The sequence below is a fragment of the Olsenella kribbiana genome (genome assembly GCF_036408795.1).
Taxonomy (GTDB): Bacteria; Actinomycetota; Coriobacteriia; order Coriobacteriales; family Atopobiaceae; genus Olsenella_L; species Olsenella_L kribbiana.
Window position 1 is genome coordinate 1 of sequence record NZ_JAZGJP010000014.1, and the last position, 48,205, is coordinate 48,205.

Here is a 48,205-nt window from a genome sequence, read left to right on the forward strand (position 1 = left end):
CCACGAGTCAAGCGGCCATGCGGCCTGAACGAAGCGAAGGCCAGGGACTTGAGTCCCTGGCCGGCATTTATAGGGTTATACCCTTAGAGCAAACCACCCGCTACGCGGGTGGTCATGATTGTCCATCGCTCCTGCGCAACGACCCTGGAACGAATCGTTCCGCATTTTGAGTCGCCCGGGCTCTCTGATAGGCCACACGTACCCACGACACATTTCTGCCTGCATCCGGCCCTCCGCCTGATTGCTGCAGTCGTCCCACGCTTGTCGGGAAATCATGCTTTCGAATGACGCGCGTTGCGTGCATGCAGCCGAAAACAGCCAGAAGCTCGACAGCTCTGGCCTTCAGGCAGAATCAGTCAGACAGATCTTCTAGGATTGGAGCAGCCACGGCAATGCATCCCACACGCACGCGGTGGCTGCCCGTCGTCTCCGGTGCCGCCGTGGCGATGTTCGCTGCGGCGTCCATGCAAGAAGCAATTCGGCCATCTGCCTTAGCTGCCTCAAGCAGCTTGCATGCTGGAGATCCTGCTCGGGTAGGCTGCGGCCTTCCTGCTGGCCGAATTGTGTGACCGAATTGCGCGCAGATGCGCCAGCAAGATACGCCAACTGGGCTTTTGTCGGTGAAAAGTTCTGCTGTGCGCAGTTCGCACCGTGCCCCCTATCTGTTATATGACCTATTCTTGCGGATGGGGGTGCGGACGCGAATGGGGCTTCATTCCGTTGGTGCAGGATATCCTTCAGCATATTCATCGCGTGCAGAATGAAGCCCTGCTCCTATGCAAGAGCAGGGCAGAAATCCTGGCACGTCTCCTGTCGGCAGCTGTTTCAGGACTTATGGCAGGCTACATAGCCATAGGTATCGCCCATAGGAAGGAATGAGACAGAAGGCTGGATCTTTCTCTGGTAGCCGGCAGCAGCCAGAGCTTTTGGAATCCATTCCGCCATGTATTCCATTCCGGGCTCCTCGAGGTTGAAATGTCCCAGATGGATGGCACATTTGCCGGCTCCCAGCATCGCTGCATCGCGGATGTATTCGCTGACGGTGTAATCGATGAGCTCCATTGCAAGGAGGCAGTCAATCGAGCTTCTATCTATTTCATTGATGAGGCTGGTATCTGCTTCAGGCATGCCCAGGATATGAATGGGAATGCGGATACGCTGAACGAGAGCAGCGCTGTCTCCTATGATGCGCGTTCCGGAAAGGCCAAGCGTCTCTACAAGCCTGGATGCAAGCACGCTGGCGCGAATGGGTTCCGGCAGCATGAAGTCCAGGCAGGACTTGTCGATTCTGTAATCAAGCCAGCCGAGCTTTTCGGCAAAGCCAAAGAATATCCCGTCTGCCAGGCTGCCATCTGCTTCCAAAGGTACGCCAGCATGGATTGCATCATGGCAGCGCCACACTACGCCTCCCCATTGATCGAGAAGCCTGCACTTTGCCTGGAATGTGCGGTTTCCGGCCAAGATATCGCGCCGGTCACCATGGTTCCAGAAGATTGCTTCGTGAGATATGATGAGATTCGCGCCTATGCTCTGGGCGCGCGTGATGATGTCTGCTGTGGGCCAGATGCAGGTGATGATGCCGGTGCATTCTGCGCCGAGGAAGCGTTCTCCATAGAGCACCTGGTCGCGTGTTGTCTTTGGATCGATGGGCTTGCCTGTGAAGGCATCGATGTCTGAGCAGTAGCTCCTGATCGACTGGATAGCCTCTTCTATCTTCATTGCTCCATCTCCTTGGTCTGCCGCCTCTTAGCAGTTCCTGCTAAGAGGCGGCACATGTTTCGAATCTAGGCACGTTCCTGTGCAGGTCCATACTTGAGCTCATCCTTGGTGAAGCCAAACATGAACGTCAGGATGAACGATGCCACGAATCCGGCCGCGACCGATATTCCCATATTGACAAGATTGGATGTGGAGCCCCCGACGAAGACCAGGACATTGAGGACGTTGGATGCGCCTCCTGCGACATAGACGCTCACACCCAGAGCGATCGCGATTGCTCCGGCGACGAAAGATCCAGCCATCAGGCAGGGGAAGAGCCTGCGATATCTGAACATCATGCCGTAGATGAAGGGCTCGCCGACACCTCCTACCATATTGGAGATTGCATAGCCAAGTGCCATGCTCTTCTCTTTCTCATCGCGCAGCCTGAGCCAGGTGGCAACCTCGCAGCCGTAGGCTGCCCAGATGCTCACGGTCGTGACGACGAGGATGAAGCTGTCAGAGCCTGTTGCCATGAAGTTTGCAATCGAAAGCATGATGAGAGCGATATGCATGCCCGAGACGACCATGGGGAGCCAGAGCGCTGCAAGAAGGCCGCCTCCGATGACGGCGACGATGCCGCCTGAAGTGCCAAGGAAGGCGAAGAGGCCGGCAAGGCAGCTTCCCAGCCAGCTGCCGAGCGGTGCCAGCAGGCAGAGAGACGCGGGAACCGCTGCTGCCATCGTCAGGAAGGGCGCAAAGACGGTCGACAGCGTATCGGGAACGACCTTCTTGAAGAAGCGCTCGATATAGCGCATGGCCCAGACCGAAAGAAGGATGGGGATCACGCTCTGCGTGTAGTTGCCCGGAATGCAGGGGATCCCATAGACCGAGAAGGCAGCGCCATCCTGTGCCATCTGTATCATGGCCGGATCGATCAGTATTCCTCCCATGAAGGCGCCAAGCACGGGTGTCACGCCGATATTCTTTGCTGCGTTGTAGCCGAGATATATCGGCAGGAAATAGAAGGCAGCGTCATAGAGCATGTTCATGAGGATATAGATGTCGCTCGTCTCCGAGACGACGCCCGCCATCGTCGGGCCGAGAATGACACCAATCGTCTTGAAGAGGCCGGCGCACATGAGGACCGGGATAAGCGGCACCATCGAGCCAGAAAGGTAGTTCAGGATGTTGTTGCCGATCGCCTTGGGTGTGAGCTTTTCGGAAGCGCTGTCCAGATTCTCTTCGATGGCATCCTGCTTCGCGAACCCTCCCAGGCGGCAGAGCTCTTCGTAGACCTTGGCGACGTTCTGTCCGATGATGACCTGGAACTGCGCGCCTGAGATCTGGGCCCCGATGACTCCGTCGATCTTCTTCACGCTCTCGATATCAGGCGCATCGATGTCTTTCAGATTGAAGCGCAGCCTTGTCATGCAGTGCGCGACGAACGTGACATTTTCCTTTCCTCCAACCGCTTCAAGCACATCGGCGGCTATCTTCTTGTTGTCAGCCATAGGTCTTTCCCTTCTCTATTCCGGCATTGTCTGTGTGCGCAGCAGAGCTGAAACCAGGACGGCAGGCCTATCCGTCCCGAGGCATTGGCCGAGAGAGGCTGGAGGGGCGCGGAAAGCAGAAAAAGGCCCTCGGAGCATGCCGAGTCAAGCATCTCTGCTTTCCGTCATGCTCCGAGGGCCAAGCTCCCGAATAACACCTTGTTGTGCTTCAAGTTAGAAGCTGAAGGGGATCGTAGTAAACACATGTCGCCGCGAGCGGCAGAAAATGACCGGCCAACGGTATTTCAGTCTGGCGTATCCGCCGATCTGTCGACGAGACGGTTTACGTGCAGAATGAGATAGACCTTCTCCTCGTCGGTCAGATCTGCTCCGCATTCACGCCTGATAATCCCTGACATACGCTCTACACAGGCAGCTGCTTCTGGATACTGTTCGGAGAGAGGCCGGTAGAGGCTGGCGTTTTCGGTCTCGAGAGGCTGTCCCTGGCTGATGCGTTCAAGCAGATAGCGAACATGGGTTGCATAACGGGCAAAATCGAAGCTATCGCGGCTGACCGTTATGCCCAGCTCGTCTTCGACTGCTCTGGTGAGCTTGTCTATGAGATGAGCCTCTTTTCTAGCTTCATTCGATTTCGCCTTGCTGGAGGGTGCGACCGCGCTGTTTGCTATGCAGAGCGCTATGCCTGAAGCTTCGTCTCTCGGCAGCCTGACATCGAAATTCCGCTCGATGCCTTTGAGTGCCAATTGCGCAATCCGGTATTCGGTGGGGTAGCTCTGCTGCACGTCGTAAGCTAGAGGCATCTTCACGTAGAGATGCTCTCGGCACCGCTTGATAGCAAAAGAGATATGGTCTGCAAGCGTGAAGGGAAGGTTGGCGGAGAGCTCCCGCGATATGCTGGAGCGTGCGATGTCTGCAAGCTGGGCAGAGAATTCCATGATGCTGGGGTCGAGCTCATCGAGCAGGGCAAGATACCTGCTGTCGACGCCGTAGAAGGTACGTTCTATGCGGTCCAGAGAAACATCGGCAGGACCGTCGGGAAAGCCGATGCCTCGGCCAATCGCGACAAGCTCACGCCCCTTCTGGTTGACGCATATTACGGTATTGTTGTTTATGCGCTTCACGATTTTCATGGGATCTCCTTGGTGCAGCTGGATGCAAGCTGCAGAAACAGATTGTTTCAGAGCATCTTTCTTCCGTCAAGAATTCCTGCCCTCCATCCGCCCGACAGGCAGAATGCGTCCGCTGAGAGCGCCGGAAGAGTTTGGCTGCAGGGGATGCAGCAAGGCAGCAGGGCCTGCATCTGCAGGGCTGGAAGGGGCCAGGCAGGCATATGTCAGCTCTTCTTGTCTATGAGGGGCTCGTGCCGGCAAGGAGTGCCCTTGCTGACGCATGCCGAAGACGGCAGCCTCCGTTCCGGTACGGATTGATGCTCGGCATATGTGCGGGTCTTCGAGCTGTCCGAGCTGCCGGTGGATACCAAATCGGATCTTGGGCCTGCCAGGGCCCCGTCGCTGTCCCGCACCTCTCGAGGAGATGTCTGCGGCCGTACAGCACTCCCGTATTTCGTTTTGGCATTCGCATGCAGGAGTCCTGCACGCGAAACAGGGGACAGCACTTGAAAGTTCTGGCCTTCCTGACAGCTTCCTCGCGTGTCCGCTTCTTTCCTTCCAGCATGTCAAGGCTTCGCATGGACTCCAGCTCAAGCTCCGCGGAAATCCTCTCCACGTGTATCCTTGGAAGCTGGACAGACAGGGCAGGAGGCGGCAGGTGATAGAGCTTTACCGGACAGACGATGCAGGCACGCATGCAGTCGATGAAATCGATGATTGGGTATGGATCAAGCTCACCTCGCCGTCGCTCGACGAGATCGAGTCCGTCGCGTCGCAGCTCCAGGGTGTCGATCCTGCCGATATCGCTGCTGCCAATGACCCGGAAGAGAAGTCCCGTGTCGAGTACGAGGAAGCATTCTCCCTTGTCCTTATCGATATCCCGGTCGACGATGTGCGCCACGGCGTCTCGACGTATGAGACCATCCCTCTGGGCATCCTCATCCTCGAGCACAATGTGATCACGGTCTGTGCGCAGGATACGCCGATCCTCTCTCCGGGGCGGGCAGGCTCTGGTCTGGAGCTTTCGACAAGGCTGCGCCGTCAGTTCCTTTACCGCATCCTGCTGAGGGCTGCTCTTCTCTACCAGAGAGATCTGCGCTGCATCGACAGGCAGAGGCGCGAGTTCGAGGAGAAGATCAAGAAGTCCACGACGGAAGCCGACCTCATGAGCCTTCATGAGGTGGAGACGACTTTTGTCTACTTTCAGACATCGCTCAGGGGCAATGGGTCTGTGCTCACGCGCCTGCAGCGCTCGGGCAGGCTCCATCCTGGCCCCAGCACAGAAGATCTCCTCGAGGATGCTGCGACAGAGACGCAGCAGGCCATCGAGATGGCCCAGATCTATCGCGACATTATGGATGGCACGAGAAACCTCGTGAGCTCGCTCATGGACTCGCGCCTGAACAATGTGATGCAGCGCCTCACGTCGATCACGCTCATCCTCTCGATTCCGACGGTCATTTCGGGACTGTATGGCATGAATGTCGACCTGAGCTGGATGCCGCTCGCCAACGTCCCGCATGGCTTTGGCATCATCTGCGGCGGCACGGCGATCGTCTGTGTCATCCTTTCGATCATCCTTGTCCGCAGAGGCTGGATGTAGGGAAGCAGGAACAAGGTCTCGTGCATGAAGAAAGGGCAGATGGATATGCTCCATCTGCCCGATTCTGATGGGTGTGCGGGAACCGCCAGGAGTTGCCAGCATATGCGCGGCAAGCCGGAAGCTGCCTTGCCTGGATAGCCCTGTCCGAGAAGGCGGCAGGGAAGGGTGCAGCGGGAGAATGGTGCATGTGTCCTGGCCCTCTCAGGAAGGCAGGTCCAGAGCCAGGCAATCTGGTTCGTGCAGCCCCGGATTGTCTGGATGGCCTCGATAGCCTCGGAAGGCCCGCACGCGGCATGCAGTTCCATACCATGCTCGAACCCATATCGACCGCGACGGTGCCCATGAAGCCCACGTGCGCCATGCTGTCAGCATCGAGAAAGAAGATGCCGGTTTTCGGTCCGTCATTGTTGCCGATGCAGAATACGGTTCTGCCGGTCTCGGAGACGCCCATGTAGGCTTTCGTGACTCTCGAGGCAGAGATGGATGGCCAGGGCGGCTACCCTCCGCAGGGAGGATAGGGCTACAGCCAGAGTGGCTATCAGCAGCGTCAGAACGGATTTGCTCAGGCAGGCTATCCCCGGGGCGCACCGGCACAGCCCTGGCAGGAAGCACCGGATGCAGCAGCGCAGGGAGGTGCCTCCTTCGAGGCCGCTGGCAGCCTGGCGGAGGTTTCCCAGGCAGGGCAGCTCCCGAAGCGGCTGCTGCGGGAGCACAAGCTGGCATGTCACGCCAGCCCCCGTGTTGCCGAGGATGGCTCCTGGACCTGCCCGACCTGTGGTGACTGCTTCGACGATTCCGCTATCGACCAGTAAAGAGCCTCAAGCAAAATGACATGCCCAAAGGGACCCCGCCTTCTGTGCACGTTTCTTCTGGCATGCCACTTCACGTGCATATGCTGCAACGCGTATGATGGAGAGGCATGTACAGCACAAGATCTGGATTGGCTTTCTGCATGGCAGATACACGCATAACGATGAGAGATATCGCGGCCCATTTCGGCATCTCCGTCAATACGGTCCACAAGGCGATAGCGGGAAAGCCCGGCGTCGGTGCCAAGACCCGCTCCGAGATCCTGCAGTATGCCGAAGAGGTCGGCTATGAGCGCAACGAAAGCGCCTCGATGCTCAGGCGCAAGGCGCCGGTTGTCTATGTCGTGCTGCCAAGCGCAGAAGACGATGGGCGCTTCTTCTATGCCCAGCTCTGGAGCGGCTTCGAGGCATTCGCTGCCTCCCATAGTTCGGGCGACATCGAGTTCAGGCGCTGCTCGTTTCGTCCTGGCTGCTATGCGGACGTGCTTTCCGAGATCTATGGGAAGATCGAGGCAGGGGAACATGTGAGCGGCCTTCTTGCCTTCACGCCCGAGACGGAACGGGATTTCCTGGAGCTCAAGCGTCTCTCGGAGCATGCTATCCCCATCGAGCTTGTCATGGGCGCAGACCGAAGGATTGACCATATCGGGGCAGCGGTTCCCGACTACCATGCTGCAGGCCTTCTCATGGCAGAGCAGGCAGCGAACCTTATGGCAGGCAGGGCTCACGGAGATGCAGGCCTTTCGGCGGTCCTGCTCTCGGGCGATGCGACAGTCGAGGCGCATCGTCTCGTGGCCGATTCCTTCAGAGAAGAGCTCCGGAGAATGCTGCCGGAAGCACGCATCATTGAGGTCCCGGGCGGCCACAGCGAGCGGGACGAGCTGCCCGACAGGGTACGCAGGGCTCTGGAAGAGTGTGTGCCCTCGTTTGCCAGCAGCGTCTTTGCGACAGGCAGCATGGTGCTTGCGCAGGAGCTCTGCGCTGCCGGCCTTGCCGGCAAGGTGCCTGCCATCGGCTCCGATGTCTTCCCGGAGAATGTGGAAGCGCTCAGGAACCATACCTTCACGAATCTGCTCTTCAAGGATCCGGAAGGCCTTGCCTTCCGTGCGGCTGCCACGCTCTCTGCCTGCCTCTTGTATGGAAAGGTGGACAAACGACTCATTGTCGGCGATGCGGAGCTTGTCTTCCGCTCCAATCTGGAGCACTACCTCAAGAGGCACTAGGGCGCTTCCTCCCGCGTCTGCTCATCCGGATGGCATGCCGTTTTTGAGAGGGCCAGCCGCACCTTCTTCTCAAGGGCTGGCGGAGGCTGGCGCCCTGCCGTGCAGGCGACGCCGTCCGATGCTGTCTGAAAGCTGCTGGACAGGGCGTGCTCGCTATGCTTGCCGTGAAGACATCTGATATGGGAGAGCACGGCCAGGCCTGCTGCCGGCTCATCTGGGCGAAGGCAGGTCTTGTTCTGTCGCAGGACCGGCCTGGAGAAGGGGAGCGTCTCTTCGGCAGGAGCAGCTGTCTGCTCTCGCGCCAGCTGGATCTTGCCTGCTCCGTCATGCCCGGTGTGTGGCAGGCGAGACGGCCTGTCCGCCGCAGGCGAAGAGCCGTGCCGAGACAACGATAGCGCGGAGCTTGCGCTTATGCAGGGTATCCATCACAGCCTCCTTCAGGCGCGCGGTTCGAAGGCATGAAGGCAGCGTATGTTTGGGTCTTATTTCCTGAACGAGAGGCTGCACGAGCAGACTGCAGCGGGTTGCTATGCTATTCGTGCATTCCTTGCCCGATGTGTCGAAAGGAAATGATATGCGAAAGAGAACGAACGGGATGCTCCTCGAGGAATCGCCTGCCAGCACGCGGCTGCGCAGCCTGGTGCAGGGCAGCAGCGTGCAGGCAGGCGCTTTGCGCATCTGCGCGGGAGCTCTTGCTCTGGCACTCAGCGCCAATCTCGAGATTCCGCTTGAGCCGGTGCCGTTCACGCTCCAGATCCTGGCGCTTGGCTTCATCGCTGCGACGCTGAAGCCGAAGGAGGCGGCATCTGCCGCCGCTGCCTATGTCGCGGCAGGCGCGCTCGGTGCTCCGGTCTTCGCGGGCGGCCTTGGCGGCGTCTGGCGTCTGGCAGGTCCCACCGGAGGCTTCATCCTCGGCTTCATTGCCGGCGCCTGGGCAGGATCGTATCTTCTCTCCCAGCTTTCGAAGACGCGCCTTCCCTGGGCCGTGTCCTGCTTTGCCTCTGTTGCAGCAATGACGGGAGCGGTCTATCTTTGTGGTTGGGCACAGCTGGTGCTTGTCGCACATCTTTCCCCTGCTGCAGCGTTCGCGGCAGGCGTCGCTCCCTTCGTCGTTTTCGACCTGATGAAGGCGGGCCTTGTGGCATCGGCTCTTGCGGCAGGACGTATCGCGGCACGCGAGGTGCGCCGCTAGGTCCATCCGCCATATCCAATGCAGCTTGAGGCAGTCCGGGCAGACGTTCCGGGCTGCCTTTGCTATGTATGGTGGAATGCCTGGGCATCTGCAGCCTTTCTGCTCTTTTGCGGGCTGGTGTCTCGTGGGCATAGAATCGCTGTGCATACATCTGGACAGGAAGGTGCTGGATTCATGGGCGACATCACGGTAGGCTGCCATCTCTCGACTTCGAAAGGCTATGAGGCGATGGGGAAGTGTGCGCTCGAGATCGGCGCAAATACCTTCGCCTTCTTTACGAGGAATCCCCGAGGCGGCAAGGGCAAGGTGCCCGATCCGGCAGATGTGCAGGCACTTCTCGATCTTATGGAGCGCCACCAGTTCGGAAAGCTCGTCGCGCACGCTCCCTATACGATGAATCTGTGCTCGGCGAAGCCGGATGTCGTGGAATACACGCGCGAGGCCTTCGCCTCCGATATCGAACGCATGGAAGAGCTGCCCGGCAACTACCTCAACTTCCATCCCGGCAACCATCTGAAGCAGGGAGCAGATGAAGGCATCCGCCTCATCGTCGAAGGGCTCAACCAGGTGCTTGTGCCCGGACAGAAGACCTGCGTGCTGCTCGAGACCATGGCAGGGAAAGGGACCGAAGTGGGCCGTACGTTCGATGAGATAGAGAGCATCCTCGAAGGCGTCGAGCACGACGAGCTCATGGGCGTCTGCCTCGATACCTGCCATGTGAACGACGCGGGATATCCGATAGCGGAAGACCTCGACGGCGTGCTTGACGAGTTCGATCGGGTGATCGGCTTGGACCGCCTGAAGGCGCTGCATCTGAACGATTCGAAAAATCCTCTTGGCTCCCACAAGGACCGCCATGAAAAGCTCGGACAGGGCACGCTCGGCCTGGCTGCCTTCCAGGCCATCGTGACGAATCAGCGCATCTCGGATCTGCCGATGATTCTGGAGACGCCCAACGAGCTCTCTGGCTACCGGCGCGAGATAGCTGCACTGCGTGCTCTTGCTCGGGGAGCCGCGCTCGACGAGGCCAAAGCGCTGCTTGAAGCAGAAGACGAGGAAGAGGAAGCGCCCAAGGAGGCATAGGGACCGCTTTTAGGCCCCTCATGAAGGCCTGCCAGGATGCTGGCGCAACGTGGGAGCGCATAGCGTGCACACAGGAGTGCTGGTATGGCGCTGGCAGGGGCATTGCGCAGACCGATGGTCGCTGTCCATCTTCTCGGGAAGGCATGAGGTCTATGGATCGTTCCGATACATTCCGCATCCTGATGCTCGGAAACAGCTTCACGCGGGCCAATGGCCTGCCAGAGCTTCTTGCCGAGGAGCTTTCCTGCGAGGTCGAGGTGCACGCGCGGGGAGGGGCACGTCTCGCCGAACAGCTGAACCCGAAGACGAAGCTTGGGAGCCAGACGCTCGCCTTGCTCGAAGCAGGAGGCTATGCCTTCGTGGTACTCCAGGAGATGAGCACGGCAGCTGTGGCATCGCCGGCATCCTTCGAACGAAGCGTGCAGAGGCTTGCCTCTCTGGTGCGCGCACAGAAAGGGGTGCCTATCCTCTTCGAGACCTGGGCATTCTGCGAAGGATGCCCGCGCCTTGCTGCGCTTGGCCTCGCTCCATCTTCCATGCAGGATGCAATCACTTCTGTCTGCCGCAGCATCGCAGACAAGGATCGTCTCGTGCTGGCCGAGGTCGGGGAGGCCTTCAGGAAACAGGGCTTTGCCCCAAGGCTCTACGGGCGCGATGGCAGGCACCCCAGCCTGGACGGCACGAAGCTCGCCGTCCAGGCCCTTGCCTCTGCCATCCGCGGTGCGTGAGCCTCAGGAGTTCTGGCAGACCGTCTTTCCAATCATGATGTTCAGGATCTCGACGTCGGTGGGATGCATGCCGACACGGCCGACATATCCCATGGACCGGATTGTCTCCTCCGTCGTCTCGCCGATGAGGCCTTCACCGGGATTGAAGTCGACATTCGCCAATGCCATGTCGCATCCCAGAATCGCTGCATCGACCGCAGCGGCGATCTTGGCAGCACAGCTCGGCTTTGCTCCGTCGCAGACGATGCCGCCCACATTGGCAAGGGTATTGGCAATCGTTGCCTGGTACTGGCCGAAGGAGCCGCCCCTCAGGTAGCAGATGGCAGCGCCAGCACCGGTTGCCGCGGTCACAGCGCCGCAGAAGGCAGAGAGCTCGCCGATGAAGCGCTTCGCATGGATGGCGGTAAGGTCGGAGAGCGCGACGGCACGCAGCATCTCGTCGTGGGAGACCTTGAGGAAGCGTGCATATTCTGCGACAGGCAAGGAGCACGTGATGCCCTGGTTGCCCGAGCCGCAGTTGATTACGACAGGCATGGGACAGCCGCTCATGCGGGCGTCAGATCCTGCAGCTGCCGCAGCGCGTGCACGGCAGGAGATATCGTCGGGACGGGTGAGGAGCAGGGTCTTGCCGATGCGGGCGCCCCAGTCGCCCGAGAGGCCTTCGTTCGAGATCTCCTCGTTGAGGGTCACCTGGCGCTCGATCATGTCCTTGATATCGGCGATGGGGACCGTATGGGCAAACTCCCAGATGCCTTCAAGCGAGAGGCAGGCAAGGTCGGGCTCTGCTTCTGCGTCCTCTTGCGCAGCACCTTCCTGCACCGTGACGCCGTCGACCGAGACTGCCTTCCCATCACGTGTGAGCTCGACGACATTCGTATGCCTGCCCGAGACGCAGGCCACACCCTCATGGCCTTCTCCTGTTGCGACGACGCGGATATAGAGGTTCGGCACATCCTCTGCCAGGGATACATCGCAGAAGCCGGAGGAGACAAGCTCACGTGTGCGCTCCTGCTCATCTTTCGTGACGCCTTCGAGGACTTCGAGTGCTGCCTCTGCCTTGCCGCCGACGCAGCCGAGCGTCGCTGCTGCCTCGATGCCACGCTGGTCGCCGGAGTTCGGCACGGTCACGCTCTTCACATTCTTGATGATGTTGCCGGAGCAGGCAACGGAGAGATGCTCAGGTGCCTCGCCCAGGGCGTCTCTCGCGAGTGCTGCCACATAGGCAACGGCAATGGGCTCCGTGCAGCCAAGCGCGCAGACAAGCTCGCGCCTCAGGATAGTGAGATAGCGTTCGGTGTCAGCGCGTTCCATGCCATGCTCCTTGCTCTTGTGAAGTTTGGGGGATACGGTAGCGCACGATAGCTACAGGCTTGTTAAACGAACGCTGCCTTTCGTTCCTTCTCCATGAAATCGAGCGTCGAGGCGCTCACTCTTCCTTGGGCTCTTGCATCTCCTCGTCCTGGCTTGTCGAGAGCAGTGCCTGGACGAGAGCAGCATCTTCCGAGTCGGGCGAGCCAAGCGGAAGTCCGCAGGCTTCGAAGAAGTGGCTGCCGGCAAACTGGCGGGCGCGGAAGGTGTCGTGTGCCCCGTCATCGAGATAGCGGACGCGCGAAAGGCAGTCTGCCGTTGCGCACCAGAGGATGCCGTGCGTCTTTGCGTAGGAGAGATAGGTCGGATCCTTCGACCAGAGCGTCACGCCTGCCATGTGCTCGAGCTCGTATGCTACAGCATATTCCTGCCAGGAAAGGCCCGAAAGGCGCACGAAGCGGTCAAGGAGCGATGCCATCCTCGTCACGCGCTGGAGTGCCGCCGATGCGTCCATGAGGCGGACATCATCAGGAAGCGAGGCGCCCGTCTTTTCCCGCAGGGTCTTGAGCGCACTCTTTCGCTTCTTGCCGCGGACCATGACAGCAGGGACCGAAAGCTTCATGGATGCGTCAGGGAAGAGCTCGATGGCAGAGTGGGGGACGACCATATCGTCTGCCTGGGAGCTCCTGAAGATGAGGCTGTCATGGGCATGCTGGATGTGGCACTCGACGCCGTTGTGGGCAAAGGCTTCCTGCATGAAGGCAGCACCCTCGTTCACGCGGGTGCGGGCATGGACATCTTCTGCCGCTGGTCCCATATGGAAAAGATAGAGGTCGAAGAGCGCTGCATCATCAGCTGCATCGTCTGCCATCGGATAGAAGACTGTGCGCCTGCAGAAGCGCTCGACTTCCTGCCTTCTCCTCATCGCTCTGTCGTAGAGATCGACCAGCGCTGCCGAGTCGGCAGGGCCTGAGGTCGAGCCCTCCCTTATCTCGACAATGCCGTCGGCGACATAGGGCGGGAAGTCGCCCTCGTCGATGCGGACAAGCACGACGCCGGTCTCTGGATTCTGGGGATTGGCAAGGAAGCGCACCTCGAAGCGCGGTGCCGGCGATACATGGTGGCGGCAGAGCTCGCCTATGATCTGGGAGTAGTCGGTAGAGCCTTTGGGCAAAGGACAGACTTCGCGGGAATCGTCGGCAATGCCGATGATGAGCCATCCGCCATGGGAGTTCGAGAACGAGGCCACGATCTTCGGGATCTTGCGGCGCACTGAAGGGCCGAATGTCTGCTTGAACTCGAGGGCAAAGCCTTCCTCGAGCTCCTGGAGCTGGGCAAGGTCTCCCCATGCCACATCGCTCAGGGCCTTCTCATGCCCCTGCTCGTCACGAAACGGGCTGAACATCCTGGCTCCCTCCTGCATAGACTGTCTGAGGTTCTTGCTCAGGCTTCGTCTGGTCCATCCTCGCGGGCACACCACAGGAAATCGAAGCAGCGCCTGTTCTGCGTCGCCCAGCTTGCCTCGTTGTGCTGCCCTCCCGGAATGCACCAGAGCGAGGTTGCCGCTCCCTCATTGCGAAGGATTGTGGCAAGCTCCTGCGTGGCTGCGGCTTCATCCGAATCTTCGAGGAGATCCTCTCCCCAGATCTTGCCGGACTCTCCCTCTGCCCAGGCGAAGTAGGCCCGTGTATCAGAAGAGATGTCTGAGATGTTGGCAAGAGGCACGAAGAAGCGGTTCATGAAATGGCAGCCCGAAGAGATGCAGCCTGCCTTGCTGAAGACATCGTTGTGGGCAAGGACGCCGTAGACGCTCATGATGCCGCCCATGCTGGATCCTGCGATGGCAGTCGCTTCGCGGTGCGGCCAGGTACGATAGGTCGCATCGACCCAGGGCTTTATGTCGTTCATGATCCACTGGAACGTCTTCTCGCCGATGCCATGGACATCGAAGTCCATGATCTTCAGGCTCCAGGGACAGTATTCGTCGAGGCGCTCGTTTCCGACATGGCTGCACTCGAGACCGACCACAATCATCGGCTTCTCCCAGCTGCGGAGGAAATCTGCCAGGCCCCAGCTCGTGCCGTAGGTTGCCTCATTGTCAGAGAAGAGGTTCTGCCCGTCGAAGAAATATGTGACGGGATAGCGCTCCTCGTTTCCGTCTGCGTAGTAGTCATCAGGAAGCCAGATGTGGAGCGTCCTTGTGCCTTCGTGCGGCGCATACCACATGTCGTGCTTTTCGATCATGGCAGAAACTCCTCTCAGACCGTATATATCGCTACCTGGAGGGTCGGATTCTCCTCGGCAGCACGCGAGGCAACCTGGGCAAGCGCTGCAAAGAAACGGTGCCGGGCGAGGTCTTCATCCTGGCTGTCCAGGACGATCTCGAGCTCGGCTGGAACTGCCACATCTTCGAGGAGGTCAGAAAGCGCTGCAAAGTTGCGGCCGAACCAGGAGGGGAAGCCGAAGCTCTCAGACAGAAGGTCCCAGACGTCGTCTGGGGCAAGCGTGTCTGCCTCTGAAATCCGGATCTTCATCGGTCTTCCTCAGTAGAGCTGCTCGAAGGTCTCGTAGTGGTCGGGCGTGTAGTAGATGAGGCCGTCGGTCGACCAGACGATGCGCTCAGGCCCCCGCATGCCTCCATCGTAGTCGATATCGCATTCATGCCAGGTCCTGCCCTCGGCGTCTGGCAGCTTTCCGTCGTCGTTGTAGAAGACAGAGCCACCTATGCTCATGCCCGGGCAGACCTCGTCGAGATTTCCTTCCGAGGGAACCCAGCCTGCCCTCTTCGCCTTTGTCTTCGAGATGAAGTTCGGCGGCAGCTCTCCGTACTCGTGGAGGTAGGCAGCAACCTCCTCCTTGCTTGTATAGGAAGAGCCATGCTCGACCTGGACCGTGCCTGCTGAAGAGGTGGCCTGAGCATCCTGGGGTGCAGCAGTTGGCGTGCTGCAGGCCCAGGTACCCAGAGCCAGAAGGAGGGCAAGGATGCAGGAGAGCATGGCTCCCAAAAGATGGCGGAAACGTCTCATTGCGCTTCTCCAGCTTGGGAACTAGCAGAGCTTTGCGCCCGCAGGGATCTTGTCATCGAGCATGAGAAGGGAGAGGCGCTCGGAGCCATCCTCCTCATGGACGGCAGAAAGCAGCATGCCGCAGGAGTCGAGACCCATCATCTTCCTCGGCGGGATGTTCACGATTGCGACAACGGTCTTGCCGACGAGCTCTTCTGGCTCGTAGTAGGCGTGGATGCCGGAAAGGATCTGCCTCTCGGTGCCGGATCCATCATCGAGCGTGAACCTCAGGAGCTTCTTGCTCTTCTTCACGGCCTCGCAGGCAAGCACCTTGCAGACACGCATATCGGATGCGGCAAATGTATCGAACGAGATCTCCTCGGCAAAGGGCTCGATCGAAGGGGCCTCTGCCGTCTTCTCAGGAGCAGCGTCCTCAGGAGCCGCTTCGGCCTGCACGTTCTCTGCCGTTTCGATCTTCTCTTCTGTATCCATGCTCAACCTTTCTCTTGCGTTGTGGACGCATCCATTCTATACGAGCCTGCATTCTGTCTGATGATGCCGGAAGGCTCAGGCTCTGGTGCAGGCAATTCTCTTTCAGGCCTTTTTCTGGAGTTCCGTGTGATAGAGAGCCCTCTTTGCTACCATGTTCTGCGGCCGAGAGCGGCCCTCCAAGCAGTCCCAGGTAGAAACCTGCTTGCCAATCCAAAACCGGGAGATATCTCATGCTCAAGAAAACGCTTCAAGATTGCCGCGTCCTGCTCCGTTCCATTCCGAGCCCGACGGTTGCGCTCTTCACGGTCGCTGTCGTTGTAATGAACCTGCTTGCGAACAAGGAGCTCATCTCGCTGCCGTACCTCGCGCTCGACTGCGGCTTCTGCGTGAGCTGGGTGAGCTTCCTCTGCATGGACATGATCTGCAAGCGCTTCGGCGCCAAGGCTTCTGTGACGGTCAGCATCCTGGCGCTCCTCGTGAATCTTGCGGTATCCATCCTGTTCTGGCTCATGAGCCTGACGCCGGGCATGTGGGGTGCCTATTACAGCTACGGTTCGCTCGAGGTGAACGCAGCGCTCAATGCGACATTTGCTGGCAGCTGGTATGTGGTCTTCGGCTCGTCCTGCGCTATGGTCTGCTCGTCGATCGCAAACTCGTTCCTGAATGTCAGCATCGGCAGGAAGCTCAGGAAGAACAACTTCGCGAGCTTCGCTATCCGTTCCTATGTCAGCACCCTGATCGGCCAGTTCGTGGACAACTTCGTCTTTGCCGCTATCGTGAGCCACAACTTCTTCGGGTGGACCTGGACACAGGTCATTGCCTGCTCGCTCACCGGTGCCGTGATGGAGCTCCTCTGCGAGGTGTTCCTCTCGCCTGTAGGCTTCCGTGTCGTAAAGGGCTGGGAACGTGACGGTGTGGGAGAAGAGTATCTTGCGCTCCATCCCGAAGTGCGCCAGACGCTGGAGGCCCAGCATGCCTGAGAGAAGGAGCCTCCCCCTCGATCATGGTGGACGCTCGCTCAAGGTGCTGATCACCGGCACCTCCTCGGGCATCGGACGGGCAGCAGCCGAGCTCTTCCTCGAGCGGGGACATGAGGTCTGTGGCCTCGATATCGCTCCTGCCACGATCGAGCATCCCTGCTACACGCATCTCATCGCAGATGTCAGAAGACGCGATCTTCTGCCCAAGGGCCTTGCCCCCAATGTGATCGTGAGCAATGCCGGCGTGCAGGCGAGCGAAGATGATATCGACGTGAACCTCAAGGGCACGCTCAATGTCTGCGAGACCTATGCCTTCAAGGACAGGAAGGCAGCACCGCAGCTCGAGGCGATCGTGCTGGTCGGCTCCTCGAGCGGACACACGGGTGCCGAGTTTCCTGCCTATGCTGCCTCGAAGGGCGGCGTCCTTGCCTATGCAAAGAACCTGGCGCAGCGGGTGGCGCCCCAGGCCACCTGCAACAGCATCGACCCGGGAGGAGTGCTGACCGATCTCAATCTCCCTGTGATGGAAGACGAGACGCTGTGGTCGCGCATCATGGAGCTCACGCCCCTGAAGCGCTGGGCAACCCCTCAAGAGATAGCGGAATGGATCTACTTCGTCGCAGTCACGAACCGGTTCATGACAGGACAGAACCTCCTGATCGACGGGGGAGAGGCGGGATCTTTCGACTTCGTCTGGCCGGATACCGACTTCTAGGAAATGAGGGAGCTGCACCTTGGTGCGGCTCCCTCAGCACTTGTCTGACGTCTGAATGTGTCCGTTTCCGACGTGCCCCTGTCGCCGGCAGACATGTTGCAGAAAAGCGACGTTCTTTCTGTTTTCGGCGGCATGGAGGTACATGCGGGTATCATCCAGAACGCTGCTGTGGCGGAGGGAGAGGGGCGGAGCATGAGCATGGAAGGACATCTGAGCCATGAGGAATATGTGCGCTTTGCACGCCTTCCGGACAAGGAGCTTGCCCGCCAGTGCCATGCTGAGGCGTTCCATGCCACGGGCCCCGGCGGTCAGGGCGTGAACACGGCAGACTCAGCCGTGCGCATGATCCATGTCCCGACCGGCATCACAGTCGTGAGCCGCGAGTCGAGAAGCCAGCTCCAGAACAGGGAGCGCTGCCTCGAGAAGATACATGAGGAGCTCGTCCGTCGTGCGCGCAGGCCGAAGAAGCGCAAGAAGACCAAGCCGACAAAGGCTTCGATTGCACGCAGGCTCGATGCAAAGGCACGCAGAAGCCAGGTCAAGAAGCTCCGGCGCAGGGCTGACTTCGACTGATTCCCAGAACCCAGGCAGAAAGGCTGAGACAATATGTCTTCAGAAGATATGGAAGCACTCGGACCCAAGAGCCATGCAGCTCTCGAGCTTGCGATGGCAGAATACGACAAGGGCGATTCCAAGCGCATCCATCATTTCGCGAAGGTCCGTACGTTCGCACGCGATATCGCAGAGGCGGAAGGTGTGGACGAGAGGACCCGCTACATCGTCGAGGCTGCTGCTATCGTGCATGATGCCGGCATCCATGAGTCGGAGCGGATCTATGGAAATGCGGGCGGCAAGCACCAGGAGGAGCTGGGGCCTGGCGTAGCACGACCGCTTCTCGAGAAGGCAGAATATGCACCTGAGGCCATTGAGCGCATCTGCTGGCTCATCGCCCATCACCATACGTATGCGAATATCGAGGGTGCAGACTACCAGATCCTCGTCGAGGCAGACTTCCTCGTGAACATCTACGAGGATGCACCAGACAATGCAGAAGCGAGAAGGCATGCAGCCGAGCAGGCGAAGCGCCATATCTTCAGGACGCAGACAGGCACGAAGCTCCTGGAGCTCCTCTATCTGAGCTAGAGCCCAGGATCTGACAGGCAACGGGGCTTGGCTATAATCGTGCCCTGAGGCTTTGGGTCTGTGTCCTGCACGCGTCGAGGGGAGCATCTGTGGCAGATACGGTCTCTCCTGAGGTGCGGAGCAAGATCATGTCCAAGATCCATGGGAAGGATACGAAGCCAGAGGTCCTGCTCAGGAAGGAGCTCTGGCACAGGGGCTATCGCTACCGCAAGAACTTCCGGAAGCTTCCTGGCTCGCCTGATATCGTTATGACGAAATACCGGCTCTGCATCTTCGTGGACTCGGAGTTCTTCCATGGGAAGGGATTCTACGGAGGGCTTGAGAGCAAGAAGTATGAGAGCCTCGAGGAGCAGCTCAAGCACTCGAACCATCCAGATTACTGGCTGCCGAAGATCAAGCGCAACATGGAGCGCGACCAGGAAGTGGATGCCGAGCTCACGGAGAGCGGCTGGCATATCATCCACTTCTGGAGCAAGGACGTAATGAAGCACACCGACGAGTGCATACGTACCGTTGAGGAGACGCTTGCCACACTCACGCTCGGCGAAGATGCATACGCAGACGCTGAAGATGCGGCGCAGGACGCCTCTGAAGTCGAGTGCATCGCTGAAGAGCCTTCAGAGCTGGCAGCTGCCTCTCAGGCAGAAGCTCCGCTCGAAGATACAGAAGATCCCATGAAAGAGGGCTAGTCCTCGTCCTCCGCTTCGGCTGCTGCCTCTTCCGCCTCTGCAGTTGCCTTCTCCTCGCGGTACCCATCGACCACCTTGCGTGCCTGCTGGGAGAGCCAGGCCTCCTCTTCTGGCTTCGTCTCGATCTTGCCCTCGGCATTCTTCCGCTTCGAGCTCTGCCAGATGGCAATGATGACGCCGAGGACGATGACTGCGATGCCTGCACCCATGATGGTTCCTTTCCTATGCATGCAATGCTGACCACTGTAGCACGAGGCTCTGGCAAGGTATCTCTGAGCTCTCCCAATGGCCAGCCCATTCCCGATAGTGCGCAGCCTGCCTCTTGTCTTCTGCCATCGCATGGAAAGTGTCAGAACGTGTCATCTGAGCATCTGGACAGGGAGCTTCCAGCGAAAAGAGATGCCAGATGGCGGAATCAGATGCAGAAGGTTCCGATACATCGCACATACTGGAGGTGGTGAAGATGCGCATGCTTCGACATGTGCCAGTCAGAAGGGAAGGCGTGCTATGGGATTTCCTGAAGGGTTCCTCTGGGGCGGAGCGACCGCAGCAAACCAGTGCGAGGGTGGCTGGAACGAGGGAGGACGCGGTCTTGCGAACGTCGATGTGGCGCCGGCAGGCCCCGACCGCTTCAAGGTCGTTTCCGGAGAGATGAAGATGTATGGCTTCGATGCCGACCACTACTATCCGGCACAGACCGGCATCGACATGTACCATACGTACCGCGACGATATCGCCCTCTTCGCCGAGATGGGCTTCAAGACGTACCGCTGCTCCATTGCCTGGTCGAGGATCTTCCCTGAGGGGGATGAAGAGCAGCCGAACGAGGAAGGCCTTGCGTTCTATGAGGATCTCTTCCGCTGCTGCCAGGAGCATGGCATAGAGCCGCTCGTGACAATCACGCACTTCGACTGCCCGATGCATCTGATCGAGGCCTATGGTGGCTGGAGGTCGCGCAAGCTCATCGGCTTCTACAAGAATCTCGTGACGGCGCTCTTCACGCGCTACAAGGGCCTTGTGCACTACTGGCTCACGTTCAACGAGATCAACATGATCTTCCACCTGCCCTGGATGGGTGCAGGCATCGTCTTCGAGGAAGGGGAAGACAAGGAAGCGGTCGAGTGGAAGGCCGTGCACCACGAGCTTGTCGCCTCTGCCTGGGCGACGAAGATCGCCCACGAGATCGACCCCAGGAACAAGGTCGGCTGCATGCTGGCGGCTGGTGCCTACTATCCTTATAGCTGCCGTCCGGAGGATGTGCGTGCAGCCCAGCTCGACACGCAGCATGAGCTGTCGCTGATTGATGTGCAGGCACGTGGCGCCTATCCTGCATGGGTGAAGCTCATGCTCGAGCGCAAGGGCATCGACCTCGGCATGACCCCTGAAGACAAGAAGATCCTCGCCGAGAACACGGTCGATTTCGTGAGCTTCTCCTACTATTCGACCCGCTGCTCGGCAGCTCCTACGACCGATGCACCGCGCACGCAGGGCAATGCCTTTGCTGGCGCCATGAATCCCTACCTCGAGAAGTCGCAGTGGGGCTGGGCCATCGATCCTCTGGGCTTCCGCATCACGATGAACGAGCTCTATGACCGCTACCAGAAGCCGCTCTTCGTCGTCGAGAATGGCCTTGGCGCCAAGGATGAGCTCGTGCCTGACGGCAAGGGCTCCTATACGGTCGAGGATGACTACCGCATCGACTATCTCCGCCAGCACATCCAGGTGCTGCGCGACACGATCGAAGAGGACGGCGTGCCGGTCCTGGGATATACCACCTGGGGGCCGATCGATCTGGTGAGCGCCGGCTCCGGGCAGATGTCGAAGCGCTATGGCTTCATCTACGTGGACCGCGACGACGAGGGCAGAGGAACCCTTAAGCGCTACCGCAAGAAGAGCTTTGGCTGGTACAAGAAGGTCATCGCCACAAACGGCGCAGATCTCGGCTAGAGGGAATTCGGAGGAGACATGTCTTCGGGCAAGGTCGTCTTTCTGGACGTCGATGGCACGATAACCGACTACGAGAACAGGATTCCCGCATCTGCGAAACGCGCCATCAAGGCGGCCCGTGCAAAGGGCAACCGCGTCTATATGTGCACGGGCCGCTCGAAGGCAGAGAATCCTCCCGAACTCATCGAGATTGGCTTCGATGGGATGATCGGCGGCAATGGCGCCTACGTCGAAGATGCAGGCGAGGTCGTGATGCACCAGCTCATCACGCTCGACCAGTGCCGCCATATCGTCTCATGGCTCGAGGGGAGAGGCCTCGAGTTCTACCTCGAGACGAACAACGGCCTCTTCGCGAGCAGGAACTTCCGTGAGGCAGCCCGTCCGGTCCTTCGCCTCTATGCTGGCAGGAAGGGCATGGCTGGTGCAGATGAGCTCGAGACCGACGATGCAATGCACGGGATGGTGTATGGGGGAGAGCTCGTCCGCGACGACGTGAACAAGGTCTCCTTCATCCTCTCGAGCTACCAGGACCATCTGGATTCTGTTGAGGAGTTTCCTGACCTCAAGGCAGGCACCTGGGGAGGGGCAGGCGAGACGGCGCTCTTTGGCGACCTCGGCGTCAAGGACATCACGAAGGCCCATGCAATGCAGGTGCTTCTCGACCATCTCGGAGCCTCTGCAGAAGATGCCATCGCTTTCGGCGATGCAAAGGTCGACATCCCGATGTTCGAGCTGGCCGGCACGAGCGTCTGCATGGGAAATGGCGGACCTGAAGCGAAGGCAGCAGCCGACTTCGTGACCGACGATGTGAACGAAGACGGGCTCTGGAATGCCTTTGTCCGTCTCGGGCTTGTCTGAGCCCAGAAAGCGCAGCAGAAACGTGAACAGCCGCTCCGAAAGGGGCGGCTGTTCTTGCTCAGCACGATTCTTATAGAGGCATCTAGGCAGCCTGGGGTGCAGCATTCCTTCTGAAGACATCCATCTTCGGCTGGAAGAGATGTGCCCAGAGGGCGATGATGCGGCCCATTGCAAGGACGGAGATGAGCGTGCCTGGACCGACGCCGTAGAAGGGCCTGCCAAGCGCAAGGCAGAGCGCGACCGAGATCAGGATCATCGAGAGATCGAAGCCGTTCTTTGCAAGGGCGAACTTGATCGGGAAGACATCGGAGATCGTGCGGACGATAGCATCGGTCGGCGTCACGACAATCTCGCAGTTCACGGAGAAGTAGACGCCGAGCGTCGAGCAGAGGAGTGCGACTGCGAGAAGGAGGTAGGCTTCAGGCATCGTGAGCGTGAGCTGAGGGACGATTGCGTCGTAGAAGTCGGTAAGCAGGCTGAAGAGAAGCGAGAACGGAATCTCGCAGACAATCTGGAGCGTGACCTTCTTCAAGAGGAAGATCTGGATGGCAATCAGCACGACGTAGAGCATCATCGAGCAGGTGCCAAGCGTGAGCCCTGCAATCTTTGCCATTGCATAGAATACGGAGGAGAAGGCGGCAACGCCGAGTCCTGTCCTTGTGTTCAGGATGATGCCGAGTGCCAGAAGCTGGTTTGTAGCAAGATAGATGGTCCAGCGGCTGATCTCTTTGCGTACGTTCTCTGTCATGCGCATCCTTTCTCTCTGTCTTCGTCTTTGAGTTTATGAGGCCATATGATGAGTTACAAATATCGTTAGCTCTATAATCAATAACTAGAAGTTATTGATATGCAGACAGAGAAGAGATGCTATGGCAAGCGTGGGTGATGTGAGCCTGCGGCAGATCGAGATGTTTCTCGCTGTTGCACGGTGCGGAAGCATGACAGGAGCAGCGAAGGAGCTCTTCGTCTCGCAGACGGCTGTGACAAAGCAGATGCAGCTTCTGGAAGAGGGGCTTGGGGTCGTGCTCTTTGTCCGTGGCCGCTATATAGCGCTGACGGAAGATGGCAGGTTCTTCAGGCAGGAGGCAGAGGCGGTGTGGGACCGCTATGTCCTCATGCGCCAGAACATGGAGTCCTGGCGGGATGGCACAGCTGGTACGCTCGAAGTGGGGATCATGACCTACATCGATCCTGCTCTCGTCGTCGAGCTCTTCCGCGGATTCAGACAGCGCTATCCCGCCATCCGCTGCCACTTCCATACGATGCAGTCAGGAGCCATTGCTGACAGGATCCAGGACGGCTCGCTCGACCTCGGCATCGGCGTGGCGCGGCCCGGCATCGAGGCCCTCGAGCTCTGCCGCTACCCCCTGATGGAGTTCAGCGCTCCTGGAAAAGACCCTGCTTCGCTTCCCGTGATTGTCGATATGCGTACGCCGGAACGCGACCGGCCGCCGATCGAGGACACGATGGTCGCAGTCGAGCTCGGGGAGGGGAAGGCAGTGCTGCATGGATTCATGACAAGGTTCGATGAGGGGCTCGTGGCAAGGGAGCTTCCCGATACCTCGGCCGTCTGCCTTCTCTTCGACGAGCATTTCTCGCGCACGAAGGAGCGCTTCTGTGTCTATGCAAAAGCATGGCGGGAAGAGCAGGCAGATGGGGACCGCTAGAGGACAGGGCGCTCAGAAGCTGGGAAGCGTGAAGGCGCCACGTGGCCTCACCGCATGGGCGACATCGCGCATCTGCTCTGGTATTTCTTCCATATCGCTGCCAAACCATATTAAGAGGTCTGCATAGATGCCTCCCACATGGTAGGCAAGCGCGTATTGGAGACGCGGGTCTTCGTCTTGGCGGCACGCTCCACGCCGAAGGCCTCCTTGAGCTCGCCGAGCAGAAGATGGGCTGCTCCTGCACGATGGAGGCAGAGAAGTTCCTGCCTGTAGGTGCGGAGGTCTCGAACATGAAGAGGAGATATTCGTCCATATCGCGAGAGCCGCTCTTCCGGAAGCGTTCGACTATGTCTTCGTGAGCCATATGGAGACAGACGAGGCAGGCGGCGTCTTCGCCCTCTACGAGGCCTTCCATGATATGAAGGTCATCTGCGGACATCTTGCAGCCCGCGGGCTTCCGGGCTGGACTATGCAGGTGGGATCCTTTCTGAGGTATGGGAACGGCGTAGGCCAGACCATGATGGCATCCTGGGCAGACGAGGTTTTCGCTATCGATGCAGAGCGTGTGTCCCATGCTGAGAAGCGCGGCAGGCTCCAGCAGACGCTTTCGGCTCTCTCGCCGCGCTTTGTCGCAGTCGGCCATGGCTTCTGCCTCGAGTGCGCCTGAGGCAGAAGATGCAGGCTCTGCTCCCTTGAGACAGCCGGCGTCCCTCCGTTTGGGCGCCTCGTTCCTGCGGCTCACGGAGAAATTTCATCTTGCACCAAGTATCTGGTAGGATGGGGTGAAACATCTGTACGAAGCGGGAGAGCGGGGTTGTGGCCCTTCCGGGAGTGAGGACGCAGCCGATGAGGATACTCGTTATCAATGGAAGCCCGCGGGAGCAGGGCAATACGCGCAAGCTCGCAGAAGCCTTTGCGCACGGAGCCGAAGAGGTCGGCAACGAGATCCTGTTCGTGAATGTCGCGAAGAAGCATATCGCGGGCTGCCAGGGCTGCCAGTACTGCCGCTCGCATGAGGGCAAGTGCGTCCAGCGTGACGATATGCAGCCAATACTCAAGGCGCTCGATACCGTCGATATGGTGGTCTTTGCATCTCCGATCTACTGGTTCGATATCACGTCGCAGCTGAAGGCTGTGATCGACCGCTTCTATGCAAAGGGCATGAATGGCTTTGCATTCAACCGGGTGGCGCTTCTGCTCGATGCAGATTCCGACCATGTCTTCGATGCAGCCGTGAGCCAGTACCGCCAGATGTGCAACTATCTGAACTGGAAGAACATGGGCATCATCACGGCACCGAGTCTCGAGAAGCTGGGCGGTATCGCGCAGAGCCCGGCTCTGAAGGATGCCTATGAGCTCGGCAAGTCGCTGAGGTAGAAGAGATCCGAGAGAACATGAAGCAGGGCAGCCGGATGGCTGCCCTGCTTCTTTGTGCTGCTCTCTGCTGCTACTCGCTGCGTACGCTCGCGACGTCCATGAGGCAGAAGCGCTCCTTCTGCGTGGCATCGGGATAGCGCGTGCGGTCGACGGGAGACAGGAACATCTCCTGAGGGCGGATCCAGAGGGCCCCATCGCCGTAGAGCTTGCGGTAGATCACGTACTGCTTGCCGTCTTCGGAGCCTGTCGCTGTTTCCTCGACGAGATAGTAGTCGCCCTTGAAATGGCGGTAGATGCCGCCGACCTTGAGTTCCTGCTGGGGAGCCGGCACGGCACGCTCGGAAAGCTCTTCGGGGAAGGAGGACGCTTCCTCGGCTGGTGCAGTTTCGGGTGCTGCCTGATCGTCCCGAGACGCAGACGCATCTTCCTCGAGCGTGGCAGCTGCCCTCTTCTCGGCTTCCTTCTCCATCTCCTTGAGCTCGTCTTCGATGATCTTCTCTACCTTCTTGCGGCATTTGCCGCATTTTGAGCCGGCGCCTGTCGCACGCTTCACGTCCTTGAAGGTCGTGGCTCCCTCATGCACGGCTTCCCGGATCTCGTCCTTCGTGACATGCTTGCAGCTGCAGACCTCTTTGCTCTTTCCCATGGCAGCTCCTTGTCTGCTGGATTGTTCGGTCACTCCAGTCTGGCAGGAGCAGGGCGGCGGAGAAAGCTTTGGCATCCTCACGTGACAGAGCGGGCGTCTGAACGGGGCAGAAGATGCGCCGTCAGCGCTTCCTTTTCTGCTCCTCTGCCTTCTCGAGGGCATGGCGGAGGCGCTCGGCGCTTGCTTCGCGGTGCTCCTCCGTATAGGTGCGTATGTTTCTGAGTGCCCGCTTCTGCATCGAGGAGAGCTCTTGAGCCGTATGCTTTGCGGCAGCCTCCAGGTCATGCTCGAGAGGACGCCTGCCGGAGGCAAGATCGTCGACAGCCGTCTCCATCACGGCGTCGAAGTCGTCACGTCCCCGCTCGACACGCTTCGTGAGGTCGGTGAGGGCAGAGAGGGTGAGTGCCAGGTCTGCCGACATGAGGCCTGCTGTGGCAAGGGCAATGAGCTCCCAAGCATACTGGGGTAGGGAGGGTGCCGAGGCGGAGACGAAAGGAAAGACGAAGCAATAGAGAAGGCAGCCTACGGCACCGAAGCAGAGCGCGAAGGGGAGGCAGATTCTGCCGTTGAGATTCAAGGGAATGTTGCTGTAGTCCCACCAGCGGGCATGGAAGAACTTCTCCAGGACCCAGGATGTCGAGTACTCGAGGACGGCGCTTCCTGCTGCCGAGGCCAGAAAGACCTGCCACCACACCGTATCCTGAGATCCTTTCGGCAGGACTGACGCCGCTATGATCACGAAGGAAGCGCCGAACCCATAGATTGGGCAGACCGGTCCGAAGAGGAAGCCCCGGTTGTCCCACTTCCTGTTCTTGATGGCGCAATAGGTACATTCATAGACCCAGCCCAGGACGCTGAAGAGTCCGAACCAGGAGACGATCTGGCAGATATCCATGGTCCCTCCGTGCTCGTGTGGATGCCGTCATTCTCCCATAGAAGGCGTGAAAACAAAAAGAGGGGCAGCGCCCTGAGACGCTGTCCCTCCGTGCAGTCTCATGCGTGAGGCTACTGGATCTCGACCTTGGTCGCATTCGTCTTCTGCTCTGCGATCTTGGGGACGTTGACGGTGAGCACGCCGTCAGCAAGCTTTGCCGTGATGCCCTCGTTGGCGGCATCCTTCAGATACACGCCACGGCTTGCCTGCCACTCCGAGGTCTCCTTCTGCAGGTAGTTCTTGCCCTTGTCCTCGTCGGACTCCCTGTGGTCCACGGAGATGGAGAGCCTGCCCTCGTTGAGCTCGACGTCGACCTCATCCTTCGCAACGCCCGGAAGATGGGCCGTCACCGCGTAGTGGTCGCCTGCATCCTCGACGTCCATCGGGAATGCGTCGGACGCATCCACCGAGAGCACAGGCGCGAAGAAGTCATCGATCGCGCCGAACGGCCATGCCCTGCGGAGAGCCTTCTCGTAGTCGCTATAGGGAACCATTCCTGCCATCGTTACCACTCCTTCAAGTGTTCCGGAGGCCCTTCTGGACCTCCTCGGGTTTCGCTTATATATATTGCCGGCTGAGATAGTTTTATACATATAATCTCAGTTTTTCTAAGTTTTCTTAGCGCATTATATCTAAGTGCTTATTACTTAGATATAGGCCTTCCCTATAAAGGTGGAGGCCCTCCTGCAGCAATGCCGCAGAAGGGCCCAAAGGGGAGGTATGGGGAGATACCAGGAAGCCCTATTTGTCCGGAGCGATCCAGAACTTGAGGAGCGGGAAGCTTACGATGACGGCGAGGAGAGTGTTGACGACAGAAGCGACGGTGCCGGCAAGCTCGGCGCCCATGCCCCACGTACTCTCGCAGAAAGCCGTGACATGGCCCGGCAGGATTAGGTTCACGACGACGATGACGACAGCGAGGACCGCATACTTCGGTGCGGACTTCGAGAAGTCAGCCGTCGACTTGAAGACCCACTTCATCTGGACGAAGAAGTTCACGACCTGTGCCAGCACCTCAGCGATCAGGAAGGTGATGAACCCGCCCAGGCCATGGGAGCCCGGCGTCGTGTAGTCGAAGATGAGGAACGAGAACGGGCTCGTCAGCTGCATCGCATTGATGAAGAGCGCCGTGCCGATCCAGGTGCAGATGAAGCGCGTTGCCGTGGAGATGTTGCTCAGCACCTGGAACTTGATGAATTCCCAGAGCGTCTCATGCTCCTGGGTCCACGTCTTGAAGCTCATGAAACGAATCCCTTCTCTCGAGGTGGCTGCCTATATCAGTTGCGGTCCTGCGCTGCGAGGAGCTTCTCGCCCCGTGCGTTGAGCACGAGATTCTTGATGAGCTCGTAGGCAAGCGGCACGAAGAACCAGAGGAACCAGACGAGCAGGAAGAAGTCTCCTGCAAAGATCTGGACGATCGCTGCAGGCACAAGGCCGCAGAGTCCCCAGCCCTGGATCTCGCGGACAAGCGCATCGACAAGACCCATCGACACGAACTGTCCGGCGTTCTTCGCAAGGGCGCGAAGCGGCATGTTGTAGATGAAGAGGACATTCAGGTTCGGACGTCCTTCCTTGGCGCCCTTCTTCACGAGATGCTGGAGCACGAGCCAGACGATCCAGAAGATCGGGCTCCTGCCGTGGTTGAGGTCGCGGAAGCAGGTGTTCCTGTCGAGCGTCACGCGCAGCTCAGGAAGCCTCCTGCCGAGGAGCTCCTCGAACTCCTCCTTCGCAATGCCGTGCACAGCACCCGTACGGTACTCGGGGATGTTTCTTCCCATGTAGGGATCGGGGGCATGCGTATCAGCCAGGAGCACGGCTGCCTTCAAGGCCTGGTGCTCGCTCGATCCGCCGACCTTGACCTCATAGTTGCCGCCTTCGACTTCCCAGGCACCCGTCGCCACATTGAAGTAGCGGAAGGCGCGCTCGTCGAGCTCGATGGTCACGGTCTTCTTCTCGCCCGGCTCAAGCGCGACCTTCGCAAATCCCTTGAGCTCCTCGGCGGGACGGAAGATGCGTGCCTTGGGCTTTGATATATAGACCTCGGCCACCTCGGCGCCAGCACGGGTGCCCGTGTTCTTGAGATCGAACGTGACCGTTGCGGTGGGGAGCTTTCCTGCCTTCACGTCGGACTGCTTCACATGGACAGAAAGATTGCTGTAGGCAAATGTCGTATAGGAGAGGCCATAGCCGAACGGGAACGCTACAGGGACCTTCGCCGTCTCGTAGTAGCGGTATCCCACATAGATGCCTTCGCGGTACTGTGCATCGGCATCGTCAGACGGGAAGATGCCATCGCAGGGGGTATCTGCGAGAGCCTTCGGCCAGGTCTCTGCAAGCTTGCCGGAGGGGTTCTGGGCACCCGTGAGCACCTCGAGCGCAGCGCGTGCCCCCGCCTGGCCGCCGAGACCGAGATAGAGAAGGGCCGGCACCTCGTCTGCCCAGTCGGTCGCGACCGCGCCGCCTGAGGAGAGAAGGCAGCAGATATTGCTGTTCACAGAGCTCAGCTGCTTCACGAGCGCGACCTGGTTTGCCGGAAGCTCGAAGCTCGTCCTGTCCATGCCTTCGGACTCTTCAGACTCAGGAAGTCCCAGGCAGAGCAGGACGACATCTGCCCTCTCAGCAAGAGCGACTGCCGCCTGGGCACGCTCGGCATTCTTTTCGCCCGAGCGCTCGAAGCCCGGCTCGTAGCCCACGAAGTCGAGGCCGGAGTCCTGGATGCATTCGAGGAGCGTCTCAAGCTTCGTCGGATTCACGAGCGAGGAGCCGGCACCCTGATAGCGGGGCTCCTTCGCAAAGTCGCCGATGAGGGCAACCTTCGTCTTTGGTGCAAGCGGCAGGAGCGGCTTCTCCCCTGCCTTCTCGTTCTTGAGAAGGACGATGCCCGCCGCTGCAGCACGCCCTGCTACCGCATGGTGTCCCTCCTCGTCGAAGGAGGAGGCAGCGTTTGCTGTTGCGTCATGCGTCGAGAGGATGAGCTCGAGCGCTTCGGAGACACGCCGATCGAGCAGGTCCTGGGAGATCTTGCCATCCTTCACGGCTGCGATGAGCTCGCGGGTGGAGTCGAGTCCCGGTGCCGGCATCTCGAAGTGCGATCCTGCGGCGACGCCTGCAACATGGTCGTTCGAGCCGCCCCAGTCGGTCACGACAGCACCCTTGTAGCCCCACTCGCCGTAGAGGATGTCCTGAAGAAGGTGCGTGTTCTCGTTTGCGTAGACACCGTTGACCCTGTTGTAGCTCGACATGACCGCCTTGGGCGCTGCCTCCTTGACCACGATCTCGAAGGCCGCAAGATAGATCTCGCGGAGCGTCCTCTCGTCGAGGATGGAGTCGGATGCCTGGCGGCGGGTCTCCTGGCTGTTCGCAGCAAAGTGCTTGACGCAGGAGCCGACGCCTTTGGACTGGACGCCGCGCACATAGGCGGCAGCCATCTTGCCGGCAAGGTAGGGGTCCTCCGAGTAGTACTCGAAGTCGCGGCCGCCCAAAGGGCTCCTCTTGATGCAGATGCCCGGTCCGAGAAGCACGTTCACATCCTCGACAGCAGCTTCCTCGCCCAAGGCCTCGCCGACCTCCTCGACAAGACCTGTGTCCCAGGTATCTGCCAAGGTCACTGCCGTCGGGAAGCAGGTCGCCGGAAGCGAGCCGCCGATGCCGAGGTGGTTCGCTCCTTCTGCCTGGCGCCTCAGGCCGTGAGGGCCATCGGAGAAGACGAGCGACGGCACCTCTGCATGCTTGATCTCGCGCGTGCCGAAGGCGGTGGCACCCACGAGCAGGGCGCACTTCTCCTCGAGCGTCAGCTTCTTGAGTATTGCTTCTGTATCCAAGAGTCTGCCCTTCCTCCCCTGGGCCAGTTGCATCCAGCCCTCTCTTTTTCTGATTCTCAAGATAGCCGAAGGAGCGGATGAGATGCCTCTTGCGGCACAAACGGTCACCTCCGCGACGCATGCTGCAGAAAAGAGCCTGAAAGCAGCCAGCAGCGGCTACGGCATGAAAAGGCGGATGGACCAAAGGAGGAAGGTCCATCCGCCGCTCTTGGGGCTTATAGATTGTCTTTTGGCTTTACGCCTCGGCGCCTGCCTTTGCCGCGAGCTTCTTGTAGACGTCGATGAAGTCCTCGGCGAGGACACGGAACGTCTCTGCGCCCATGAGCTGGTCTTCGGCGTGCATGAGAAGCATCGAGAAGTGAACCGAGCGTCCGCCTACATCATTCGCAAGGAGCTTCAGGTGCACATTGTGGCCTTCGAGGAAGGCGTCGGATCCCTGCTTCATGAGGTCTTCGGCCTCGTCGAACTTGCCGTCCTTGGCCTTGGAGATGGCATCGATATACATCGACTTCGCGGTTCCCACAGAAGCGATGATCTCGAAGCAGACTTCTTCCATATCGGGAGTCTCTGTCGTCGTCTCTTCTGCCATGCTACTCACCCATGAGCTTCATTGCATCGGCGAGGATCTTCTTCGCGTTCATGCGGCCGTAGTCTGCCATTGCGATGACAGTGACGGGAATGCGGCCTGCTGCGACGTCCTCGGCGTCCTTCTTTGCATAGGCGATCTGGGGCCCGAGCATCAGGATGTCTGCGTCATCGATCAAATCAAGCGCCTTGTTCAAAGGGTCTGCCTTGATCTCGACGTCGAGGCCCTGCTTTTTTGCCTCTGCCTGCATCTTCTGGACGAGCAGGCTCGTGGACATGCCAGCGTTGCATGCCAAAAGGATCTTCTTCATGATTGCACTCCTTATCCCTGTGCCTCAAAAGACTGCGCTCCACCCTAAGAGCGCCTGGCGGCTTTTTCCGCGCGCCGCCAGCTGCACGTGGCTCTTCTTGCTTTCAGCGTATCTCCCCCAGAAGCTGCCCCAAGGGGCCCGCCGGGTGAGCGGGCCCAAGGCATGGGGGAAGGAGTGAGCTTACTCCTCTGCCTCGCCTGCGAGCTCGGCAGCCTTGGCCTGTGCACGCTCGGAGACCCTCATGAACGGCAGGTAGATAGCCATGGCACCGACAATCTCGATGACCTGCCAGACAGCTGCCCTCCAGTCGAGGCCAGTGGCCAGGAAGGCGGAGATGACGGCCGGGGTCGTCCAGGGCACCTGGGCGATGCAGGGGCTGATGAGTCCCGCGCAGGTGAGGCCATAGGTGAGGCCGATGCAGAGATCGGGGACGAGGACGAACGGGATGATCAGCGGGAGGTTATAGACGATCGGGTAGCCGTAGATGACCGGCTCGTTGATGTTGAAGAGGCCCGGAAGGATTGCGAGCTTTGCAACCTCCTTGGAGGTCTTGGACTTCGAGAAGAGGAAGGTATCAAGAAGCAGTGCGAGCGTGCAGCCGGAGCCGCCGATGAGGGCGAAGGAGTTCACGATCTGCATGTTCATGTAGTGGTCCACAGGAATCGGCTGGCCGGCAGCAAACGTTGCCATGTTATCGACGATGAGCATCGTGAGGATCGGCTCTGCAAGGACGCCGGAGATCGTGGACTGGTGGATGCCGAGGCAGAAGAGGAGGTTCGCGAAGGTGTAGATGATGATGACAGCCCAAGGACCGGCGTTCATGACACCCTTGAGAGGAGCGGCGATGCCGGTAGCGATAAGCGTCAGAAGATCGGTCTGGAAGAGGCCGGAGAGAAGAGCTGCAACAAGGCCCCAGAAGGAGAGCGTAAGAAGCATCGGGAACATGACATTGAAGGAGTCAGCAACCGCAGGCGGCACGCCCTCGCCGAGGTTCACCTTGAGCTTGTCGTTCTGGGAGAGCTTGATGAAGATGGTCGTCGCAAGCAGGCCGACGATGATGGCACCGAAGAGGCCATTGGCGCCGGTGAAGGATGTCGTGAAGGCACCTGTGACCTGGGCGCCGGAAAGGGCATAGCCGGAAGGAAGCGTGATGTTGAGGTCGGTGAGGGCAATCTTCACAGCCTCAGCAGTCTTGTCCGTCGCGCTCGACGCGACAAGATAGTTGCCGATCGTTGCCATGAGCGCCTGCGGCATCATGATCACGAAGGAGGAGATGCCGACAACGACGCAGGCGATCGGGTTGTCGAAGCGCTTGTTCTTCGCGAAGCAGTAGCCAAGGACACCAGCCAGGATGACAGCAGCGAAGTTCAGCGTGCCGAGCGTGATGGCGTTGCCCCAGACCTGGACAGCAGCAAGCTCCGTCGAGCCCTTTGCCCAGATGAGCGGGAAGATAACGTTGTTGATGAGGACGGCGATGCCAGCCAGGATGTAGAGCGGCATGACGGTGGCGAATGCGTCGCGCAGCGTCCTCAGATGGATCTGGTTTCCGATCTTTGCGGAGACTTCAGCGAACTTGTCGAGAAACGCTGTCTTCTCCTCTGCTTCTTCTGCCATTTCTCTCTCCCTTAGACGATCTCATGCGTCGTAGCGACGCGCTTCAGCCATTGAGCGGACTTCTTGAGACGGCGCTTGTAGCTGTCCTCAAGGTCGACTTCGACGAAGCCATAGCGGTTCTTGAAGGCATTCTTCCAGGACCAGTTGTCGATGACGGCCCAGTAGTGGTAGCCGCGGCACTTGGCTCCTTCGTCGATCGCCTTGGCAATCCATTCGAGGTGGCGTCTCACGAAGTCGATGCGGTAGTCATCCTGGATGACGCCGTTCTCGTCCTTCTTCAGGTCCTCGCGCTCGATGCCGATGCCGTTTTCCGAGACGAACCATTCGAGGTCGGGATAGTTCTTCTTGATGTTCATCGCGAAGTCGTAGATGCCCTTGGGGTAGATCTCCCAGCCACGGCTCTTGTTCATCTCGGCGTCAGGCCACACATACGGATCTGCGAAGACAGGGATGCCGTTCTCGTCTGTATCGTGCGCCGGCGCCTGGACACGCTCAGGGTGGTAGTAGTTGAAGCCGAGCCAGTCCACCTTGCCGTCCTCGAAGATGCGCTCATCCTCAGGACGCTTCGGAAGCTTGATGCCACGGCTCTCGAGCGTGGTGATCACGTCCTCAGGCAGGTGCCCTTCGGCGACGAGATCGAGCCACCAGCGGTTCGCGACGCCGTCCGTCATGCGCACGGCCTCGAGGTCGGCTTCCGACGGGTTCTCCTTCGTATAGGGCGGCGTGAAGCAGTTGATGAGGCCGATCCTTGCATCCGGAAGCAAGTCCCCTTCTGCCTTGACGCGGTGGAAGGCCCGTACAGCGAGGCAATGCGCGACAGAGATGTTGTACTGTACCGCACGTGCACGGCCATAGTCGCGGATGAACGGGAACCACTCGCCTGAGGTGTATCTCTGCTCCGGCTCGACGATAGGCTCGTTGAACGTGAACCAGTAGCGGATCTCCTTGCCAAAGGTGCGGAATGCCTTCTCTGCGTAGTCTGCGTAGGCCTCGACGACCTCTCTGGACTCCCATCCGCCACGGCGGAAGAGGTAGGTCGGCATATCGAAGTGGTAGAGGTTCACGAACACCTCGATGCCCGCCTTCTTCGCAGCCGCGAAGATCTTGTGGTAGAACGCCTCGCCTTGAGGATTGATGTTTCCATCCTGATCCAGAAGGCGGCTCCACTGGATGGAGGTCCTCACCGACGTGAGTCCGAGCGATGCCAGAAGCTCGAAGTCCTCCTCGTAGCGCTGGCCGAAGTCGTTGCCGGCATAGGATCCCACGCGGTTGTGGAAGGCTGCAATGTCGAGATTCGACCAGGTATCCCAGAGGTTTTCGAGCTTGCCTCCGGACTGCCAGCCCCCTTCCGTCTGCGGGCCCGACATGGCCGCGCCGAAGAAGAAGTCATCCGGCAGCTTGATCTGACCCATCTCTCTCCTCTCTCTCCTCTGTTTCACGATGCTGTTCCTGAACTTCCGTTCAGGTCTTTGTGCTGGCACATATACTCGCATACTCAACCTGACATGTCTAGTTATTTATGGGATAGGTTCTATTTATCGCTTATTATGTCTTCTAACGGCAGGTTTTTGACGGCGAACGGCAGCTGACCCGCTTTTTCCGTGTCATGCATCCAAAAGGATTCCTACTCTGCTATTCATGAGTAGAGAGAGCGGAGCCGTATGGATAGAGCAGAGCGCGGGTATGTGCGAAGCTGTCCTTACTATATGAGAGCAGGCGGAACGTGCTGAAATACCAAGCGGTCATAGACGATATCGTGGAAGGCATAGAGTCCGGCGCCTATCCACCCTACTCCCAGCTTCCCTCCACGGCGCAGCTGTGCGACAAATACGGCGTCAGCAAGATCACGATCAAGAAGGCCATGGACCAGCTCGAGTCAATGGGCTATATCTCGAGGCGCCGAGGATCGGGCTCCTTCGTGAAGAAGATCGGCGAGAAGGTGCCCGAAGCCCTCATGGGCGAGTACTCGAACCAGATGACGGGGTTCATGGCGGAACACAGGGCAAGAAGCGAGAAGGTCTCGACGAAGGTGCTACAGTTCACGGTCGAGCGCCCTTCCGACAAGGTGGCCCATGCCCTCGATATGGACAAGGATGGCTTCGTCTACCACATCGTGCGCGTACGCTCGGCAAACGATATGCCGCTTGCTATCGAGTACACCTATATGCCCATCGATGTCATCCCCGACCTCAAGACCGCAGCGGTCGAGACAAGCATCTATTCCTTCATCGAGGACGATCTCGGTCTCAAGATCTCGAGCGCACACAGGACCGTGCGTGCCGTGCTCCCCACCCAGCTCGAGGTCGAAGAGCTCCATGAGTCGAAGACGAGCCCCTTGCTCGAGGTGGAGCAGACGGCCTTCCTCGACGACGGCAAGGCCTTCGAGTACTCCATCTCCCGCCATGCCCATGGCTACGAGCTCTACGTGATCTCTGCGAAGTAGAAAACATGCTCCAAGACGCAACAAGGCGGCAGGCAACGTGTGTGCCTGCCGCCTTTCTCATAGCGGGATATATATCTGGAGCTAGCCCTTATGCGCCTTCAGGATCTTCGTGAAGGACGTGTCGGAGTGACGTGCCCAGAAGAAGTAGATGAGCACGGAGACGACGCAGGCAAGAGACACCACGGACCACATCGTCGTGTAGCCGGCAGCCATGATGAGCGAGCCTGCGACACCGCCACCCAGGCCGTAGCCGATATCGTAGCCGCAGAGGAACGTGGAGTTCGCAGAGCCCCTGCTTGCATCATCTGCCGTGTGCACAGCCATGGACTGGAGGCTCGGCTCGAGGCCGCCGAAGGCATAGCCTGCCAGGATAGCAGAGACGGTGAATGTGGGTGTCGTCGGCACGAAGGCCAAGAGCAGGAAGGCCACAAGCATTGCAGCGTTGCAGCTGTAGACGAAGAAGGCCTCGCCCTTCTCGTCCACGAGCTTGCCCAGGGTCACACGGACGAGCAGGAGCATCGCAGACATCACGAGGAAGTAGATGGAGCCCGAAGGCAGGCCATTCTCCGATGCGAAAAGCGCGACGAAGTTCTCGAGGGCACCGAACGTGAACATGAAGACGAGCATCGTGACCGTGGCAGGAAGCGAGTCCCTGTTGATGATGGTCCTGAGGTCGAGCTTCTTGTGCGGCACATCGACCCTGGATGCCTTGATGAACATGAAGAGGATAAGACCGAGAAAAGCTATGCCGGCCGCAGAGGCATAGAGCACCTGGAAGCCGAAGCCATACATGAGCTCGAGGCCGAGGGCAGGTGCGATAGCTGATGCCAGAGCTGTTGCCATCCCGAAGTAGCCCATGCCTTCGGCAAAGCGCGGACGGCAGATAACGTCAGAAGCGACCGTAGCGGTCGTGGAGTTCGAGAACGAAAGTCCCACGCCGTGGAGCATACGGAGAGCGATAGCCAGAGAGAGCGTCGGCACGAACACATAGCCCAGAGGTGCAAGGCCCAGGAGCAGAAGGCCGATAACAAGAGCAGCACGCCTCACGCCGTTGTCGAGCCACCAGCCCACGAACGGACGGATGATGACAGCAACGAACGAGAAGACCGCGGCACAGATGCCGGCAATTGCCTCGGTCCCGCCCAGGCTCTGGATGAAGAACGGGAACGTCGAGAGGCTCATGATGTGATTCGTGAAGACGCAGAGATTCACGAGGATGATAAGGACAAGATCCTTCGTCCACAGCTTTGGCTGCGTGCCTTGAGATGCATTCTTCTGTGCCATAGATTCCTTCCTCTACGAGCGATATTTGCCACAGCACAGGGCCGTGCCCGCAGAGGCGAGCGACCCTTCATCAACTGGACTTACGCCAAAAGGGCCACTCATTGATTCAACTGCATTATACGACGCGGGCAGGCACTGGCTACGAAAAGCCCAGAGCTTGCCGGGGGCACGCTCGGACGAGGCGGGAATGCATCTGCACAGGAAAAGAAGCGCTGGTGCATCTGCCTGCCCGGCGCTGCGATATTCTTCGATGCCAGAACGTGCGCCTCACGCTGAAGGCTGAGTCCCAAGAAATAAGAGGCAGATATGCTTGCTTGCTGGCATCATGCGCAGGCATGGCATACGCAAAGAGGATACGAAGCGTGCCTGCAGACAGGCAGAGGCACTCATCGACGCAGCCAGATTGACCAAGAACGAAAAACGCTCCGGAACGCAGGCGTCCCGAAGCGATAAATGGATGATTCCTGTTGAGATGCAGGAAGCGCATCCCGAATCGGCATGCGCTGTCCACTGCTGGCTCTTTAGACCTCTGCTCCTTCATGAGCTGCCTCTTCCTGCTTCTCCCCTGCATGGCTGAAGCACTTCTCAAAGACAAGGCGCGAGATCGGGCCTGCTGCAAAGAGATTCCACAGCAGCGCCATCGGGAAGTTCTTGATGAGGGTGCCGACAAAGATGGCAGGAAGCTGCATGACCGGCATGCCGCCGAGGATGACATTGAAGAGGATGGATGCCACGAGGCTCATGGTCGGACACATGATGAGCACGGTGCAGGAAGAGCGCACGACCGTGCAGAGAAATGCGTTGTCATGGCTGGGATCGACAAGCCTGGCCGAAAGGCCTGCTCCCACACGGGTGCCCCAGAGATTCGAGAACAGGAACACGAAGAGCCACATGTAGGAAGCCTCGATGAGAGCTGCCAGGAACATGTCGTTTGTCATGTTCGAGAACCCTCCCGGCATGGTCGGGATCCCCATCTTCCAGGCAACGTTGTAGACCTCCATCCCGTATGCCATCGTCACGCTCATGAGCACTCCGAAGATGATTCCCTGCACCCTGTTTCTCGGCATGTTCCCATTCCTTTCCGCGTACACAAAAAGCGTGCAGGCCGAATCTTCGGTCTGCACGCTTTGCCCTGCACTTTTCGTCTGTACGCTACACGCAGCAACTACTCTAGCACCCACGCATGGGCAGGTCTCAGAAACGACACAGAAGCCTACTCGGCTTCAGGTGCCTTCTTCTTGCCGAACTTCGCCTTCAAGGCTCCCACGACAGCCGGGATGACAGAGACGAGGATGATGCCGACAATGACAAGCTCGAAATGCTCCTGCACGGCGGGGATGCCGCCGAAGAAATAGCCCAGAAGCGTGAAGAGCGTGGACCAACAGACGCCGCCGAGGATATTGAAGATCACGAAGTTCCTCCAGTGCATGCCGCCCATGCCAGCGAGGAACGGCACGAACGTGCGGATGAACGGGAAGAAGCGGCCCAGGAAGATCGCGAGGTGACCCCACTTGTCGAGGAAGTCCTCCGTCTTCTTGACCCTCTCCGGCGTCATGGCCTTCACCTTGCCGGAGGCGACGATCTTGCGTCCGAAGAAGTGGCCAATCATGAAGTTGCACTGGTCGCCGAGGATGGCGGCTGCCCAGGCACAGGCCAGAAGCAGGTAGATGTTGAAGCCCCCGTTATGGGCAAAGAAGCCGGCAGCAAAGAGAAGCGAGTCTCCCGGCAGGAACGGGAAGAAGACGACACCCGTCTCGATGAAGACGATCAGGAAGATGAAGCCATAGGCATAGAGCGGACCTGCTGCGATCCAGGCAGCGATGGCAGTACGCGGATCGTGGATGAGCTCGGCAATCGCATTGATGAACGGCACTGACCTTCTCCTTACAGAAGCCCTTTATACAGAGAATGCCTCGCAGGGCAGAAGTCCTGGAGGCACTCATGCAGTGCATTCGATGGGAACGGGCGCCCGCCCGAGGCTCCTTATGGCTGCTGCCTCCCGGCCCTGACCAGGTTCGGAACAGTGCGTCGCCCGAACCCATCGAATGCACTCGCGATGAAGAAGTATAGCGGAAAGGCTGCCTGCCACAAAGAGGATGCCTGTAGCAAGGCCAGAAGCTCCACGAGACTTCCGCTTTCAGCGGCGGAGAGCGCCTAGTCGAGGAGGCGCTTTGCCGGCACCATGCGCTCCAGGGCATCGTTCAGGATGCGGTCCTCTCGTGCAAAGTGGAAGCGGATATAGCGGCGCTCCGGATGCTGGAAGAAGTAGGAGGCAGGAACGCCTGCCACGCCGACCCTGCGTGCAAACTCGAGCGCGAAGCGGGTGTCTGACCCCATGGAGAAGCCGGAGATGTCGCAGAGCACATAGAAGGTGCCCTGTGGCTGGATATAGGGGATGCCAAGAGCATCGAGCCCGCTGCAGAAGAGACGGCGCTTTGCTGTATATGTGGCCTTGAGCGCCTCGTAGTAGGTATCGGGGAACATGAGGCCGGCAACGGCTGCCTCCATGAGAGGGGCAGAAGACGAGTTCGAGAAGCGCTCGTGCACCCGCTTGGCCGTATCCACGACCTCCTTCGGTCCATAGAGATAGCCCAGGCGCCAGCCCGTGATGGAGAACGTCTCGGAAAGCGAGCTGCACATGATTGTCCGCCTGTCCATGCCAGGAAGCGTGCAGAAGTAGATATGCTCCATCGGCTCATAGACGATGTGCTCATAGACCTCGTCCGTAATCACATAGAGGTCGTGCGCCTCTGCGATATGGGCGATAGCGGAAAGCTCGTCCCTATCGAACACCTTGCCAGAAGGGTTATGCGGGTTGTTGAGGATGAGCGCCTTCACGGCAGGGTCTGAGCAGGCACGATCCAGCTCCTCTTCCGAGAAGCTGAACGAAGGCGGTGTGAGCTGGACAAAAATGGGCTCAGCTCCTGCCATCCTGATATCGGGCACATAGTTCTCGTAGCAGGGGTCGAAGACGACAACCTTGTCTCCTGGCGCGACAACCGTGAAGAGCGCGACGAGCAGCGCCTCTGTGCAGCCATTGCAGACGACGACATTCTCATCGGGGTCGAAGTCCATCTTCGTGAAGCGGTTGACCTTCTGCGTCAGCGCCTCGCGGAAGTTCGCCGCGCCATAGGAGATGGCATACTGGTTCGGGCCTCCGTGCGTGACCTCGGAGAGACGGTCGGTCAGAGCTTTCGGCGGCGTGAAGGACGGAAATCCCTGCGAGAGGTTGATAGCGTCATATTCATAGGCAACCTCTGTCATCGTATGGATGGCAGAGACCGGTATCTCTCCTGCACAAGGATTGAGGCTCTTCATGGGACAGCACATCCCTTCTCCGCTGGCCGAAGCGCACGCGCGCAACTTGTTCATCATACTAAAGCGCCTTATACATGGATGCAGCAATCGGGCAGACGGATGAAGCAAGGCTGTTACCGAAAAGGAGCCTGGCAGATCAAGCTGCCAGGCTCCCCAGACGGGTCTTTTGTATCTTGCCTTACTTGCGATGTGCGCGGTAGAAGGCAATGAGCTCCTTCGTGGAGCTGTCCTGCTGTGCAAGTGCCTCGTCGTCGTGGAAGGCAGGGGTGATCTGCTTTGCAAGCTGCTTGCCAAGCTCGACGCCCCACTGGTCGAAGGAGTCGATGCCCCAGACTGTGCCCTCGGTGAACGTGATGTACTCGTAGAGCGCGATGAGCTCGCCAAGCGCATGCGGCGTCAGCGCCTCGCCGAAGATGGAGGTCGTCGGACGGTTGCCCTCGAAGCAGCGTGCCGGCACCATCCACTCAGCCGTGCCCTCTTGCCTGACCTCGTCAGCGGTCTTGCCGAAGGCAAGGGCCTTTGTCTGTGCGAGGAAATTGCCGAGGAAGAGCTCGTGGATGTCCTGGTCTCCGTCCTTCGTCGGATTCGGGGTATTCACGAAGGCGATGAAGTCGGCAGGGATCAGGCGCGTGCCCTGATGGATGAGCTGATAGAAGGCGTGCTGGCCGTTCGTGCCGGCCTCGCCCCAGAAAATCTCGCCCGTCTCGGTCGTGACAGGGGTGCCATCCCAGCGCGTGGACTTGCCATTCGACTCCATCGTGAGCTGCTGGAGGTAGGCCGGGAAGCGGTGCAGGTACTGGTCGTACGGAAGCACGGCGTGGCTCTCAGCCTTGAAGAAGTTCACATACCAGACGTTCAGGAGACCCATGAGGGCGCAGACGTTCTGCTCGAGCGGCGTGGATGCGAAGTAGACATCCATATCGTGGAAGCCGGAGAGGAACTCCTCGAAGACCTCGCGGCCAAAAGCGAGGATGAGGGAGAGGCCCACTGCGGAATCGACGGAGTAGCGGCCGCCGACCCAGTTCCAGAAGCCGAAGGCGTTGGAAGGATCGATGCCGAAGGCCTCGACGCCCTCGAGGTTCGTGGAGACGGCGACGAAGTGGTGCCTGATTGCATCGGCAATGGAGGAATCGGAGCCATCGATAGCCTTCTGGGCCTTGAGCGTATCGATGAGCCAGGTCCTGACCTCGCGTGCGTTCGTCATTGTCTCGAGCGTCGTGAATGTCTTGGAGACGATGATGACAAGGGTGGTCTCAGGATCGAGGCCCTTCAGCTTCTCAGCTGCATCATTCGGGTCGATGTTCGAGATGTAGCGGACCTGAATGCCGCCATTGAGGTAGGGCTTGAGAGCTTCATAAGCCATGACCGGGCCGAGGTCGGAGCCGCCGATGCCGATGGAGACGACATTCTCGATCTTCTTGCCGGTGACGCCCTTCCATGCGCCGGAGCGCACCTGGTCGGCGAAGGCATACATGCGGTCGAGCACCTCATGGACATCCTTCACGCAGTCCTGGCCGTCGACGATGAGCTTTCCCTCGTCGGATGCCGGACGGCGGAGTGCGGAATGCAGGACAGCGCGGTCCTCGGTCGTGTTGATGTGGACGCCCTTGAGCATCTGGTCGCGACGCTCCTCGAGGTGCACCGCACGTCCGAGAGCGACAAGGTCCTTGACCGTCTCATCGGTCACAAGGTTCTTGGAAAGGTCGAAGTGAAGATCGTTCACGTCGAAGCTGAGCTTGTTCACACGCTCAGGATCGTCTGCGAACCACTTCTTGAGAGAGATGCCCTCATCGTGCATCTGCTTGAAGTCCTGAGCGAGCTTCTTCCACTCAGGAGTCTGGGTAGGATCGATCGGTGCTGCTACGTTGGCCACGGAATACCTCCTTGTCTGCCCGCAATGCGGACCTGACAGTTATACATACAGATTACCGCAGCCAACATCTGCTGGCATCAAGCTTCAGAAAAGCATAGGGCACCTGCGCATTTGCCTGCTTTCTGCTAAGCAGGTTCAAGAGATTTCATACCAACTTTTAGGCAGTGCGGCAGAAGGCCTAGTACGGCTCTCCCAGGGGAGGGAGCTTCTTGAGGTAGGCCCAGACAATCTGCTTCTTCTTGGGGTCGGAAAGCGCTGCCTCGAAGCCGCCGAGATCCATGACACGCATGCCGCAGACCTCGGCGATGTGTCCTGGCTCGAGCATGGCAGAGGCAAAGTCCTCGACATGCGAGAGCTCCTCTGCATAGGCTTCCTTCACGCATGAGGAGGCAGACTCATCGGAGATGACAAGAGTTGCAGGATCGAGCACGGCGATGGCTTCGCGCAGAAGGTCGGGGTCTACGTCCTCGCCCGCCGCCATCTTCGTGGAGAGGGCACACCAGTCCTCCGGTGCATAGCCAAGCCTTGCAAAGGCCGCTGCAAGAGCCTTGCCATCAGGTCCCGCAAGGAGCGTGCGTCCTCCCTGGTCTCCTGGTCCAAGCTCGCCTTTGAGTATCAGGAGCGACGAGAAGGCATTGCCGGACATCTGAAGCCCGCGCTCGGAGAGACTTGCAATCTCTGCCTGCGATTTCGCTATGTAGCGCTTCCTTACGTCTTCCCGCTCCACGGATACACCTCCTGCCTTCTTGCATATGTCCCTAGCTTACCCCTTATGCGCTGTCTGGTTCCTGACAGAAAAGGAGACTATCCGGGTATAAGCGCTGCAAAGACTCGCGAATGCACCGCGGCAGGAAGGCTCTGGGCCGCATAGAATGCATCCACAATGAAGGAGGAAGCTGATGGCAGAAGCTATCACAGCTGAGACATTCGACAAGGTTCTGGCAGATTCTGCCAAGCCTGTCCTCGTTGATTTCTGGGCCAGCTGGTGCGGCCCCTGCCGTGCTCTTGGACCTACGGTCGAGGCGGTCGGCAAGGACCTCGAGGACCGCATGAGCGTCTACAAGTGCAATGTGGACGAGGAGGAGAGCCTGGCGACCCGCTTCCACATCGTAAGCATTCCGACGCTCATCCTCTTCAAGGATGGCAAGCCGGTCCATACGCTTGTAGGAAACATGCCTAAGGCGTCGCTCGAGAGCGAGCTCGAAGCGAACCTGTAAGCAGCTGAGCCAAGGGACTATGATGTGCGTGCACGCAGATGCACGCACATTTTTCTTGAGAAGGGCATGCCATGAGGTGGATCAAGGCATTCGGACGTGAGGTATGCGCACACAAGCGCATGACCATCGTCGTCGTGGCGCTCCTTGTCCTTTTTGCTATCGTCGAGGACCTCTTCACAGGCGAGGCCCTGAAGGTCGATGCTGTCGCCTACCGCACAATCGTCGAAGGCATGCGTGCAGACTGGCTCACGCCCTACATGGAGCAGTTCTCGAGCCTTGCCTCCCCTGTCGTCCTCTTTGTGATGTGCCTTGTCATCACCGCCTTTGCTCCGGGCAAGCAGCCAGGCAGATGCGCTCTTCTGAACCTTGCTCTCACGCTCGTGCTGAACGTCCTTCTCAAGAACCTCATCCAGAGACCGCGCCCCGAAGGCTTCCGCCTCATTGCAGAGACCGGCTACAGCTTCCCCTCGGGCCATTCGATGGTGAGCATGGCATTCTATGGGCTCATGCTCTGGATGGTCTGGCACTACGAGAAGGACAAGGTCCTGCGCTACGTGCTCTGTGCCCTCTTTGCCATCACAATCCTGATGGTCGGCGTGAGCCGCATCTATCTGGGCGTCCACTATGCATCGGATGTCGTGGCAGGCTTCGCCGTCTCTCTTCTCTGGCTTGCCTTCTATACGAAGACGATCGTCCCGCTCTTCATGGATGCACACCAAGGCAAAGCCTAATCAAGGCCGAGGGACCGATTATCTAGCCAAGATAGAGATGGCGGCTTGGGTCAGAATCCCTACCGCCTGAAGAAGTGCCGGCGCTCTTCCTTGTCTTCAGGTTCGAGACGCTGGATATGGGCATCGAGAATCTTTCCATCCTCTATCTCAACCCATCCCATGGTCGGGCCCTCCTGGGTCCTTGGGTAGGTCGGCGATCCCGGATTCATGAGGAGATGGCCCGATTTCGAGAGCTCGCAGATAGGCTTGTGGGTGTGTCCGCAGATGGCAATCTTGCCCCAGGACATGTCAAGCTTCTCGCGGTAGTGGCAGACCTGCCAGAGCGCCCCCTCATAGAGGAAATGGATGTGGCGCTCGACGCCGGGGCCGTAATCATAGCCCCAGTCGTTGTTGCCGAGGCAGAGCTTCAAAGGAGCCATGCCAGAGAGGGTGCGGAAGTCGCTGGCCGAGCAGATATCTCCTGCATGGACGATGAGGTCTGCCCCTCTGAGAGCATGGATGAGCTCTTCAGAGAGATAGCCATGCGTATCGGATATGACCGCGACCCTCTTTGCCATGGCTCCCTATCCCCTACAGGCCAAGCGCGCGCTTGAGCTGCACGACGCGGCGCCTCGAGACGGAGATCTTCTTGCCTTCGATGCCATTGACGCCGAGCTGCAGGATCCCGCTCGGAAGCACCTCGACGTCCTCGACGTACTGGAGGTTCACGATGTAGCCACGGTGCACGCGGAAGAAGCCATGGGGCGTGAGCTCGTTCTCGAGGCGAGCAAGGGAGATCGTCGAGAGATAGCGCTCCGTATCCGTATAGATGCAGGAGTAGTCGTCCTTGGCCTCGATGTAGCGAATCTGGTCGATCGGCACGAGGACCTTGCGGCCGCCCTTCTCAACCGGAATGCGCTCCACGGAGGCGTGGCTCTGCACCTGCGGCTTTGCCATCGACTGCACCTTGTCGAGCGCCTGGTTGAGCCGGTCGGTCTCGACCGGCTTCATCAGGTAGTCGACCGCGTTCACATCGAACGCCTCGAGGGCATACTCGCTGTAGGCCGTCACGAAGACGACAGCAGGAGGATTCTTGAGCTTGTGCAGGGCCTCTGCAAGCTGCATGCCGGATGTCTTCGGCATCGAGATATCGAGGAACATCACGTCAGGACGTCCCTCCATGAGCTTCTCGACCGCTTCGCGGGCGCTCGAGGCCTCCGTAATGCTATCGACCCTGCCAGTCTCCTCCAGCAGGTACTTGAGTTCCGAACGTGCCGGAGCCTCGTCGTCCACAATCATTGCCCTGAGCATCGGCATGAAACCTCCCACATCCGCTTTTCTGCATCAACCATAGCAAATATCTGCCCGGAGCAGGTCATGCATTATGCATCTTTCATTCCGGGCGCTCCCCTGTCATGATTCCAGCATCGCTGCAGCTCCCCCAAGCCTCAGCGCTATCTGGGTGCCCTGGTCGACCTTGCTCACAATCTCTATACCCGAATCGGCTCCATAGAAGCGCTTGATGCGCTCTGCCACATTGTGGAGCGCGATGCCAGTCCCCTTGGAAGATGGCCCGTGCTCTATCGTATGCGGCTTCTCGACCGTCTCCGTAAGCTTCTGGAGGGTCTCCGGATCCATTCCGACACCGTCGTCCGTGACAGCGATCAAGACATCGTCTCCATCCCTCACGGCGTGCACATCGATGTGGAGCGCCCCCTCGTCGCGCATAGCGTGGCGGACGGCATTCTCGACGATGGGCTGGATGATGAAGGAAGGGACAAGCATGCGCTCGAGTCCTGGCTCGATATGCTCGGTCTCGACGATGCGGTCCTCGCCGAAGCGGGCATGCTCGAACGTGAGGTAGCGCCTCGTCTGCTCGAGCTCGCGGGAAAGCGGCAGCATCTGCTCGGATCCTTCGAGCGTCTGGCGGTAGAAGGCCGCGAAGTCGCGCAGCAGCACACGGGCCTTTGCAGGGTCGGTCCTGATGAGCGAGGCGATCGTATTGAGCGTATTGAAGAGGAAGTGCGGGTTGATCTGTGCCTGGAGGGCCTTGACCTCGGCACGTGCCGTAAGCTCTGCCTGAAGATCCAGCTCATAGGACGTGAGCTGCGTCGAGAGGAGGTTTGCAAGTCCTCGGGCAATCGCGATCTGCGTGCGGTCGATCGTCCTGCCGTAGCGGTAGTAGAACGTGATGGCGCCTACCGTCTTTCCCTGCACGACGAGAGGGGCAATGACGCCGGCAGGAAGGACCTCGCCCTCCTTGATGCGCCCCTCCTCCTCGAGCCGGCGGATCTCGGTGCGCGTGTACTGGAAGGTCTGGAGTCTCCCCGACTTCAGGGTCTCGGCGACGCGGACCGAATTCTCGCTTCCCGACGGGTAGGCTGCGGCATCCTCGCCGACATAGGCCAGGACCTTCTTCGTGTCGCACATGGAGATGGCCTGGGCGGCCGTCTCCGGGAGCAGCAGCTTGCAGACGGCCTGGCAGGAGTCCGGCATGAGGCCATAGCGCATGTGGTCAAGCGTGTTCGAGGCAACGCGCAGGGTACGCTCGGTCGCGCGCGAACGCAGGCTATCCGGATAGACGAAGGAAAGGCTTGCCAGCACCACGACGATAGCGAGGGCAGCGCCCACCAGGCCTGTCGCCACGGTGCTCTGGATCGTGATGCCCCAGCCCAGGACGATCATGAGGGTGATGGCGACAAGAAGGAGGATCAGGATGAAGAGAAGGACGAAGCGCCTGCTAGTGTTCCGTTCGTCCATCCTGCCTGTCCTTCCTTGATGCTGGAGTGCCTGTTGCCAGGACCTTCTCTGCGAGGTCCTCATCATCCCAGAGCGATGCCATGATCCTCGGCCAGAAGGTCTGGAACTCGAGGTAGGTCTTCGCATGGTCTTTTGCCCACCTCTGGGCATCCTTCCTGCCCTTGAGCCATATGCGCAGATACGCAAGATGCTCAGGCTCGGCAAGAGCACGCCGGAAGGACGTCTTCCTGATGCGGTCGAAAACCTCACGGGAAAGCCAGGGGGCTGGATAGGGCTCGAGAGACTGCCTCGTGATCACGCGCAGGTCGTGCTGCGTGTTCGTGAAGCGCACCTTCTCGTACTCATAGGTCCACCTGTAGACATCCTGGAGGAACCTCGAGGCATGGGAAGGGATCTCGGGCGGCAGATGCCGCACGTACCACTGGTTGTCGAACCACACCTCGTGTCCATGCATGCGCATGTTGATGAGGTAGTCCATATCCTCGCCGCGCGTGATATAGGGGTCGAATCCCACCTGCGTGAACGCATTCGCATGCACGGCAAAGCAGCCGCCGCAGACATAGTTCGAGCGCGATATCCTCGTTGCCTGCTGGGCAGCGCGCATCCACTGGTTGAACTCGCTCCTCTTTGCCCAGTAGCGGTCAGACCAGCGGGGATGGTCCTCGTCTGCAAAGCAGGAATCGGCACGGTCGATGAAAAAGCCGCTCTTCGCGTCAATCGCAATGTCCTGGCGGTTCACGTTCCCCAGGCCATATACCGCATCGATCAGGAAGTTCTCGTCGAGCGCCACTTCGTCGTCGTCGAGAAAGACCACGATGTCATGCCCCAGGACGGCTGCGACCGCAAGGCCCATGTTCCTGATGGCGCCATAGCCCCGGAGCGCCACGGGGTCTCCCTCCACATCGGGCGCGATCGCATTCACCGTATCCTCGATGTGCTGGGCTTCAGGCTCGCCTACGATGACAGGAGAGAGGTTCGGATGCGTGCGGCAGATGGCCGTAACGCGGGCGCGTGCCGACTCCTCGCATTCCGGCTCTGCAACAAGAAGGACGATGACACGCAGGACCCCTCGCACCTTCTCGAGCGATTCCAGGCATGTCTCGAGCTCGGGCATGGGCTTTCCAACCGGCGTTGCATGGTCATAGGTGCCCACCTCGCCGATAGAGCGGGGCCTGTCATCTGCAGCCCAGTATGAGGGGATGACAATAGCGGGATTCAAGGCCTCAGTGCCTCCTTGCGCATAAGCTCGTCTGCCTGGATATAGCCTCTCAGAGGGAATCCGGAACACTCTTAAGGGTACTACCGCTTTGCAGAAACTGGTAGCACGCATAAGAACAAACATGCGCAATATGCTTTGGAACGCCGCCTCGAAAGGCCATTTATGCATGCCTTGGAGCATTCAAGAGGAGCGCAGGGTCACTAAAAGATCTAAATGGCTGAGTACCTCCGGCATAGTTAGGCTCCCTGAACTGCAAACGGCTTAGGCAAGCTCGCAGGAAGCTTCGGCTGGACCGTGGCCGTGGCTGCGATGCCGGAGAGCGGGACATGC

48 protein-coding genes, 1 other RNA gene and 1 pseudogene are annotated in these 48,205 nt (G+C 59.3%); 18 read left to right on the forward strand and 32 right to left on the reverse strand.

Annotated features, from left to right (window positions below; all coding sequences use genetic code 11):
* Nucleotides 1-825: 825 nt before the first annotated feature.
* The 4 genes and pseudogenes from VXJ24_RS08950 to VXJ24_RS11510 all read right to left on the reverse strand — a co-directional run.
* Entirely contained in the window at nucleotides 826-1,719 is an 894-nt protein-coding gene (locus tag VXJ24_RS08950) for a Nif3-like dinuclear metal center hexameric protein (protein ID WP_330972590.1), read from the reverse strand.
* A 65-nt stretch (nucleotides 1,720-1,784) separates the two neighbouring features.
* Nucleotides 1,785-3,212 carry a PTS transporter subunit EIIC gene (locus VXJ24_RS08955; RefSeq protein ID WP_330972591.1) on the reverse strand — a complete coding sequence of 476 codons (1,428 nt, stop codon included), beginning with the start codon at nucleotides 3,210-3,212 and terminating at the stop codon, nucleotides 1,785-1,787.
* A gap of 284 nt (nucleotides 3,213-3,496) precedes the next feature.
* Entirely contained in the window at nucleotides 3,497-4,147 is a 651-nt protein-coding gene (locus tag VXJ24_RS08960) for a BglG family transcription antiterminator (protein WP_330972592.1), read from the reverse strand.
* A gap of 60 nt (nucleotides 4,148-4,207) precedes the next feature.
* Nucleotides 4,208-4,342 (reverse strand): annotated as a pseudogene (locus tag VXJ24_RS11510) (CAT RNA binding domain-containing protein); the annotation flags it as partial.
* A gap of 637 nt (nucleotides 4,343-4,979) precedes the next feature.
* On the opposite strand from VXJ24_RS11510, the gene VXJ24_RS08965 reads away from it, so the two are divergent.
* The 5 genes from VXJ24_RS08965 (at nucleotide 4,980) to VXJ24_RS08985 (ending at nucleotide 10,959) form a co-directional block, all read left to right on the forward strand.
* The gene (locus VXJ24_RS08965) at nucleotides 4,980-5,924 is read left to right on the forward strand and encodes a magnesium transporter CorA family protein (protein WP_330972593.1); all 945 of its coding nucleotides are present in this window, start codon (nucleotides 4,980-4,982) and stop codon (nucleotides 5,922-5,924) included.
* A 952-nt stretch (nucleotides 5,925-6,876) separates the two neighbouring features.
* A complete protein-coding gene (locus tag VXJ24_RS08970; protein WP_330972594.1) occupies nucleotides 6,877-7,956 on the forward strand; it encodes a substrate-binding domain-containing protein in 1,080 nt (359 codons plus the stop codon).
* Nucleotides 7,957-8,530: 574 nt separating this feature from the next.
* Nucleotides 8,531-9,148 carry a biotin transporter BioY gene (locus VXJ24_RS08975; protein ID WP_330972595.1) on the forward strand — a complete coding sequence of 206 codons (618 nt, stop codon included), beginning with the start codon at nucleotides 8,531-8,533 and terminating at the stop codon, nucleotides 9,146-9,148.
* Between the two features lie 174 nt (nucleotides 9,149-9,322).
* Nucleotides 9,323-10,231 carry a deoxyribonuclease IV gene (locus VXJ24_RS08980; protein ID WP_330972596.1) on the forward strand — a complete coding sequence of 303 codons (909 nt, stop codon included), beginning with the start codon at nucleotides 9,323-9,325 and terminating at the stop codon, nucleotides 10,229-10,231.
* A gap of 152 nt (nucleotides 10,232-10,383) precedes the next feature.
* Complete coding sequence (locus tag VXJ24_RS08985) at nucleotides 10,384-10,959, forward strand: SGNH/GDSL hydrolase family protein (RefSeq protein WP_330972597.1); 576 nt, start codon at nucleotides 10,384-10,386, stop codon at nucleotides 10,957-10,959.
* A gap of 3 nt (nucleotides 10,960-10,962) precedes the next feature.
* Here the strand turns inward: VXJ24_RS08985 and VXJ24_RS08990 are convergent, their stop codons facing one another.
* From VXJ24_RS08990 to metG, 6 genes are all read right to left on the reverse strand, one after another.
* Nucleotides 10,963-12,270 (reverse strand): L-cysteine desulfidase family protein, encoded by a 1,308-nt coding sequence (locus VXJ24_RS08990; protein WP_330972598.1) that lies wholly within the window; start codon nucleotides 12,268-12,270, stop codon nucleotides 10,963-10,965.
* 115 nt (nucleotides 12,271-12,385) lie between these two features.
* Entirely contained in the window at nucleotides 12,386-13,672 is a 1,287-nt protein-coding gene (locus VXJ24_RS08995; protein WP_330972599.1) for an ATP-binding protein, read from the reverse strand.
* Nucleotides 13,673-13,710: 38 nt separating this feature from the next.
* Nucleotides 13,711-14,511 carry an alpha/beta hydrolase gene (locus tag VXJ24_RS09000; RefSeq protein WP_330972600.1) on the reverse strand — a complete coding sequence of 267 codons (801 nt, stop codon included), beginning with the start codon at nucleotides 14,509-14,511 and terminating at the stop codon, nucleotides 13,711-13,713.
* A 14-nt stretch (nucleotides 14,512-14,525) separates the two neighbouring features.
* Complete coding sequence (locus VXJ24_RS09005) at nucleotides 14,526-14,801, reverse strand: barstar family protein (protein ID WP_330972601.1); 276 nt, start codon at nucleotides 14,799-14,801, stop codon at nucleotides 14,526-14,528.
* Nucleotides 14,802-14,810: 9 nt separating this feature from the next.
* Nucleotides 14,811-15,293 carry a ribonuclease domain-containing protein gene (locus tag VXJ24_RS09010; RefSeq protein ID WP_330972602.1) on the reverse strand — a complete coding sequence of 161 codons (483 nt, stop codon included), beginning with the start codon at nucleotides 15,291-15,293 and terminating at the stop codon, nucleotides 14,811-14,813.
* 21 nt (nucleotides 15,294-15,314) lie between these two features.
* On the reverse strand, nucleotides 15,315-15,764 hold the full coding sequence (gene metG / locus VXJ24_RS09015; RefSeq protein WP_330972603.1) for a methionine--tRNA ligase subunit beta: 450 nt from the start codon (nucleotides 15,762-15,764) through the stop codon (nucleotides 15,315-15,317).
* A gap of 230 nt (nucleotides 15,765-15,994) precedes the next feature.
* On the opposite strand from metG, the gene VXJ24_RS09020 reads away from it, so the two are divergent.
* The 5 genes from VXJ24_RS09020 to VXJ24_RS09040 all read left to right on the forward strand — a co-directional run bounded on the left by VXJ24_RS09020 (nucleotide 15,995) and on the right by VXJ24_RS09040 (nucleotide 19,291).
* Nucleotides 15,995-16,744: a VUT family protein gene (locus VXJ24_RS09020; RefSeq protein WP_330972604.1), complete on the forward strand. Its 750-nt coding sequence runs from the start codon at nucleotides 15,995-15,997 to the stop codon at nucleotides 16,742-16,744.
* Nucleotides 16,737-17,459, forward strand: a complete 723-nt coding sequence (locus VXJ24_RS09025) for an SDR family NAD(P)-dependent oxidoreductase (RefSeq protein WP_330972605.1) — start codon at nucleotides 16,737-16,739, stop codon at nucleotides 17,457-17,459. Before VXJ24_RS09020 ends, VXJ24_RS09025 begins: the two co-directional genes overlap by 8 nt.
* 192 nt (nucleotides 17,460-17,651) lie before the next feature.
* Nucleotides 17,652-18,032 (forward strand): peptide chain release factor-like protein, encoded by a 381-nt coding sequence (locus VXJ24_RS09030; protein ID WP_430623817.1) that lies wholly within the window; start codon nucleotides 17,652-17,654, stop codon nucleotides 18,030-18,032.
* Nucleotides 18,033-18,065: 33 nt separating this feature from the next.
* On the forward strand, nucleotides 18,066-18,602 hold the full coding sequence (locus VXJ24_RS09035) for an HD domain-containing protein (protein ID WP_330972606.1): 537 nt from the start codon (nucleotides 18,066-18,068) through the stop codon (nucleotides 18,600-18,602).
* 89 nt (nucleotides 18,603-18,691) lie between these two features.
* Nucleotides 18,692-19,291 (forward strand): very short patch repair endonuclease, encoded by a 600-nt coding sequence (locus VXJ24_RS09040; RefSeq protein ID WP_330972607.1) that lies wholly within the window; start codon nucleotides 18,692-18,694, stop codon nucleotides 19,289-19,291.
* Here the strand turns inward: VXJ24_RS09040 and VXJ24_RS09045 are convergent.
* Nucleotides 19,288-19,500 carry a hypothetical protein gene (locus VXJ24_RS09045; protein ID WP_330972608.1) on the reverse strand — a complete coding sequence of 71 codons (213 nt, stop codon included), beginning with the start codon at nucleotides 19,498-19,500 and terminating at the stop codon, nucleotides 19,288-19,290. The two genes, VXJ24_RS09040 and VXJ24_RS09045, sit on opposite strands and share 4 nt — an antisense overlap.
* A gap of 298 nt (nucleotides 19,501-19,798) precedes the next feature.
* On the opposite strand from VXJ24_RS09045, the gene VXJ24_RS09050 reads away from it, so the two are divergent.
* Nucleotides 19,799-21,238 (forward strand): 6-phospho-beta-glucosidase, encoded by a 1,440-nt coding sequence (locus tag VXJ24_RS09050; protein ID WP_330972609.1) that lies wholly within the window; start codon nucleotides 19,799-19,801, stop codon nucleotides 21,236-21,238.
* 18 nt (nucleotides 21,239-21,256) lie between these two features.
* Nucleotides 21,257-22,096: a Cof-type HAD-IIB family hydrolase gene (locus VXJ24_RS09055; RefSeq protein ID WP_330972610.1), complete on the forward strand. Its 840-nt coding sequence runs from the start codon at nucleotides 21,257-21,259 to the stop codon at nucleotides 22,094-22,096.
* An 82-nt stretch (nucleotides 22,097-22,178) separates the two neighbouring features.
* On the opposite strand, the gene VXJ24_RS09060 is transcribed toward VXJ24_RS09055, so the two are convergent.
* Nucleotides 22,179-22,844 carry a YczE/YyaS/YitT family protein gene (locus tag VXJ24_RS09060; protein WP_330972611.1) on the reverse strand — a complete coding sequence of 222 codons (666 nt, stop codon included), beginning with the start codon at nucleotides 22,842-22,844 and terminating at the stop codon, nucleotides 22,179-22,181.
* A 121-nt stretch (nucleotides 22,845-22,965) separates the two neighbouring features.
* On the opposite strand from VXJ24_RS09060, the gene VXJ24_RS09065 reads away from it, so the two are divergent.
* The 3 genes from VXJ24_RS09065 to VXJ24_RS09075 all read left to right on the forward strand — a co-directional run bounded on the left by VXJ24_RS09065 (nucleotide 22,966) and on the right by VXJ24_RS09075 (nucleotide 25,140).
* The gene (locus VXJ24_RS09065; RefSeq protein WP_330972612.1) at nucleotides 22,966-23,763 is read left to right on the forward strand and encodes a LysR family transcriptional regulator; all 798 of its coding nucleotides are present in this window, start codon (nucleotides 22,966-22,968) and stop codon (nucleotides 23,761-23,763) included.
* A gap of 364 nt (nucleotides 23,764-24,127) precedes the next feature.
* Nucleotides 24,128-24,430 carry a hypothetical protein gene (locus tag VXJ24_RS09070; RefSeq protein WP_330972613.1) on the forward strand — a complete coding sequence of 101 codons (303 nt, stop codon included), beginning with the start codon at nucleotides 24,128-24,130 and terminating at the stop codon, nucleotides 24,428-24,430.
* Between the two features lie 179 nt (nucleotides 24,431-24,609).
* Nucleotides 24,610-25,140 carry a flavodoxin family protein gene (locus VXJ24_RS09075; RefSeq protein ID WP_330972614.1) on the forward strand — a complete coding sequence of 177 codons (531 nt, stop codon included), beginning with the start codon at nucleotides 24,610-24,612 and terminating at the stop codon, nucleotides 25,138-25,140.
* A 70-nt stretch (nucleotides 25,141-25,210) separates the two neighbouring features.
* On the opposite strand, the gene VXJ24_RS09080 is transcribed toward VXJ24_RS09075, so the two are convergent.
* The 9 genes from VXJ24_RS09080 to VXJ24_RS09120 form a co-directional block, all read right to left on the reverse strand.
* Entirely contained in the window at nucleotides 25,211-25,786 is a 576-nt protein-coding gene (locus VXJ24_RS09080; RefSeq protein ID WP_330972615.1) for a DUF1653 domain-containing protein, read from the reverse strand.
* A 121-nt stretch (nucleotides 25,787-25,907) separates the two neighbouring features.
* Nucleotides 25,908-26,681: a putative ABC transporter permease gene (locus tag VXJ24_RS09085; RefSeq protein WP_330972616.1), complete on the reverse strand. Its 774-nt coding sequence runs from the start codon at nucleotides 26,679-26,681 to the stop codon at nucleotides 25,908-25,910.
* A gap of 110 nt (nucleotides 26,682-26,791) precedes the next feature.
* Nucleotides 26,792-27,223, reverse strand: a complete 432-nt coding sequence (locus VXJ24_RS09090) for an Hsp20/alpha crystallin family protein (RefSeq protein WP_330972617.1) — start codon at nucleotides 27,221-27,223, stop codon at nucleotides 26,792-26,794.
* 238 nt (nucleotides 27,224-27,461) lie between these two features.
* A complete protein-coding gene (locus VXJ24_RS09095) occupies nucleotides 27,462-27,962 on the reverse strand; it encodes a GtrA family protein (protein ID WP_330972618.1) in 501 nt (166 codons plus the stop codon).
* 35 nt (nucleotides 27,963-27,997) lie between these two features.
* Nucleotides 27,998-30,541 carry a beta-glucosidase gene (locus VXJ24_RS09100; RefSeq protein WP_330972619.1) on the reverse strand — a complete coding sequence of 848 codons (2,544 nt, stop codon included), beginning with the start codon at nucleotides 30,539-30,541 and terminating at the stop codon, nucleotides 27,998-28,000.
* Nucleotides 30,542-30,776: 235 nt separating this feature from the next.
* Nucleotides 30,777-31,130, reverse strand: a complete 354-nt coding sequence (locus tag VXJ24_RS09105; protein ID WP_330972620.1) for a PTS lactose/cellobiose transporter subunit IIA — start codon at nucleotides 31,128-31,130, stop codon at nucleotides 30,777-30,779.
* Nucleotide 31,131: 1 nt separating this feature from the next.
* Nucleotides 31,132-31,437 (reverse strand): PTS sugar transporter subunit IIB, encoded by a 306-nt coding sequence (locus VXJ24_RS09110; protein WP_330972621.1) that lies wholly within the window; start codon nucleotides 31,435-31,437, stop codon nucleotides 31,132-31,134.
* Nucleotides 31,438-31,617: 180 nt separating this feature from the next.
* The gene (locus tag VXJ24_RS09115) at nucleotides 31,618-33,051 is read right to left on the reverse strand and encodes a PTS sugar transporter subunit IIC (protein WP_330972622.1); all 1,434 of its coding nucleotides are present in this window, start codon (nucleotides 33,049-33,051) and stop codon (nucleotides 31,618-31,620) included.
* Between the two features lie 11 nt (nucleotides 33,052-33,062).
* The gene (locus tag VXJ24_RS09120; RefSeq protein WP_330972623.1) at nucleotides 33,063-34,463 is read right to left on the reverse strand and encodes a glycoside hydrolase family 1 protein; all 1,401 of its coding nucleotides are present in this window, start codon (nucleotides 34,461-34,463) and stop codon (nucleotides 33,063-33,065) included.
* Nucleotides 34,464-34,774: 311 nt separating this feature from the next.
* On the opposite strand from VXJ24_RS09120, the gene VXJ24_RS09125 reads away from it, so the two are divergent.
* Nucleotides 34,775-35,494, forward strand: coding sequence for a GntR family transcriptional regulator (locus VXJ24_RS09125; protein ID WP_330972624.1), 720 nt, complete (start codon nucleotides 34,775-34,777; stop codon nucleotides 35,492-35,494).
* A gap of 81 nt (nucleotides 35,495-35,575) precedes the next feature.
* Here VXJ24_RS09125 and VXJ24_RS09130 read toward each other — a convergent pair whose 3' ends face one another.
* From VXJ24_RS09130 to VXJ24_RS09160, 7 genes are all read right to left on the reverse strand, one after another.
* Nucleotides 35,576-36,778 (reverse strand): MFS transporter, encoded by a 1,203-nt coding sequence (locus tag VXJ24_RS09130; protein WP_330972625.1) that lies wholly within the window; start codon nucleotides 36,776-36,778, stop codon nucleotides 35,576-35,578.
* 521 nt (nucleotides 36,779-37,299) lie between these two features.
* Nucleotides 37,300-37,845, reverse strand: coding sequence for a hypothetical protein (locus VXJ24_RS09135; protein WP_330972626.1), 546 nt, complete (start codon nucleotides 37,843-37,845; stop codon nucleotides 37,300-37,302).
* Nucleotides 37,846-37,991: 146 nt separating this feature from the next.
* Nucleotides 37,992-38,651 (reverse strand): DedA family protein, encoded by a 660-nt coding sequence (locus VXJ24_RS09140; RefSeq protein ID WP_330972627.1) that lies wholly within the window; start codon nucleotides 38,649-38,651, stop codon nucleotides 37,992-37,994.
* A gap of 76 nt (nucleotides 38,652-38,727) precedes the next feature.
* An RNA gene (ffs, locus tag VXJ24_RS09145) (signal recognition particle sRNA small type) lies at nucleotides 38,728-38,823 on the reverse strand.
* Between the two features lie 109 nt (nucleotides 38,824-38,932).
* A complete protein-coding gene (locus tag VXJ24_RS09150; RefSeq protein WP_330972628.1) occupies nucleotides 38,933-40,096 on the reverse strand; it encodes a pyridoxal phosphate-dependent aminotransferase in 1,164 nt (387 codons plus the stop codon).
* 178 nt (nucleotides 40,097-40,274) lie between these two features.
* Nucleotides 40,275-41,969 (reverse strand): glucose-6-phosphate isomerase, encoded by a 1,695-nt coding sequence (pgi, locus tag VXJ24_RS09155; protein WP_330972629.1) that lies wholly within the window; start codon nucleotides 41,967-41,969, stop codon nucleotides 40,275-40,277.
* A gap of 178 nt (nucleotides 41,970-42,147) precedes the next feature.
* Complete coding sequence (locus VXJ24_RS09160; protein WP_330972630.1) at nucleotides 42,148-42,696, reverse strand: hypothetical protein; 549 nt, start codon at nucleotides 42,694-42,696, stop codon at nucleotides 42,148-42,150.
* Between the two features lie 172 nt (nucleotides 42,697-42,868).
* On the opposite strand from VXJ24_RS09160, the gene trxA reads away from it, so the two are divergent.
* Nucleotides 42,869-43,186, forward strand: coding sequence for a thioredoxin (trxA, locus tag VXJ24_RS09165; protein WP_330972631.1), 318 nt, complete (start codon nucleotides 42,869-42,871; stop codon nucleotides 43,184-43,186).
* A 71-nt stretch (nucleotides 43,187-43,257) separates the two neighbouring features.
* Nucleotides 43,258-43,917: a phosphatase PAP2 family protein gene (locus tag VXJ24_RS09170; RefSeq protein ID WP_330972632.1), complete on the forward strand. Its 660-nt coding sequence runs from the start codon at nucleotides 43,258-43,260 to the stop codon at nucleotides 43,915-43,917.
* 59 nt (nucleotides 43,918-43,976) lie between these two features.
* On the opposite strand, the gene VXJ24_RS09175 is transcribed toward VXJ24_RS09170, so the two are convergent.
* The 4 genes from VXJ24_RS09175 to VXJ24_RS09190 all read right to left on the reverse strand — a co-directional run bounded on the left by VXJ24_RS09175 (nucleotide 43,977) and on the right by VXJ24_RS09190 (nucleotide 47,875).
* Nucleotides 43,977-44,474, reverse strand: coding sequence for a metallophosphoesterase family protein (locus VXJ24_RS09175; protein ID WP_330972633.1), 498 nt, complete (start codon nucleotides 44,472-44,474; stop codon nucleotides 43,977-43,979).
* Between the two features lie 13 nt (nucleotides 44,475-44,487).
* Nucleotides 44,488-45,207 carry a LytR/AlgR family response regulator transcription factor gene (locus tag VXJ24_RS09180; RefSeq protein WP_330972636.1) on the reverse strand — a complete coding sequence of 240 codons (720 nt, stop codon included), beginning with the start codon at nucleotides 45,205-45,207 and terminating at the stop codon, nucleotides 44,488-44,490.
* Nucleotides 45,208-45,309: 102 nt separating this feature from the next.
* On the reverse strand, nucleotides 45,310-46,656 hold the full coding sequence (locus tag VXJ24_RS09185; protein ID WP_330972634.1) for a sensor histidine kinase: 1,347 nt from the start codon (nucleotides 46,654-46,656) through the stop codon (nucleotides 45,310-45,312).
* Complete coding sequence (locus VXJ24_RS09190) at nucleotides 46,637-47,875, reverse strand: glycosyltransferase (RefSeq protein WP_330972635.1); 1,239 nt, start codon at nucleotides 47,873-47,875, stop codon at nucleotides 46,637-46,639. Before VXJ24_RS09190 ends, VXJ24_RS09185 begins: the two co-directional genes overlap by 20 nt.
* Nucleotides 47,876-48,205 lie beyond the last annotated feature (330 nt).

Excerpts from the sequence above, each read along its gene's own strand:
- VXJ24_RS08950 (WP_330972590.1), bottom strand. The coding sequence starts at position 1,719 with ATGAAGATAGAAGAGGCTATCCAGTCGATCAGGAGCTACTGCTCAGAC.
- VXJ24_RS08955 (WP_330972591.1), bottom strand. The coding sequence starts at position 3,212 with ATGGCTGACAACAAGAAGATAGCCGCCGATGTGCTTGAAGCGGTTGGA.
- VXJ24_RS08960 (WP_330972592.1), bottom strand. The coding sequence starts at position 4,147 with ATGGAATTCTCTGCCCAGCTTGCAGACATCGCACGCTCCAGCATATCG.
- VXJ24_RS08970 (WP_330972594.1), top strand. The coding sequence starts at position 6,877 with ATGGCAGATACACGCATAACGATGAGAGATATCGCGGCCCATTTCGGC.
- VXJ24_RS08975 (WP_330972595.1), top strand. The coding sequence starts at position 8,531 with ATGCGAAAGAGAACGAACGGGATGCTCCTCGAGGAATCGCCTGCCAGC.
- VXJ24_RS08980 (WP_330972596.1), top strand. The coding sequence starts at position 9,323 with ATGGGCGACATCACGGTAGGCTGCCATCTCTCGACTTCGAAAGGCTAT.
- VXJ24_RS08985 (WP_330972597.1), top strand. The coding sequence starts at position 10,384 with ATGGATCGTTCCGATACATTCCGCATCCTGATGCTCGGAAACAGCTTC.
- VXJ24_RS08990 (WP_330972598.1), bottom strand. The coding sequence starts at position 12,270 with ATGGAACGCGCTGACACCGAACGCTATCTCACTATCCTGAGGCGCGAG.
- VXJ24_RS08995 (WP_330972599.1), bottom strand. The coding sequence starts at position 13,672 with ATGTTCAGCCCGTTTCGTGACGAGCAGGGGCATGAGAAGGCCCTGAGC.
- VXJ24_RS09000 (WP_330972600.1), bottom strand. The coding sequence starts at position 14,511 with ATGATCGAAAAGCACGACATGTGGTATGCGCCGCACGAAGGCACAAGG.
- VXJ24_RS09005 (WP_330972601.1), bottom strand. The coding sequence starts at position 14,801 with ATGAAGATCCGGATTTCAGAGGCAGACACGCTTGCCCCAGACGACGTC.
- VXJ24_RS09010 (WP_330972602.1), bottom strand. The coding sequence starts at position 15,293 with ATGAGACGTTTCCGCCATCTTTTGGGAGCCATGCTCTCCTGCATCCTT.
- metG (WP_330972603.1), bottom strand. The coding sequence starts at position 15,764 with ATGGATACAGAAGAGAAGATCGAAACGGCAGAGAACGTGCAGGCCGAA.
- VXJ24_RS09020 (WP_330972604.1), top strand. The coding sequence starts at position 15,995 with ATGCTCAAGAAAACGCTTCAAGATTGCCGCGTCCTGCTCCGTTCCATT.
- VXJ24_RS09025 (WP_330972605.1), top strand. The coding sequence starts at position 16,737 with ATGCCTGAGAGAAGGAGCCTCCCCCTCGATCATGGTGGACGCTCGCTC.
- VXJ24_RS09030 (WP_430623817.1), top strand. The coding sequence starts at position 17,652 with ATGAGCATGGAAGGACATCTGAGCCATGAGGAATATGTGCGCTTTGCA.
- VXJ24_RS09035 (WP_330972606.1), top strand. The coding sequence starts at position 18,066 with ATGTCTTCAGAAGATATGGAAGCACTCGGACCCAAGAGCCATGCAGCT.
- VXJ24_RS09045 (WP_330972608.1), bottom strand. The coding sequence starts at position 19,500 with ATGGGTGCAGGCATCGCAGTCATCGTCCTCGGCGTCATCATTGCCATC.
- VXJ24_RS09050 (WP_330972609.1), top strand. The coding sequence starts at position 19,799 with ATGGGATTTCCTGAAGGGTTCCTCTGGGGCGGAGCGACCGCAGCAAAC.
- VXJ24_RS09055 (WP_330972610.1), top strand. The coding sequence starts at position 21,257 with ATGTCTTCGGGCAAGGTCGTCTTTCTGGACGTCGATGGCACGATAACC.
- VXJ24_RS09060 (WP_330972611.1), bottom strand. The coding sequence starts at position 22,844 with ATGACAGAGAACGTACGCAAAGAGATCAGCCGCTGGACCATCTATCTT.
- VXJ24_RS09065 (WP_330972612.1), top strand. The coding sequence starts at position 22,966 with ATGGCAAGCGTGGGTGATGTGAGCCTGCGGCAGATCGAGATGTTTCTC.
- VXJ24_RS09070 (WP_330972613.1), top strand. The coding sequence starts at position 24,128 with ATGGAGACAGACGAGGCAGGCGGCGTCTTCGCCCTCTACGAGGCCTTC.
- VXJ24_RS09075 (WP_330972614.1), top strand. The coding sequence starts at position 24,610 with ATGAGGATACTCGTTATCAATGGAAGCCCGCGGGAGCAGGGCAATACG.
- VXJ24_RS09080 (WP_330972615.1), bottom strand. The coding sequence starts at position 25,786 with ATGGGAAAGAGCAAAGAGGTCTGCAGCTGCAAGCATGTCACGAAGGAC.
- VXJ24_RS09085 (WP_330972616.1), bottom strand. The coding sequence starts at position 26,681 with ATGGATATCTGCCAGATCGTCTCCTGGTTCGGACTCTTCAGCGTCCTG.
- VXJ24_RS09090 (WP_330972617.1), bottom strand. The coding sequence starts at position 27,223 with ATGGCAGGAATGGTTCCCTATAGCGACTACGAGAAGGCTCTCCGCAGG.
- VXJ24_RS09095 (WP_330972618.1), bottom strand. The coding sequence starts at position 27,962 with ATGAGCTTCAAGACGTGGACCCAGGAGCATGAGACGCTCTGGGAATTC.
- VXJ24_RS09105 (WP_330972620.1), bottom strand. The coding sequence starts at position 31,130 with ATGGCAGAAGAGACGACGACAGAGACTCCCGATATGGAAGAAGTCTGC.
- VXJ24_RS09110 (WP_330972621.1), bottom strand. The coding sequence starts at position 31,437 with ATGAAGAAGATCCTTTTGGCATGCAACGCTGGCATGTCCACGAGCCTG.
- VXJ24_RS09115 (WP_330972622.1), bottom strand. The coding sequence starts at position 33,051 with ATGGCAGAAGAAGCAGAGGAGAAGACAGCGTTTCTCGACAAGTTCGCT.
- VXJ24_RS09120 (WP_330972623.1), bottom strand. The coding sequence starts at position 34,463 with ATGGGTCAGATCAAGCTGCCGGATGACTTCTTCTTCGGCGCGGCCATG.
- VXJ24_RS09130 (WP_330972625.1), bottom strand. The coding sequence starts at position 36,778 with ATGGCACAGAAGAATGCATCTCAAGGCACGCAGCCAAAGCTGTGGACG.
- VXJ24_RS09135 (WP_330972626.1), bottom strand. The coding sequence starts at position 37,845 with ATGCCGAGAAACAGGGTGCAGGGAATCATCTTCGGAGTGCTCATGAGC.
- VXJ24_RS09150 (WP_330972628.1), bottom strand. The coding sequence starts at position 40,096 with ATGAAGAGCCTCAATCCTTGTGCAGGAGAGATACCGGTCTCTGCCATC.
- trxA (WP_330972631.1), top strand. The coding sequence starts at position 42,869 with ATGGCAGAAGCTATCACAGCTGAGACATTCGACAAGGTTCTGGCAGAT.
- VXJ24_RS09170 (WP_330972632.1), top strand. The coding sequence starts at position 43,258 with ATGAGGTGGATCAAGGCATTCGGACGTGAGGTATGCGCACACAAGCGC.
- VXJ24_RS09175 (WP_330972633.1), bottom strand. The coding sequence starts at position 44,474 with ATGGCAAAGAGGGTCGCGGTCATATCCGATACGCATGGCTATCTCTCT.
- VXJ24_RS09180 (WP_330972636.1), bottom strand. The coding sequence starts at position 45,207 with ATGCTCAGGGCAATGATTGTGGACGACGAGGCTCCGGCACGTTCGGAA.
- VXJ24_RS09185 (WP_330972634.1), bottom strand. The coding sequence starts at position 46,656 with ATGGACGAACGGAACACTAGCAGGCGCTTCGTCCTTCTCTTCATCCTG.